Source organism: Streptomyces albireticuli, assembly GCF_021228125.1.
Classification (GTDB): Bacteria; Actinomycetota; Actinomycetes; order Streptomycetales; family Streptomycetaceae; genus Streptomyces; species Streptomyces albireticuli.
Genome location: NZ_JAJQQS010000013.1, coordinates 113,098 through 168,193, shown reverse-complemented (window position 1 = coordinate 168,193; position 55,096 = coordinate 113,098). Strand labels below are relative to the sequence as shown.

At 72.9% G+C, this 55,096-nt stretch carries 58 protein-coding genes (2 of these 58 running past the window's edge); 26 read left to right on the top strand and 32 right to left on the bottom strand.

The features are described 5' to 3' along the window. A protein-coding gene (locus LUZ64_RS23515; RefSeq protein ID WP_095584609.1) for a serine/threonine-protein kinase crosses the window boundary here: on the top strand, positions 1 to 982 show its 3' portion. The gene continues 551 nt to the left of window position 1, outside the view; the window shows 982 of its 1,533 coding nt (coding positions 552–1,533); its start codon lies beyond the left edge, outside the window; its stop codon occupies positions 980 to 982. Between the two features lie 179 nt (positions 983 to 1,161). After that, positions 1,162 to 1,809 (top strand): DUF4360 domain-containing protein, encoded by a 648-nt coding sequence (locus LUZ64_RS23510; protein ID WP_170116943.1) that lies wholly within the window; start codon positions 1,162 to 1,164, stop codon positions 1,807 to 1,809. Positions 1,810 to 1,838: 29 nt separating this feature from the next. On the opposite strand, the gene LUZ64_RS23505 is transcribed toward LUZ64_RS23510, so the two are convergent. Next, a complete protein-coding gene (locus LUZ64_RS23505; protein ID WP_095584611.1) occupies positions 1,839 to 2,573 on the bottom strand; it encodes a DUF4097 family beta strand repeat-containing protein in 735 nt (244 codons plus the stop codon). Between the two features lie 393 nt (positions 2,574 to 2,966). On the opposite strand from LUZ64_RS23505, the gene LUZ64_RS23495 reads away from it, so the two are divergent. The 3 genes from LUZ64_RS23495 to LUZ64_RS23485 all read left to right on the top strand — a co-directional run bounded on the left by LUZ64_RS23495 (position 2,967) and on the right by LUZ64_RS23485 (position 6,372). After that, a complete protein-coding gene (locus LUZ64_RS23495) occupies positions 2,967 to 3,734 on the top strand; it encodes an SDR family NAD(P)-dependent oxidoreductase (RefSeq protein ID WP_095584612.1) in 768 nt (255 codons plus the stop codon). A 26-nt stretch (positions 3,735 to 3,760) separates the two neighbouring features. Then, positions 3,761 to 4,132 carry a MerR family transcriptional regulator gene (locus tag LUZ64_RS23490; protein ID WP_211305167.1) on the top strand — a complete coding sequence of 124 codons (372 nt, stop codon included), beginning with the start codon at positions 3,761 to 3,763 and terminating at the stop codon, positions 4,130 to 4,132. 122 nt (positions 4,133 to 4,254) lie between these two features. Further along, on the top strand, positions 4,255 to 6,372 hold the full coding sequence (locus LUZ64_RS23485; protein WP_095584614.1) for a nuclease-related domain-containing DEAD/DEAH box helicase: 2,118 nt from the start codon (positions 4,255 to 4,257) through the stop codon (positions 6,370 to 6,372). On the opposite strand, the gene LUZ64_RS23480 is transcribed toward LUZ64_RS23485, so the two are convergent. Beyond that, positions 6,362 to 7,291, bottom strand: a complete 930-nt coding sequence (locus LUZ64_RS23480) for a hypothetical protein (RefSeq protein WP_095584615.1) — start codon at positions 7,289 to 7,291, stop codon at positions 6,362 to 6,364. The genes LUZ64_RS23485 and LUZ64_RS23480 overlap by 11 nt on opposite strands. A 252-nt stretch (positions 7,292 to 7,543) precedes the next feature. Between LUZ64_RS23480 and LUZ64_RS23475 the strand changes: the two genes are divergently transcribed. From LUZ64_RS23475 to LUZ64_RS23460, 4 genes are all read left to right on the top strand, one after another. Continuing rightward, complete coding sequence (locus LUZ64_RS23475; RefSeq protein ID WP_107426706.1) at positions 7,544 to 7,843, top strand: DUF6247 family protein; 300 nt, start codon at positions 7,544 to 7,546, stop codon at positions 7,841 to 7,843. After that, entirely contained in the window at positions 7,840 to 8,103 is a 264-nt protein-coding gene (locus tag LUZ64_RS23470; protein ID WP_232390344.1) for a hypothetical protein, read from the top strand. Before LUZ64_RS23475 ends, LUZ64_RS23470 begins: the two co-directional genes overlap by 4 nt. Before the next feature lie 82 nt (positions 8,104 to 8,185). Next, a complete protein-coding gene (locus tag LUZ64_RS23465; protein WP_095584616.1) occupies positions 8,186 to 8,758 on the top strand; it encodes a YceI family protein in 573 nt (190 codons plus the stop codon). Between the two features lie 169 nt (positions 8,759 to 8,927). After that, positions 8,928 to 9,530, top strand: a complete 603-nt coding sequence (locus tag LUZ64_RS23460) for an RICIN domain-containing protein (RefSeq protein WP_232390343.1) — start codon at positions 8,928 to 8,930, stop codon at positions 9,528 to 9,530. An 86-nt stretch (positions 9,531 to 9,616) separates the two neighbouring features. Here LUZ64_RS23460 and LUZ64_RS23455 read toward each other — a convergent pair whose 3' ends face one another. Further along, positions 9,617 to 10,015: a MerR family transcriptional regulator gene (locus LUZ64_RS23455; RefSeq protein WP_095584618.1), complete on the bottom strand. Its 399-nt coding sequence runs from the start codon at positions 10,013 to 10,015 to the stop codon at positions 9,617 to 9,619. A gap of 65 nt (positions 10,016 to 10,080) precedes the next feature. On the opposite strand from LUZ64_RS23455, the gene LUZ64_RS23450 reads away from it, so the two are divergent. Beyond that, the gene (locus LUZ64_RS23450; protein ID WP_095584619.1) at positions 10,081 to 11,208 is read left to right on the top strand and encodes an alkene reductase; all 1,128 of its coding nucleotides are present in this window, start codon (positions 10,081 to 10,083) and stop codon (positions 11,206 to 11,208) included. A 391-nt stretch (positions 11,209 to 11,599) separates the two neighbouring features. Continuing rightward, positions 11,600 to 13,927: an MMPL family transporter gene (locus tag LUZ64_RS23445; RefSeq protein ID WP_095584620.1), complete on the top strand. Its 2,328-nt coding sequence runs from the start codon at positions 11,600 to 11,602 to the stop codon at positions 13,925 to 13,927. A gap of 9 nt (positions 13,928 to 13,936) precedes the next feature. Here LUZ64_RS23445 and LUZ64_RS23440 read toward each other — a convergent pair whose 3' ends face one another. From LUZ64_RS23440 to LUZ64_RS23410, 7 genes are all read right to left on the bottom strand, one after another. Then, a complete protein-coding gene (locus LUZ64_RS23440) occupies positions 13,937 to 14,212 on the bottom strand; it encodes a hypothetical protein (RefSeq protein ID WP_095584624.1) in 276 nt (91 codons plus the stop codon). Beyond that, on the bottom strand, positions 14,209 to 14,955 hold the full coding sequence (locus LUZ64_RS23435) for an HNH endonuclease family protein (protein WP_232390342.1): 747 nt from the start codon (positions 14,953 to 14,955) through the stop codon (positions 14,209 to 14,211). The genes LUZ64_RS23440 and LUZ64_RS23435 overlap by 4 nt, the downstream gene beginning before the upstream one ends. Positions 14,956 to 15,117: 162 nt before the next feature. After that, positions 15,118 to 16,593: an L-lactate permease gene (locus tag LUZ64_RS23430; RefSeq protein ID WP_095584621.1), complete on the bottom strand. Its 1,476-nt coding sequence runs from the start codon at positions 16,591 to 16,593 to the stop codon at positions 15,118 to 15,120. Between the two features lie 156 nt (positions 16,594 to 16,749). Then, positions 16,750 to 17,577: an AraC family transcriptional regulator gene (locus LUZ64_RS23425; protein ID WP_095584622.1), complete on the bottom strand. Its 828-nt coding sequence runs from the start codon at positions 17,575 to 17,577 to the stop codon at positions 16,750 to 16,752. Positions 17,578 to 17,678: 101 nt separating this feature from the next. Next, complete coding sequence (locus tag LUZ64_RS23420; RefSeq protein ID WP_232390341.1) at positions 17,679 to 18,008, bottom strand: hypothetical protein; 330 nt, start codon at positions 18,006 to 18,008, stop codon at positions 17,679 to 17,681. Positions 18,009 to 18,166: 158 nt separating this feature from the next. Further along, entirely contained in the window at positions 18,167 to 18,787 is a 621-nt protein-coding gene (locus LUZ64_RS23415) for a pyridoxamine 5'-phosphate oxidase family protein (RefSeq protein ID WP_095579850.1), read from the bottom strand. Next, positions 18,787 to 19,155, bottom strand: a complete 369-nt coding sequence (locus LUZ64_RS23410; protein ID WP_095579848.1) for an ArsR/SmtB family transcription factor — start codon at positions 19,153 to 19,155, stop codon at positions 18,787 to 18,789. Before LUZ64_RS23410 ends, LUZ64_RS23415 begins: the two co-directional genes overlap by 1 nt. 107 nt (positions 19,156 to 19,262) lie before the next feature. Here LUZ64_RS23410 and LUZ64_RS23405 point away from each other — a divergent pair, with 107 nt between their 5' ends. The 3 genes from LUZ64_RS23405 to LUZ64_RS37570 all read left to right on the top strand — a co-directional run bounded on the left by LUZ64_RS23405 (position 19,263) and on the right by LUZ64_RS37570 (position 22,684). Beyond that, on the top strand, positions 19,263 to 20,510 hold the full coding sequence (locus LUZ64_RS23405; RefSeq protein ID WP_095579846.1) for an MFS transporter: 1,248 nt from the start codon (positions 19,263 to 19,265) through the stop codon (positions 20,508 to 20,510). A gap of 309 nt (positions 20,511 to 20,819) precedes the next feature. Then, complete coding sequence (locus tag LUZ64_RS23400) at positions 20,820 to 21,578, top strand: thioesterase II family protein (RefSeq protein ID WP_095579844.1); 759 nt, start codon at positions 20,820 to 20,822, stop codon at positions 21,576 to 21,578. A gap of 23 nt (positions 21,579 to 21,601) precedes the next feature. After that, the gene (locus LUZ64_RS37570) at positions 21,602 to 22,684 is read left to right on the top strand and encodes a LuxR C-terminal-related transcriptional regulator (RefSeq protein ID WP_095579843.1); all 1,083 of its coding nucleotides are present in this window, start codon (positions 21,602 to 21,604) and stop codon (positions 22,682 to 22,684) included. A gap of 18 nt (positions 22,685 to 22,702) precedes the next feature. Here the strand turns inward: LUZ64_RS37570 and LUZ64_RS23390 are convergent, their stop codons facing one another. The 18 genes from LUZ64_RS23390 to LUZ64_RS23305 all read right to left on the bottom strand — a co-directional run bounded on the left by LUZ64_RS23390 (position 22,703) and on the right by LUZ64_RS23305 (position 38,229). Next, a complete protein-coding gene (locus tag LUZ64_RS23390; RefSeq protein WP_095579842.1) occupies positions 22,703 to 23,119 on the bottom strand; it encodes a holo-ACP synthase in 417 nt (138 codons plus the stop codon). A 78-nt stretch (positions 23,120 to 23,197) separates the two neighbouring features. Further along, positions 23,198 to 24,358 (bottom strand): acyl-CoA dehydrogenase family protein, encoded by a 1,161-nt coding sequence (locus LUZ64_RS23385; RefSeq protein WP_095579840.1) that lies wholly within the window; start codon positions 24,356 to 24,358, stop codon positions 23,198 to 23,200. Continuing rightward, positions 24,351 to 24,959, bottom strand: coding sequence for a hypothetical protein (locus tag LUZ64_RS23380; RefSeq protein WP_095579839.1), 609 nt, complete (start codon positions 24,957 to 24,959; stop codon positions 24,351 to 24,353). The genes LUZ64_RS23385 and LUZ64_RS23380 overlap by 8 nt, the downstream gene beginning before the upstream one ends. Beyond that, the gene (locus tag LUZ64_RS23375) at positions 24,956 to 25,792 is read right to left on the bottom strand and encodes a hypothetical protein (protein ID WP_095579837.1); all 837 of its coding nucleotides are present in this window, start codon (positions 25,790 to 25,792) and stop codon (positions 24,956 to 24,958) included. The genes LUZ64_RS23380 and LUZ64_RS23375 overlap by 4 nt, the downstream gene beginning before the upstream one ends. An 11-nt stretch (positions 25,793 to 25,803) precedes the next feature. Then, positions 25,804 to 26,064, bottom strand: a complete 261-nt coding sequence (locus tag LUZ64_RS23370; protein ID WP_095579835.1) for an acyl carrier protein — start codon at positions 26,062 to 26,064, stop codon at positions 25,804 to 25,806. Positions 26,065 to 26,112: 48 nt separating this feature from the next. Then, complete coding sequence (locus tag LUZ64_RS23365; protein ID WP_095579833.1) at positions 26,113 to 27,390, bottom strand: type III PLP-dependent enzyme; 1,278 nt, start codon at positions 27,388 to 27,390, stop codon at positions 26,113 to 26,115. Next, positions 27,387 to 28,796 (bottom strand): preATP grasp domain-containing protein, encoded by a 1,410-nt coding sequence (locus LUZ64_RS23360; RefSeq protein WP_095579831.1) that lies wholly within the window; start codon positions 28,794 to 28,796, stop codon positions 27,387 to 27,389. Before LUZ64_RS23360 ends, LUZ64_RS23365 begins: the two co-directional genes overlap by 4 nt. 5 nt (positions 28,797 to 28,801) lie before the next feature. Continuing rightward, positions 28,802 to 29,752, bottom strand: coding sequence for a 3-oxoacyl-[acyl-carrier-protein] synthase III C-terminal domain-containing protein (locus tag LUZ64_RS23355; protein ID WP_095579829.1), 951 nt, complete (start codon positions 29,750 to 29,752; stop codon positions 28,802 to 28,804). A gap of 7 nt (positions 29,753 to 29,759) precedes the next feature. Next, on the bottom strand, positions 29,760 to 30,584 hold the full coding sequence (locus LUZ64_RS23350) for a class I SAM-dependent methyltransferase (RefSeq protein WP_095579827.1): 825 nt from the start codon (positions 30,582 to 30,584) through the stop codon (positions 29,760 to 29,762). A gap of 21 nt (positions 30,585 to 30,605) precedes the next feature. Next, positions 30,606 to 30,845, bottom strand: a complete 240-nt coding sequence (locus tag LUZ64_RS23345) for a phosphopantetheine-binding protein (protein WP_095579825.1) — start codon at positions 30,843 to 30,845, stop codon at positions 30,606 to 30,608. Next, positions 30,803 to 31,327 carry a holo-ACP synthase gene (locus LUZ64_RS23340; protein ID WP_095579823.1) on the bottom strand — a complete coding sequence of 175 codons (525 nt, stop codon included), beginning with the start codon at positions 31,325 to 31,327 and terminating at the stop codon, positions 30,803 to 30,805. The genes LUZ64_RS23345 and LUZ64_RS23340 overlap by 43 nt, the downstream gene beginning before the upstream one ends. 1 nt (position 31,328) lies before the next feature. Further along, complete coding sequence (locus LUZ64_RS23335; protein WP_095579821.1) at positions 31,329 to 32,198, bottom strand: aminoacyl--tRNA ligase-related protein; 870 nt, start codon at positions 32,196 to 32,198, stop codon at positions 31,329 to 31,331. Further along, a complete protein-coding gene (locus LUZ64_RS23330; RefSeq protein WP_095579819.1) occupies positions 32,195 to 33,061 on the bottom strand; it encodes a diiron oxygenase in 867 nt (288 codons plus the stop codon). The genes LUZ64_RS23335 and LUZ64_RS23330 overlap by 4 nt, the downstream gene beginning before the upstream one ends. Before the next feature lie 181 nt (positions 33,062 to 33,242). Next, complete coding sequence (locus tag LUZ64_RS23325) at positions 33,243 to 34,379, bottom strand: ABC transporter substrate-binding protein (protein ID WP_095579817.1); 1,137 nt, start codon at positions 34,377 to 34,379, stop codon at positions 33,243 to 33,245. Between the two features lie 131 nt (positions 34,380 to 34,510). Continuing rightward, positions 34,511 to 34,783, bottom strand: a complete 273-nt coding sequence (locus LUZ64_RS23320) for a DUF1876 domain-containing protein (protein ID WP_095579815.1) — start codon at positions 34,781 to 34,783, stop codon at positions 34,511 to 34,513. Between the two features lie 108 nt (positions 34,784 to 34,891). Next, positions 34,892 to 36,139 (bottom strand): alpha/beta hydrolase, encoded by a 1,248-nt coding sequence (locus LUZ64_RS23315; RefSeq protein ID WP_095579813.1) that lies wholly within the window; start codon positions 36,137 to 36,139, stop codon positions 34,892 to 34,894. A 156-nt stretch (positions 36,140 to 36,295) separates the two neighbouring features. Next, positions 36,296 to 36,970: a response regulator gene (locus LUZ64_RS23310; protein ID WP_095579811.1), complete on the bottom strand. Its 675-nt coding sequence runs from the start codon at positions 36,968 to 36,970 to the stop codon at positions 36,296 to 36,298. Further along, positions 36,967 to 38,229 carry a sensor histidine kinase gene (locus LUZ64_RS23305; protein ID WP_232390340.1) on the bottom strand — a complete coding sequence of 421 codons (1,263 nt, stop codon included), beginning with the start codon at positions 38,227 to 38,229 and terminating at the stop codon, positions 36,967 to 36,969. The genes LUZ64_RS23310 and LUZ64_RS23305 overlap by 4 nt, the downstream gene beginning before the upstream one ends. 213 nt (positions 38,230 to 38,442) lie before the next feature. Between LUZ64_RS23305 and LUZ64_RS23300 the strand changes: the two genes are divergently transcribed. Next, a complete protein-coding gene (locus tag LUZ64_RS23300) occupies positions 38,443 to 39,330 on the top strand; it encodes a TIGR03619 family F420-dependent LLM class oxidoreductase (protein ID WP_095579809.1) in 888 nt (295 codons plus the stop codon). 183 nt (positions 39,331 to 39,513) lie between these two features. Here the strand turns inward: LUZ64_RS23300 and LUZ64_RS23295 are convergent, their stop codons facing one another. From LUZ64_RS23295 to LUZ64_RS23285, 3 genes are all read right to left on the bottom strand, one after another. Continuing rightward, positions 39,514 to 40,752 carry a lanthionine synthetase C family protein gene (locus tag LUZ64_RS23295; RefSeq protein ID WP_170116694.1) on the bottom strand — a complete coding sequence of 413 codons (1,239 nt, stop codon included), beginning with the start codon at positions 40,750 to 40,752 and terminating at the stop codon, positions 39,514 to 39,516. 260 nt (positions 40,753 to 41,012) lie between these two features. Continuing rightward, complete coding sequence (locus LUZ64_RS23290) at positions 41,013 to 41,804, bottom strand: hypothetical protein (protein WP_211304962.1); 792 nt, start codon at positions 41,802 to 41,804, stop codon at positions 41,013 to 41,015. Positions 41,805 to 42,029: 225 nt separating this feature from the next. After that, a complete protein-coding gene (locus tag LUZ64_RS23285; RefSeq protein WP_095579805.1) occupies positions 42,030 to 42,614 on the bottom strand; it encodes a dihydrofolate reductase family protein in 585 nt (194 codons plus the stop codon). Between the two features lie 174 nt (positions 42,615 to 42,788). Here LUZ64_RS23285 and LUZ64_RS23280 point away from each other — a divergent pair, with 174 nt between their 5' ends. The 5 genes from LUZ64_RS23280 to LUZ64_RS23260 all read left to right on the top strand — a co-directional run bounded on the left by LUZ64_RS23280 (position 42,789) and on the right by LUZ64_RS23260 (position 48,620). After that, positions 42,789 to 43,364 carry a TetR/AcrR family transcriptional regulator gene (locus LUZ64_RS23280; protein ID WP_095579803.1) on the top strand — a complete coding sequence of 192 codons (576 nt, stop codon included), beginning with the start codon at positions 42,789 to 42,791 and terminating at the stop codon, positions 43,362 to 43,364. Between the two features lie 122 nt (positions 43,365 to 43,486). Next, positions 43,487 to 44,047, top strand: coding sequence for a GNAT family N-acetyltransferase (locus tag LUZ64_RS23275; protein WP_095579801.1), 561 nt, complete (start codon positions 43,487 to 43,489; stop codon positions 44,045 to 44,047). A gap of 157 nt (positions 44,048 to 44,204) precedes the next feature. Beyond that, the gene (gene kilB, locus LUZ64_RS23270; protein WP_504953804.1) at positions 44,205 to 44,633 is read left to right on the top strand and encodes a plasmid transfer protein KilB; all 429 of its coding nucleotides are present in this window, start codon (positions 44,205 to 44,207) and stop codon (positions 44,631 to 44,633) included. Between the two features lie 88 nt (positions 44,634 to 44,721). After that, positions 44,722 to 48,096 carry a hypothetical protein gene (locus LUZ64_RS23265; RefSeq protein WP_095579797.1) on the top strand — a complete coding sequence of 1,125 codons (3,375 nt, stop codon included), beginning with the start codon at positions 44,722 to 44,724 and terminating at the stop codon, positions 48,094 to 48,096. 182 nt (positions 48,097 to 48,278) lie between these two features. Then, entirely contained in the window at positions 48,279 to 48,620 is a 342-nt protein-coding gene (locus LUZ64_RS23260; protein ID WP_095579795.1) for a hypothetical protein, read from the top strand. A 178-nt stretch (positions 48,621 to 48,798) separates the two neighbouring features. Here LUZ64_RS23260 and LUZ64_RS23255 read toward each other — a convergent pair whose 3' ends face one another. Next, positions 48,799 to 49,182 (bottom strand): hypothetical protein, encoded by a 384-nt coding sequence (locus LUZ64_RS23255; protein WP_211304961.1) that lies wholly within the window; start codon positions 49,180 to 49,182, stop codon positions 48,799 to 48,801. 383 nt (positions 49,183 to 49,565) lie between these two features. Here LUZ64_RS23255 and LUZ64_RS23250 point away from each other — a divergent pair, with 383 nt between their 5' ends. The 6 genes from LUZ64_RS23250 to LUZ64_RS23225 form a co-directional block, all read left to right on the top strand. Continuing rightward, a complete protein-coding gene (locus tag LUZ64_RS23250; RefSeq protein WP_095579791.1) occupies positions 49,566 to 50,183 on the top strand; it encodes an RNA polymerase sigma factor in 618 nt (205 codons plus the stop codon). After that, positions 50,180 to 51,187: a CU044_5270 family protein gene (locus tag LUZ64_RS23245; RefSeq protein ID WP_095579789.1), complete on the top strand. Its 1,008-nt coding sequence runs from the start codon at positions 50,180 to 50,182 to the stop codon at positions 51,185 to 51,187. The genes LUZ64_RS23250 and LUZ64_RS23245 overlap by 4 nt, the downstream gene beginning before the upstream one ends. 188 nt (positions 51,188 to 51,375) lie before the next feature. Next, on the top strand, positions 51,376 to 52,380 hold the full coding sequence (locus tag LUZ64_RS23240) for a YdcF family protein (RefSeq protein WP_095579787.1): 1,005 nt from the start codon (positions 51,376 to 51,378) through the stop codon (positions 52,378 to 52,380). Positions 52,381 to 52,673: 293 nt separating this feature from the next. After that, positions 52,674 to 53,771, top strand: coding sequence for a mechanosensitive ion channel family protein (locus LUZ64_RS23235; protein WP_095579785.1), 1,098 nt, complete (start codon positions 52,674 to 52,676; stop codon positions 53,769 to 53,771). A 107-nt stretch (positions 53,772 to 53,878) separates the two neighbouring features. Beyond that, positions 53,879 to 54,745: an AraC family transcriptional regulator gene (locus LUZ64_RS23230; RefSeq protein ID WP_095579783.1), complete on the top strand. Its 867-nt coding sequence runs from the start codon at positions 53,879 to 53,881 to the stop codon at positions 54,743 to 54,745. A gap of 237 nt (positions 54,746 to 54,982) precedes the next feature. Beyond that, positions 54,983 to 55,096, top strand: the start of a protein-coding gene (locus LUZ64_RS23225) for a hypothetical protein (protein WP_095579781.1). It continues 417 nt past the right edge of the window; the window shows 114 of its 531 coding nt (coding positions 1–114); it begins with the start codon at positions 54,983 to 54,985; the stop codon falls past the right edge of the window.

Here is a 55,096-nt window from a genome sequence, read left to right as displayed (position 1 = left end):
CCAGGACGACGACCCGGCCTCCGACCTCTGGTCCCTCGGCCTCGTGCTGTACGTGTGCGGGGAAGGCGTCAGCCCGCTGCGCCGGTCCACGACCCTGGCCACCCTGGCGGCCGTGCTCGACGACCCCGTTCCACCGCCCGTGCGCTCCGGGCCGCTCGCCCCCGTCCTCCAGGCACTGCTCGTACGGGACCCGGCCGCCCGCCCCGACGCCGCACGGCTCGACGCCATGCTGGCACAGGCCGAGTCGGGCACGGCACCTCGGTGGGCGCAGCCGACGATCACCGCACCGGCGTCCCCGGCACCCCCGGGGCCCGTATCGCCCGCGCCCACCCGGCTCGACGGCCCACGGCCCGTTCCGGCACCCGGGCACCCCCGGCGGCACGGCCGGACGGCGGTCGTCCTCGCCCTGGCCGCGGTCCTGGTCATCGCCGCGACGACCGCCCTCGTCCTCACCCTGCGCGACCGCGGGGACGATCGGGCGGCCGCCGGCACGGGCCCCTCCGCCGCGCCACCGGCACCCTCCGCCACGAGGACACCGGCCGCCACGACACCACCGTCCCCCGCCGGGCAGCGGAACCCCGCACCCCGGCGGACCCCCGGCGAGGAGCCCGCCACGTCCACCGCGCCGCGGACCTCCGTACCGGCCCCGCCGGGGGGCCGCTGGATCGCCCAGCTCTTCTCCGAACCCCTCGGCACCGGCACCGCCGTACGCGACCGGCGGCTCGCCACCGTACGGCGGACCGTGCCCGAGGCGACCTACCTCCGCAGCGACGACTACGCCTCGCTGCGCCCGGGCTACTGGGTGATCTACGCTCCCGGCCCGTTCAGCGACGGCCGCGCGGCCCTTTCCTTCTGCGACGCGCGGGGCCTGACCTCGGCGAACGCGTGCATCGGCCGCTATCTGAGCCTGAGCGCGGACGACTTCGGGCTCCAGTGCCGCCCCCCGGCGTCCAGCCCGGGAGGCCGCTGCGTCCGCGCCTGACCGCACGTCCGCCGGGTTCCCCACCGGGGGTGCCGTGCGGCCGGTCCCAGCCGTGTCCGGTACGGCACTTGACCCGGAATCCGGCCTGTACACGCCCCGCGCGCGGTGGTGGCATGGATGCCGCGCGGCAGCCCTTCGGCACAGCGGAAGAACGGAACAGCGTCGGAAAGGGGTCTCCCTTGTTCACTCCCGTGCTGATCGCCGGTACCGCCGCGGCCCTCGTGGCCGCCACCCTGTCACCCGCCCCGGCCACCCCGGGCGAGACCCCTCCGCCGGACGGGGTCTCCCTCGAACTGGCCACGGTCTCCGGAGCCTGCGGCTCGCACTGGACATCGGTGGCGCTCTCGGGTGACCGCACTGAGTTCAGCCTCTTCTCCGGTGAGTTCACCTCTCGGGTGGGCGTCGGATCGAAGCCTGACGAGTCCCACCGCAACTGCCAGATCGCCCTGAGCGTCCGCGTCCCGACGGGTTACACGTACGCGATCGCGGGGACGGACTACGAAGGCCACGGCTCGCTGGAGAAGGGAGCCAGGGGCCAGGTGAGAGTGGAGAACTACTTCCAGGGCACGCCGGGGAAGTCCTCCGTGACCCACCCCTTCGCCGGCCCGTTCCAAGGCGGCTGGAAGGAGGCCGACGTCATCTTCGACTCGGCCCTCCTCTACGCACCGTGCGGCGAGAACCGCGCCCTCAACCTCAACATCGCGCTACGGGTCGAAGCCGGCACCTCCGACACCTCGACGACCCGCAGCTTCCTCACCTACGGCTCGACGCCCTCGGGCGCCGAGACCGTCTACCACCTCGCTTGGAAACGCTGCCCCGCGGCCTGAGCCGGGACCGCCCCCCGCGGCCGGGCGCCTCAGGAGCTCTTGACCTTGATGGCCCCACTGTCCGTCCGGAGCCTGAGGCGGTGCGTGCCCGACGGGTCGTCGGACACGGCGATGTCCTTGCCGCCGCTGTCGGTCTCGGCGGTCACCCGGTAACGGCCGCTGCTGGGCGTGGTCAGGGTGACCGCACCGCTGTCGGCCTCCGCCCGTACGTCCTGGGGCGAGGCGAGCGTCAGGGTGACGGCTCCGCTGTCGGCCCGGGCCTCGACGGGCCCGCCCTTGAGCCCGCGCCCCGTGATCGCGCCGCTGTCCGCCTGTACGTCGACCGCGCCCTTGACGTCGAACAGATCGATCGCCCCGGAGTCGGTCGTCACCTTCACCGCGCCCGTGCCGGCCAGTTTGACCGCGCCGCTGGAGGTCCCGCCCGTCACCGGCAGCCCCGCCGGGAGTTCGACGGTGTAGGCCACCGAGCAGTCCTTGCCGCAGTCGTCGAGGACCAGCACACCGTTCTCGACGCGGTGCGTCGCGCCTTCCGGGCGGTCACCGCCGTACTCCACGTAACGGTGCACCTTCACCTCGGTGGCGCCCTCCTTGCCCCGCAGGACCACCCCGCCGGAGCCCGTGGCCAGCCGCACCGAGGTGACCTTCTGCGACAGCGTGGTGTCGTCCTCGAAGTTCTCCCTGGTCAGGCCGCAGGCGCTGAGGCCGCCGACGGCGATTCCGGCCGTCACGACGGCAGTGAGGAGACGCATAGGACGCGCGCGCATGAACTTATCCACCATTCCTGAAAGACGAGGAGCCACCGGACACTTCCCCGACGGCGGCCTCGACGAGGTTATGCGCCCGCCCGCGAGCGTCACCATGGGGTAAACCCCCGTATGCGGCAGGCGCGCTCACCGCGAAGACGCGGGTCCGGCGGCCGTCACGGCGGCGCGTTCAGGCGGAAGGCGTACCCGGCCGGTGCGCGGCCGGCCACCCCTCCGCGTACGCGACGGCGTCGGCCGGCGGGAACGCCGGGCCTCGGCGGCAGCGCCATGACGACGGCGGGAGCGTTGCCGGACACCCACCCGAGCGCGCTGAGGGAAGTGTGTGCCAGGAGCGTCTCACCGGGTGGTTCGTCCGGAGCCGTTTGACCTTGCCGCTGGCGGCAGGGTTGCACGATGACCGGCATGAACAGCACCGCACAGCACCACAGCAGGGTCGTCGCCGTCACCGGAGCCGGCACCGGTATCGGCCGGGCCACCGCCCGCGCCTTCGCCGCCCAGGGCGCCCATGTGGTGGCGATCGGGCGGCGGCCCGAACCGCTCCGGGAGACCGCCGAGGGGTACGACCGCATCACCCCGCTGCCCGCCGACATCACCGCCGAGGGCGGGCCCGACCGGATCGTCCGGGCCGTGCGGGAGGCACACGGCCGGCTGGACGTGCTCGTCAACAACGCCGGCATCGTGCGCGGCGGCGCCCTCGGCACGCTGACGCCCGAGGTGATCACGGCTCAGCTCGGCACCAACCTGATCGCACCCGTCCTGCTGGCCCAGGCCGCGCTCCCGCTCCTGGAGACCTCCGGCGGCGTGATCGTCAACGTGAGCACCTCGGTGGGCCAGCGGGCCTGGCCCGGCAGCTCGCTCTACGCCGCGACCAAGACCGCGCTGGAACTGCTGACCCGCAGTTGGGCGGTCGAGCTGGCGCCTCGCGGCATCCGCGTGGTCGCGGTGGCCCCCGGGGCGATCGACACCCCGATCGGCGCACACCAGGGCCTGACCCCGGAGCGCATGGCCGAGGTGCGGGAGTGGCAGTTGGCGCACACCCCGCTCGGTCGCGTCGGCCGGCCCGAGGAGGTCGCCTGGGCGATCGCCCAGCTCGCCTCGCCCGGCGCGTCGTTCGTCACCGGGGCGGTGCTCCCGGTCGACGGCGGGGCGGTCGTGGCGTGATAGGAGTGGCCCGTGAGGTGCGACAGGTGAGAATAGGCGAGCTGGCCACGGCGGTGGGGACGACCGCCCGGGCGTTGCGGCACTACGAACAGGCGGGGCTGATCTCCTCCGATCGCGCCTCCAACGGCTACCGCGTCTACGACGAGCGGACAGTGGTGCGGGTCCGCAACATCCGCTACCTGCTGGCCGCCGGACTCACCCTCGACGACGTGCGTGCCTTCCTGCCCTGCCTGGACGGCGACATGGCCGCCGCACCCCCGTCGGACAAGGGCCTGCGGGTCGCGCGGGAACGCCTGGCGGTGCTCAACGAACGGATCGCCGCCCAGACCGAGGCCCGCGACCGCCTGGAAGCGGCGCTGCGACGGACGACCGGCGGCGGGATCCGCCCGGCGGCCTGACCGGCCGCCGACGACGCGGGGCTTCGGGCGAACGAGTTCCATGAGCGAGTCCGCACCCTCCAGTCCACTCCGATGCGTTATGCGATCATTACTTTACGTACGGGGGCGGCGAGGGGGCGGACATGAGCACGGGGACCGGTGCGGGGGGATCGGCGTGGAAGAGGGCACAGGAGGCCCGGCGGCACGAACGTGAGCTGCGCGAGCAGCTCAGGGCCGCCCAATGGGAGGTCCGCAACTGGGAAGCGGCCAGCGAGGGCGAACGCAAGGTCGCCGCGAAGCTGCACATCCTCACCCGGCGCGGGTGGCGGCTGCTCCTCGACCGGCGCTGGCCCGGCACCCGGGCGGCCAACGTCGACATGCTGCTAGTCGGCCCCGGCGGCGTGTTCGTCATCGACGTCAAGAACTGGCGACACGCCCCCGAGACCGCCGACGGACACCTGACGGCCGGCGGCCGCGTGTGCGACCGCGAGATCGGCAAGCTGCTCAAGGTGACCAGGCTCGCCGAGAACGCCGTCTCCGCGCGGAACCTCTCACCCGTGGCCGTCCAGCCCCTCATGGTCTTCGCGGGCCGGTCCCTGGACACCGCGCTCGGCGCCGTACGGCTCCTCGGGGAACGCGAGGTGACCCCGGCACTCATGGCCGAACGCACCAGGCTGCGCCCCTTCGAGGTGAAGGCCGTCGCCGACCACCTGGAGAGCGCGTTCCCCGCCTACGAGGACACCTCGGCCCGCACCGGCACGACGGCCCCGCCGGCCACCGCCGCGTCCGTGCCCGACGACGCGCTCTTCGACGTGGAGGGGATACGGAACGCGGCCGTGGAAGCCGCCCGCAGCGCCCCGATCGAACAGTGGATGACCTTCCTCCACCCCGACCAACTGGCCCTCGTACGCCGCGACTGGTCCGGCCCGGCGCGCGTCAGCGGCCCCGCGGGGACCGGCAAGACGGTCGTCGCCCTCCACCGCGCCGCGTACCTCGCCCGCCGCACCTCCGGCCGGATCCTCTACGTGACGTTCGCCAACAACCTGCCCCGCGTACAGGGCACGTTCCTCAAGGCGATGGCGCCGGCCGTCGCCGACCGGGTCGACTTCCACAGCCTGCACGCGTGGGCGGGCCGGTTCCTCCGCGACAGGGGTGTCACGACGCGGCTGGACCACGCCAAGGCCGTCGACGCGTTCAGCCGCGCCTGGCAGAGCCACGGCCGCCGCACGGTCCTCGAAACCCTCGACCCCGCACCCGGGTACTGGCAGGAGGAGATCGACTACGTCATCAAGGGCCGCGGCATCACGTCCTTCGAGCAGTACGCGCCGCCCCTGCGGCGCGAACGCCGCCGCACCACCCTGCGCCGGACCCACCGCGAGGCCGTGTGGGCGCTGTACCAGGAGTACGAGCGCAACCGCGTCGCCAAAGGAGTGCACGACTTCAACGACATCCTCTCCCTCGCACTCGACGAGGCCCTCGCGCACCCCGGCGCCACCCCGTACGCCTCGGTCGTCGTCGACGAGGTGCAGGACCTCACCTTCGTCGGCGTGCGCCTGCTCCACGCGCTCGTCGGCGACGCGGCCAACGGCCTGCTGCTCGTCGGGGACGGTCAGCAGGCCGTCTACCCGGGCGGATTCCGCCTCTCCGACGCGGGCATCGACGTCCGCGGCCGCGGCCAGGTGCTGCGCCGGAACTACCGCAACGCGAAGGAGATCCTCGACGCCGCGCTCGCCGTCGTCGCCGACGACTCCTTCGACGACATCGACGGCACCCCGACGGCCGGACGCCGCGACGTCGACCTCACCTACGGCGACGGCGGCCGGGTCACCAGGGTCACCGCGCCGACCCGGGCCGAGCACGACGAGGCCCTCCTCGCCGCCCTGCGCGCCCTGGGCCCCGGGGCGTGGCCCGACTCGGCGGTGCTCTGCCGCACCGGGGCCGAGCGGGAGCGCTACCGGCGCCTGCTCACCCGGGCCGGCATACCCGCGATCACCTTGGAGCAGTACGACGGCCACCCGGTGCCCGGCGTCAAACTGGGCAGCTACCACCGGGCCAAGGGCCTGGAGTTCAAGCACGTGCACCTGCCCGACCACGACGCCCCGGCCACCGCCCCCGGTGACGGCACCGATGACGGCGTCGCCCGCGAACGCCGTGAACTCCACCGCAGCCAGCTCTTCGTCGCCATGACCCGGGCCAGGGACACCCTGTGGCTGGGCTCGTTCGGCCGTCCCCATGGGCGGGGGGAACGACTCACCGGATGACGACGGAACGGCCCATGTGGAAGAAGCCGCAGAAATCGCTGTAGGGGCCGCGATTCGCGGTCTGCGGGTCGCTGATGCGCACACCGCTGTTGTCGTAATTGCGGGCGGTGTCGCGTCCCGGCTTGTGTCCCCAGAACAGCTCCTGGTGCTTCCGGAAGAAATGGAAGTCCGTGCCCGGCCAGATGACCATGGCCAGCAGCCACCGCGGGTTCTCGCTGTCCGGCAGACACTGGGTGCTGCGCACCAGGCCGTCGACGAACATGGCGTTGGTGACGTCGGGACAGGTGTGGGCGCGGAACTCGGAGCCGTGGGCGCGGCCCGGCTGGGCGAAGGTGTCGGTGCGCCTGTCGCCCGCGTAGTTGTAGCAGTTGTTGTTGGGCTGCACTTCGGGGCGGTTCCAGAACGCGGGGTTGTAATTGCCCAGTTCGACGAGGCAGACGGCGGCGGATTCGGCGTCTTCGGACGGAGCCGTCCCGACCGACGGGTGGGAGGGGAGGCGCGGGGCCCGGAAGAAGGGCGGAGGAGCGTCGGCGAAGCGGTCGATCTCCCGCAGGACGAGGTCGCGCATGTGCTCGTCGACGGGTGTGAGCCCGTGTTCGCGCAGCGACGTGCCCGCGTGCCGGGTCATCCCGGAGACCACCCGGCGGGCCAGCTCCGTGGAACGGGCGACGTCGCGGGCGCCGGTGGTGCCCAGGGCGAACTCGCGGGGCACGGAGCCGGGCCAGACCTGGTCGTCGCTGACGGCGGACAGCACCACTTCGCGGTACCCGAGGCCGTCGAACCCCTCGCCGGGCAGTCCCACGACGTCCTCGGCGGCATCGGCCACCTCGGACAGGAGCGTACGGACCGCGTCTTCGTCGGTGATGATCCAGGCGGGGTTCGGGCGCCCGGAGAAGATATCGACTTCGACTCGCAGCATCACACCGCTCCTTCGGTTCCGTCGAGCGGCGTCGGGCGGCTCGGACCGATGTGGACTCCACATACTGGCAATACCATCAAATGAGGTGCAATGGGCTGAACGGGTGAGGCGGGGATGGGGGAGTGGCGCGTCGGACCGGGCCCCCGGTCTCCCGCACACCGGTTCGCCGGATTCGCGCACGGGTTCGTACGGGTCCGTGCGCGCGGGACCCCGGCGGTACCGTGGCCGGGGATACCCGTCTGGAGGCCACGCATGAGCGCTCAGCCCGGCCAGGTGCCGGCTCCACCGCCCGCCCCGGCCGCCGCCGCGCGGCTCCTCGCCCGCATCCGCGCCCACGGCCGCGCGGCCCAGTGGGAGCCGGCGTTCGAGCGGGACTGGGGGAAGGCGCTGGACGACTCGCGGGTGACGTACACCCTGACACCGCTGCACGAGGTCGTCCGGGCCTGGCAGGCCCGCCTCGACACCGCCCCGGCCGTCGGCGCGTTCATCGACGCGGGGCTGGACGACGCGGACGGCGTGGACCTGGACCAGGTCCTGGGGACCCGCCCGTGACGGACGGCGGGGCATGGCCGGTGCGCCTCTCGCCGCCGGTCGTGAAGGCTCTCGCCGCCCTGCCCGCCCACGCCCAGGAGATGGTCCGCGACATGGCGGGCATCGCGGCCAGGGCGCCGTGGGGATTCGCCCAGTGGGACATCGCCGACGCCGAGGGCGAGGACATCCGCGCGGCCTCCGTCGGCCCGCTGACCCTCGTCTACTTCATCAACCGCGCCGGCCGGCGCCTGTACGTCATCGACCTCGTCTGGCTCGGCTGACGGGCGGGCGACCCGCCCCGGCACGGCCTATCCTGGCGGAAGGGGCGCAGACCCAAAGCCGAGGCCCTGCCCGGGAGGCCCCATGGGCACCACCAGATGGTTCTTCGAACCCGGCCACACCGGCGCCGAATTCCGCGCCCGGCACATGATGGTCACCTACGTGCGCGGGCAGCTGAAGAACGTGCGCGGCTCGCTGGAGGTCGATCCCGACGAGCCGGAGAACGCCCGCGTGGAGGCCGTGGCCGACGCGAGCGAGGTGTACACGGGTCAGGAGCAGCGCGACGCGCACCTCCGGAGCGCGGACTTCTTCGACTGCGAGCACCACCCGGCCTGGACCTTCACCGGGACGCGCGTCCATCAGGCGAGCGCGACGGAGTTCGAGGTCACCGGGGACCTCACCATCCGGGGGGTGACCCGTCCCGTGACGTTCGACGTCACCTACCTGGGGCAGTGGGACACCCCGTGGTGGGAGGACGGCCGCGACGCCGGCCCCCGGCGCAGGGCCGGCTTTACCGCGACGACCCGCATCGACCGCCGGGACTTCGGGGTGAGCTGGAACGACGTGGTCGACCGGGGCGGTGTCGTCGTCAGCGACATGATCGACGTCACCGTCGACGTCGAGGCCGTCCTGGAGAGCGACACCGCCCCCGCGTGACGCGGGCGGCCGGGAGCCTCCGCCGCCCCCGCCAGGCGGGGGTACATGCCCTTGCCGCCGGGTGTACGCGCGGCGTGGCCGGTTCCGCGTATGGACGAGTGCCGCCCGTCCGACTAGTCATGACCGCGACATGACGTGCGCCTGTTACGGACCCAGGAAGGGACCGTCCATGCCTCACAGACATCTCGTGATCGGTATCGCGCTGACCTCGGCGCTGCTCACCGGCACAGGGCTCGCCACGGCCACGCCCCTGACCCCTGCGGCGCCGCACGGGCGTACCACCACCGCGGCCCCGCTCCCCACGGCGCCCGAAGGCGCCCGCACCCTCGGACAGGGGATCCGGGCCGGGGTCGTCAGGATCGCCAGCCTCTACGGGCCGACCCCGGGGCAGTGCCTCGACGCGGACGCCAACGCGGGCGGCAACGGCACCAAGGTCCAGGTGTGGAAGTGCAACCTCAGCGCCCAGCAGGCGTGGATCTCCTGGGAGAGCGGCGCGCTGGAGAGCACCCGCTTCCGCGGCATGTGCCTCGACGCCGACACCAACGGCGCCGGCCGCAACGGCACCAAGGCGCAGCTGTGGGAGTGCAACGGCTCCTCCCAGCAGCAGTGGTACACGTTCGCCGGTGACCTGGCCGTCTACAACGGCCGGTTCTTCAACAACGGCAACACCGTCCTGGACAGGGACAACAACGTGCCCGGCGACGGCGCGTGGGCGCAGCTGTGGGAGAAGAACTTCCAGTCCCAGCAGTGGTGGCGCGTCGACGCCGTCTGAGGACGGTGGGGCGCCCGGCCGCCGGGCGCCCCGCGTTCCGGCCGCGAACGGTCACCGGCGCCCGCGGGAGCGGCCCGCGGCCGGACTCAGCGGAGCGCGGGGACGGCGGAGGCGGCGGAGGTCTCCATGCCCGCCGACGCCGTGGTGATGGCCTCGTCCAGGACCTCGCGGGAGCGGACCAGATCGGTGATCATCCGGTTGATGCGGTCCCGTTCCGTGGTGAGCTCGGTGACCAGCAGCGGCGTGGCCTTCTCGGAAGGACCGCCGTCCGCGTCCCGCATACAGGGGAGCAACCGCGCGATCTTCTTGCTGTTGAGCCCGGCGGCGTAGAGCGCCTGAACGCGGACGACCCTGTCGACCGCCCACTCGCCGTACTGCCGCTGGCCGCCCGGGGTGCGCTCCGCCCGCAGCAGCCCCTGCGTCTCGTAATAGCGCAACGAACGCTCGCTCACCCCGCTGCGCCGAGCCAGCTCGCCGATCCGCATTCCCCACCTCGCATGCCATGACGGGACTTGAACCTGACACCAGTGTCAACTCCTACGGTACCGGCATGACGAACACAGCAGCACTCTCCCGCCTCTTCGAACCCACCAGCCTCGGCGCTCTGCCCCTGGCCAACCGCCTGGTGATGGCACCGCTGACCCGCAACCGGGCCGGCGCGGACGGTGTCCCCCAGCCGATCATGGCGACGTACTACGCACAGCGCGCGTCCGCCGGCCTGATCATCGCCGAGGCCGCCACCCCGAACGCCGTCGGGCAGACCTACCCCAACATCCCCGCGATCCACAACGAGGCACATGTGGCCGGCTGGCGCCGGGTCACCGACGCGGTGCGGGCCGCGGGCGGCCGGATGTTCCTGCAACTCCAGCACGGCGGCCGCGTCGGCCACCCCGACAACAGCGGGCTGACACCGGTCGCGCCGTCGCCGGTACCGCTCCCGGAGACGATCCACACGCCCAGCGGCCGTCAGGACTCCGTCGTGCCCCGGGAGATGACCCTCGACGACATCCGCGCCACCGTGGCGGACTTCGCCTCCGCCGCCCGCAACGCCGTCGACGCCGGCTTCGCCGGAGTCGAGGTGCACGCCGCCAACGGCCATCTCCTGCACCAGTTCATGGCCCGGAACACCAACCACCGCACCGACGCCTACGGCGGCTCGGTCGCCGGCCGCATCCGGTTCGCCGTCGAGGTGGTACGGGCGGTCGCCGAGGCCGTCGGCCCCGAGCGGGTGGGCCTGCGCATCTCCCCGGGAAACACCGTCAACGGCATCGAGGAGGGCGACACCGGGAGCATCTACCCCGCGCTCGTCGAGGCACTGGCGGACACCGGCCTGGCCTACCTCCACCTCGTGACCGCCGACCCGGACCAGCCCCTCTTCCAGCGGATCCGGAAGTCCTGGCCGGGCACCCTGATGGCCAACCCGGCGCTGCCCTGGGCGGAGCCCCTGCCCGCCGACGGCGGCAAGCGCGAGGGCGAGCGGCTGCTCGCCGCGGGCGCCGACCTGATCTCCCTGGGCCGCGCGTTCCTGGCCAACCCCGACCTGGTCGAACGCCTGCGCGTCGACGCACCGCTCAACCAGGTGCGTGACCGGCACATGATGTACGTGGGCGGGGAGACCGGATACACCGACTACCCCACGCTGGCCGGGACGCCCGAGCTCGCCGGAGCGCGACCGTGACCGGCGGCGGACCGGTCAAGGCCCGGCGGCCAGTGCCTCCAGGGCCGTGAGACGTGAGGAACCGGCGCGTCCAGGCGGCCGAGCGCGAGTCCCAGGCGACGGGGGCGGCTGCGGCGGGCGGCACCGTCTCGGGCACCTCGCCGGTCGTCGACGCCGGCCGTGCGCGGGCCGGACCCGCCCGGAGCCCGGCGCCCTCAAAGCGCGGTCGCCTTCGCCGCCGTATGTCCGGTGACGCCGACCGCGATCCGGCCGGTGTCACCGGACGACGGCGTCCGCACCGGCCACCGGCGGCCCGGCCGCGTGGTGACGGCCCGGGATCCCGCGCCGGCGACGTTCACCCGTTCCTCCCCGGCGGCGTGCCGAGCGGAGCCGTCCGGTTTCCAATGGCGGTGTGACCTCGCGACCTCCTCCGCCGTCGGACGCCGCCCCGCGCGGCTCGTCCGGGCCCCCGGCGGGATGGCTGGGGCGGACGGGACACTGGTGTGCCCGGCACTTCCTCGTGGTCATCGCCCTGTGGCTCGTCTGCCTGGGCGGCACACATGCCCTTGAACGGACCTTCGGCGGGGAGTACTCCGACGACTTCACGCTGCCCGCCACCCAGTCGCAGGACGGCGCCGACGTCCTCAAGGCCCACGACCCGGCGGCCGGCGGCTTCAGCGGGCAGGTGGTTCTCCACGACGGCTCCGCACCGCTGACCCGCTTCGGGGACCAGGTCTCCCGGGCCGTCGCCGACCTGCGGAAGCTGCCGCACGTGCTGTCCGTCCAGAACCCCCTGCCGCCGCCCGGCGCGACCACCGGACAGAAGCCCTCCGGCGGTCCGAACACCGGCCCGCTGTCCGGTGACGGGAAGACCGCCTACATCACCGTGCGCCTCGACACCCCGCCCTCGACCCTGGGGGCCTCGTACCTCGACGGCGTCGACCGCGCCGTACGGCCCTTGCGCGAGGCCGGGGTCCAGGTGGAGTACGGCGGGCCGCTGGGCGAGCTCGCCCGGCCCCAGCCGAACGACAGGACCAGCGAGATCATCGGCTTCGCGGTGGCGATCGTGGTCCTGCTGATCGGTTTCGGCAGTGTCCTGGCCGCCGGTCTGCCGCTGGTGACCGCCCTCGCCGGCGTCGTCATCGGCCTGAGCGCCCTGGCACTGCTGGCGGCGGCCTTCACCTTCGCCACCGTCTCGCCGACGCTGGCCACGATGATCGGGCTGGGCGTGGGCATCGACTACGCCCTGTTCCTGCTCACCCGCCACCGCCAGCACGTCATGGACGGCATGGACCCGGCGCGGAGCGCGGGTCTGGCCATGGCCACCAGCGGCCGCGCCGTACTGGTCTCGGGGTGCACCGTCATCGTCGCCCTGATGGGGCTGTGGGTCTCCGGCGTCTCCTTCATCGGCAAGCTCGGCGTGGCGGCCGCCGTCACGGTGGTCTCCGCGGTCCTGGGCGCCCTCACGCTCGTACCCGCCCTGCTCGGACTCGTCGGCACGCGCGTCGACCGGCTGCGCGTACGCACCCCCGTCGCGGAAGGAAGCCCGGACGGACGCCGGGCAGGAAGCCCGGAAGGGAAGACGGAAGCCGGCGGCCCTGTCACCGCCCGGCCCGGCCCGGCCGCGCCCGGACCCTGGCACCGGTACGCGCGACGGGTCGAGCGCGGACCCTGGTGGTTCCTGGCCGCCGGCGTCCTGGTCATCGCCGTGCTCTCCGTCCCGCTGCTGTTCATCCGGCTCGGCCACATCGGGGACGGCGCCGACCCCGAGAGCTTCACCGACCGCCGCGCCTACGACCTGACCTCGCGGGCCTTCGGCCCCGGCGCCAACGGTCCGCTGACGCTCGTCATCGACCAGAGCCGGGTACCCGCCGCCGACCGCCCCGCGCTGGCCGGCACGGCCGCCGAGGCCCTGGCGGACCCGCCCGGGGCGGCCTCCGTCACCCCGCTCCGGCCGACGCCCGACGGCGACGTCCTCGTCGCCACCGCGTTCTCCGCGACCGCGCCCCAGGACGCCGCGACGACCGGCCTCGTGAACCGCCTCAAGAACGACACGCTGCCCAAGGCGGTCTCCGGCACCGCCGCCCGCGGCTATGTGACCGGGACGACCGCAACCCAGGCCGACTTCGTCGGCATGCTCGCCGCGCGCCTCCCCTTGATCATCGCCGCCGTCGTCGCCCTGGCGTTCCTGCTCATCCTCGTGGTCTTCCATGGAATCCTGGTGGCCCTCAAGGCGGCGGCCCTCAACCTCCTGTCCATCGCCGCCTCCTACGGCGTGGTCGTCGCCGTCTTCCAGTGGGGCTGGGGCGGCCCGGCCCTGGGAGTCTCCGGCACCGTCCCGATCGAGAGCTACGTACCGATGATGATGTTCGCCATCGTCTTCGGACTGAGCATGGACTACGAGATCTTCCTGCTCTCCCGCATCCACGAGGCGTGGCTGCGCACGGGGGACGCGAAGGACAGCGTCGCGCACGCCCTGGAGATCACGGCCCGGGTCATCACCTGCGCGGCCCTCATCATGGTCAGCGTCTTCGCCGCCTTCATCGTCAGCGAGAACATCGTGGTGAAGATGCTCGCCGTGGGCCTGGCCGTGAGCGTGCTCATCGACGCCACGGTCGTACGCCTGCTGCTCGTGCCCGCGGTGATGACCCTGCTCGGCAGGTCCGCCTGGTGGGCCCCGCCCTGGCTGGAACGGGTGCTGCCGCGCGTCGACGCGGAGGGGACGGACGCGGAACCGTAGGGAGCCGGGCTAGCGCGGGACCTCGGCGCCGCCGCCGGCCCGCGCGGCCGCGAGGACGGCGTCGTGGAGGGCGCGGAGGCCGGTGGGCGGCACGGGGACCGGGCTGCCGGTCATGGTGTACCACTCCTCGGCGCCGGTGTACTGCACGGTGACGTCCGCGTGGCGTCCGTCGGGGCACGTGGTGACGATCGTGAGGTCGCCGGTGATGACGCCGACGTCGTCGGTCATCACCCCGCCCGGTCCCGCCGTCACCTTGTCCAGATACCGCTCGGGTCGCTGTGTCATGAGGTACACGTACCCAGCATCGTGCCGAGCATCTTCTTCTCGTCGTCCGTGACGGTCAGGCCGTAGGTGTCCTTCACCGAGGTCCAGGCGCGGCCGTAGACGCACCAGGCGCCCTTGGCCGGGGGCTGCCACTGGTCCGGGCCCTGGTCGCCCTTGCTGCGGTTCGAGGCGGCGGAGGCGGCCAGCAGCTGCGGGTGCGTCAGGTCGTTCGCGAACTGCTTGCGCTTCTCGGTGGTCCAGGTGTCCGCGCCCGAACGCCACGCGTTGGCCAGCGGGACCATATGGTCGATGTCGGCCTGCGAGGCCGAGGTGAGGGTCTTGTCGTCGTACAGGCTGTGCCAGGTGCCGGAGACCGCGCGGCACTGGTCGTCCCGCTTCACGCCCTGGCCGTCGCGCTCCAGGACGGTCTCGCGGGTGTCGCAGCGGTCTCCCTGCTGGGCCCAGTGCGGGAAGGCGCTGCGGCTGTAGCCGGTCATCGGCCGCCACTTGGCCACCGTGAGCTTCTCCAGCTTCTTCCGTGCCTCGTTTGTCGAAGGCAGTCCCGGCAGGACGTCCTTCCCGCCCTTGCCCCCCTGGTCCTGGTCCTTGCCCTTGCCTTTGCCGTCGGCCGCCGGGGACGACGGCGACGCCGCCCGGTCGTCGGAAGGCTGCTTGTCCGCCTGCTTCCCGCAGCCGGTGAGCGCGATGCCGGCCGCGCACGTCACCGCCATCAGTCCGGTCAGCCGCCGCTGAGGCCACGTCACCAAGGGTCTGTCCCCCCACTCATCGCTGTTTCGACCCGTAAAGAGGCCGCATGTCCTGATGGAAGAGGATATCCCGGATAAGGCAGAGCAATCCGGGTGGTCGCGGGGGCCGGGCGATTCGGGGAGCGTCGCGCACCCGGTGACCCCCGGCCGCGCTCGGACTCACGCGAACGAGACCAGTGCGACGGCCGTCACCGCCAACGCCGCGTACACCGCGGCCGCCACCCGCAGCCCGAAGCGCAGCAAGGTGTGTTCGGAGACGCCCGCCGTCTTCGCGCGGTCGCCGGCCACCGCCAGGATCAGCATGATCATCGGCAGCGAGGTGAAGACGGTGTGGCCCGCCGCGCTGTTCTGGAGTGCCGCGAACCACGCGTCGAGGCCGTCGCCGCTCGGCGCGAGGCGTTCCTGAAGCGGCATCATCAGCGCGTTGCCGCCGACGTTGGAGCCGGTGATGAAGCCGCTGAGCATGCCGAGCGCGGGCGCGACCAGCGCGATGACCGGCGCGGGCGATCCGGCGACGGCCGAGCCCAGTTCACCGATCATGCCGCTGTCCGCCATCAGCCGGCCGAGGACGACGAACCCGGCCAGGGCGAGCAGCGGCCGGCCCACCCGGACCAGCGCGGCGCGGGCGTCCGGGCCGTTCGGGCGCCCCCGGTCCAGCAGCAGGGCGGCGGCCAGCAGCGGCAGGCACGGCGAGGACAGCAGCGCGAAGCTCGCGTTGCCCGCGTGCAGTTCCAGGGGCGGGACGCCCACGGCCTTAGCCACGCGGGTGACGGCGATCCCGCCGAGCACGAGGCCGTACGCGCGCAGGACCGAACCCGGCGGCAGCAGCCGGCCGGCGGGCACGTCCCCCGGCCCGGACCCGCCGCCCGTACGGGACCGGCGGACGGCGCACAGCGTCAGCCCGACGGCCGTCGTGAACAGGCCGGCCAGGACGCCCGCCGGCTGGACCGCGCCCGCCCGGTTGAACGCCAGCAGCGCGAGGGAGAGCGCGGCGCCCGCGGCCGCGGCCGTGACGGCCGTACGCAGCCGGTGCTCCGGCCGGGTCAGCAGCGCCGCCCACACGGTCACCAGCGGGAAGACCAGGCAACTGGTGACGGCGGTGGCGGTGCCCATGGCGGCCGTCTCCCGCCCGGTGAGCGCGGCGCCGATGACGGTGGCGAGACCGAGGGTGCCCCACGGCATGATGTTCATGCCGAGCATGGCCTGCCGCAGCGCGGTCGGGGCCGGCGCCAGGGCGAGCAGCACGGGCACGGTGACCAGCAGGGACACCCCGAAGCCGGTGAGCGCCTCCACGGTGGGGGCGATGCCCGCCACCACCAGCGCGATCGTCGCGGGTCCCGGCAGCGGCAGTCCGCGCACCCACTCCTGCAACGACCGGTGCACCTCCCGGCGGGTGAGCACCTGGCTCAGATAGACGCCGGGGAGCATCACCGCGGCCGCGTTGAGCACCAGCAGCCCGGCTCCTCCGGCGCCCTCGGCCAGCACGTCGCCCGGCAGCGTGAAGTCCGGCAGCCACCAGATCAGCACCGCCGCGAGGGCGGCGCCCGCGACCGCCGCCCAGTGCGCCGGTCTGCGCAACCCCGTGATCATTCCCAGCACCATGACGAGCGGGGAAACCGCTATCGCCCACACCATTGTTCGAGCCCTTCGTCTCTCGCTGTACGGCCGGGGCACAGCTTCGCGGCGACGGTCGCTGGTGATCTTGAACGAAAGTCGCGGGGCCGGAGCGTGGGCGGTGGCGGGGTGCCGGGGCGTCAGGAAGGCGGGGGAAGGCTCAGGCCCGGCGCCCGCTCAGGGGCGGCGGGCGCGGATGGCACCCGGCGTGACCCCGAAGTACCGCTTGCAGACGCGCGTCAGATGAGCCTGGTCGGAGAACCCCGTGGCGGCCGCCACCTCGGCCGGCCGCTCCCCGGCCAGGAGCAGGCGCCGGGCCCGGTTGGCGCGCAGCCTCAGCAGATAGGCGTGCGGCGGCAGTCCGTACGCCTGGCGGAAGGCGGTGATGAGGGACGCGCGCGGCATGCCCGCGGCGGCACTGAGCTCGGCGACGGTGACGGGCTCCGTCCACCGGTCGTGCAGCACCTGCCGGGCCAGGTCCGGGCCGCGGCGCGCGGCCCGCGGGGCCCCGGCGGCGGACACCCGGCCGGTACGGGCGTGCTGGCGCAGCACCTCGCCCAGGCCGCCGAGCAGCAGGGACTCGGCGGTGAGAGGATCGCCGGCGCCCTCCTGCCCCTGGTGGACGCGGCGCATCCGGGCGAACAGCCCGGCGTCCTGTACGGCCGTCTCCGGGAACCAGACGCTCCCGGCGCCCAGGTGCTCACGGGCCAGCTCGTCGACCATCGCGGTGTCGAAGTAGAACATCCGGTACCGCCAGCCGGACTCCTCGGCGGCGAAGCCGGTGTGCACCTGACCGGGGTTGATGATCACGAGCTGCCCGGCCGGTACCACCACCGTTCCGCCGGCCATGTGCAGCCCCTCGGCGCCCTGTTCGATGACGCCGAGCGAGAGCTGCTCATGGCTGTGCCGGTCGAAGGCGAAGCGCTCGAAACGGGCGGACAGGAGCTCCACCTGTGGACTGCCGGCGGCGGTCCACAGTCGTGCGTGCTCGCCTTCCGCTCCCATCGGCGCATGCTCGCAGACGGCGCGCCCTCCGGCCTATGGCCGGGCTCACAGCGCGGGGCGCCTTCCGCCACGGACTCGCCGGGAAGGCGCCCCGGGAAGCCTCAGTGGCGGCGAGGGGCGACGCTGATGTCCGGGACGGGAGCGGCGGTAGTGGCGGTGGGGCGGGGGGTGTAGGGGGCGCTGGGATTCGGGGTGGGACGGGTGGAAGGAGGGGTGCTGGGGTTGAAGGTAGGACGGGCGCTGGGGTTCAGGGCGGGAGTCCTGCCCTTCTTCGCGGCCGCCTGGTGGACGGCCTCCGTCCGGGGCGCCGCGCTCGTGCCGCCGCCACCCGGGGCGGCCGTGGCGCCGCCGACGGCGGTCAGGGCCAGGGTCAGGGCGGCGGTCGCGGTCGCGGCGGCCGCCGCGGCGGTACGGGTACGAGAAGTGCGCATGACGGTGCTCCTGCGGGGTGAAAGCGTGGGACTCGCGGTGTGTTCGTTCCCGCGAGGTGATCAGCTTGGCCGGGCTCGCTGATGTCCCGCTCACGTGCGGCTGACGCCCCGCTGGTGTCCGGCGCCGACGCCCGGCGGCGCCCCGGCCCGTGGCCGCGCTACCCCTGCCCGAGCCGCGCGCGCAGCTCCTCGTTCTGCCGTTCCAGTTCGGCCATGCGCGCGCGGACCGGCTCCAGCGCCGCGTCGAGTTCTGCCTCGGAGAAGCGGGGCGTGATGTGCTGGGAGCAGTTCCAGCTGATGCCCTCGACGTCGACGGTCATCAGGCGCTCCGGCTTGCCGTCGGTGCGTCTGCCGACCAGTCTGCGCGTCAGTTCGGCGTCCTCGTCAAGGGGGAGCGTCCGGGCGCGGCCGAAGAGCTTGAGGCGCGCCTTGTGCGGATAGTCCATGAAGAAGAGGGCCACCCGGCCGTCGGCCCGCACATTGCCGGTGGTGATGTACTGGCGGTTGCCCCGCACGTCGGCGTAGGCCAGTGTCCGCTCGTCCAGGACGTGGACGAAGCCGGGCGGACCGCCGCGGAACTGCACGTAGGGCCAGCCCGTTTCGCTGACGCTGGCCAGGTAGAAGCCGTCCCGGGAGCCGATGAACGACGCTTCGGCGGGGCCCAGCGGGTCGGGTTCGTCGGCGCGGGCGAGCCCGCGCAGGCCGACTAACGCGCTGCCGTTCTCCTCCTGCACCTCGCGGACGCTGTCCGTGTACGCGAGGTGTGCGTAGCGCCCCATCACCGCTCCCCGTCCGCTCCGCCCGGCTCCTCCTCGGAAGGGGCCGGCACCGCGGGCGTGGCGTCCAGGATCGAGGCGAGCAGCCCGGGGAAACGCCGGTCCAGCTCCTCCCGGCGCACCTTGCTGACCCGGGTGTTGCCCTTCAGATGCGTCTCCAGCAGGCCCGTCTCGCGCAGGGTCCGCAGGTGGTGGGAGACGGTCGACCGCTTGACCGGGAGGTCCAGTTCACCGCACGCGGCGGCGCCCTGACTGCTGAGCAGACGCACGATCTGCAGCCTGACCGGGTCCGCCAGGGCCTGGAGCACCGTGCCGATCTCGACCTCGGCCAGGTCCGGCTGGGGCAGTCGGGCCTGATCCAACGTTCGCATCTCGCCTCCACGCTTGTTCGATGCAGCTCGGCATCTACGATACACATCGAACATGCATTACGATGCGCATCGAAATAGATGACGTCCATTGAAATGCGGGTGTACTCATGACACGAACCGTGCGGGCCACCGACGCGTCGCCGGGGTCCTGGCGGGGGCATGCCTCCGTGCTGGCGCTGGGCACCTTCGCCGTCGGCACGGACGCCTTCGTCATCGCGGGGCTGCTGCCCGAGATCAGCGACTCCCTCGACGTCTCCGTGGGCGCGGCCGGCCAGCTCGTGAGCGTCTTCTCCCTGGCGTACGCGCTGCTGTCGCCCGTCCTCGCGACCCTGACGTCGCGGTGGTCACGGCGCAGTGTGCTGATCCTCGCGCTCCTGGTGTTCGCCGTCGGCAACGTCGTCACCGCGCTCGCGCCCAACTACACCCTGGTGCTGATCTCCCGTGTCGTCGCGGCGGCCGGCGCCGCGATGTTCACCCCGAACGCGGGCGCCACCGCCGCCACACTCGCCGGTGCCGAGCAGCGGGGGAGGGCCATCGCGATCGTGACCGTCGGCCTGACCGCCTCGCTCGCCCTGGGCGCACCGCTGGGCACCGCGATCGGTGACGCGCTGGGCTGGCAGGCGACCATGTGGTTCGTCACCGCGCTCGCCCTCGCCGTCGCCCCCGTGATCGCCCTGCGGCTGCCCGACGTCGCCGTCGGCGCCCGCGCCGGGCTGCGCCAGCGGCTCGCCCCGCTCACGGACCGCAGGGTGGTCGGCGTGCTGACGTGCACGCTCATCGCGTTCGTCGGCGTCTACCTCCCCTACACCTACATCAGCGCCGTCTTCGAGCCCGCCACCGGTGGCGACTCCGGCCGGGTGGCGATCCTGCTGCTGGTGTTCGGCCTGGCCGGCACGGCCGGCAACCTCACCGCGGGCCGGCTGGCCGACCGCAAGGGCCCCCGCAAGGTGGTCATCGGGGCGACCCTGCTGCTGACCGTCGTCTTCGGGCTCATGGCCGTCGCCCACTCGTCGTACGCGCTGGCCCTGGTCCTGTCGGCCGTGAGCGGCATCGGGTCCTGGTCGGTGACCGCCCCGCAGCAGCAGCGCATCATCGCCTTCGCCGCCCCGGGCACCGAGCCGCTGGTCGTCTCCCTCAACGCGGCCGTGATGTACCTGGCGATCTCGCTGTCGAGCGTGCTCGGCGCCGGCATCCTCGGCCCCGGCGGCCCCGCCCAGCTGGCCTGGACCGGGGCGGCCTTCACGGTCGTCGCGGCCCTCGTGACCGTCCTGACCGGTCGCTTCGAGCGCGGTGCCGGAACCGCCGCCGCGGCGGCCGCGCCCCCGGTCGCCGTCCAGGAGTCGCCCGCCAAGTAGCCCCTCCGGCCCGCGCCTTTCCGGCGCCCGGACGCCACTCCGCCGTCCGCCCGTGCCACGGGCGGACGGCGAAGTGCGTCGCCATCCCGCGGAATCGGATTCTTCCGATCGCCTTTACCCTGATGACCCTCCACCGGAATGGCCGCAACCGGCCACCCCTCTGGACGTCAAATGTTCTTCACGTGAAAATAGTTGACGCCTGATAATACCGTTGGTTACGTTGCGACAGCGATGCTGGGTCAGCTCTTCCTGCAGGCACATCTGTCATCGGCCGGCACCTCCTGTGCGGACGATTTGCGGAAGGTGTGAATGAACACCCAAGAGACGGCGAAAAAGAGCACCTGGATTCAGAACCTCACCCCCCGTACGGATCCCGCGGTCCGGCTGGTCTGCCTGCCCTACGCGGGCGCCTCGGCCACCGCCTACAGCGCGCTGGCGGCCGCCCTGCCGCAATCCGTGGAAGCGCTCTCCGTGCAGTATCCCGGGCGCCCCGGGAACCGCGAGGAACCACTGATCGCGGACGTCGGCGAGCTCGCCGACAGGATCGCCGGGGAACTCGCCCCGTGGCTCGGCCCGCCGGTGGCCGTCTTCGGCCACAGCTTCGGCTCCGTGGTGGCGTTCGAGGTCACCCGGCGGCTGGAAGCGGCGGGGACCGGGCCGCTGCGCCTGGTCGTCTCCGGCAGGCGGTCCCCCTCCGACGGCCTCGGGGCGTACACGCCGGGCAGCGACGAGGAGATCGTCGCCGAGCTCAAGGAGCTCGGCGGAGTTCCCGCCAAGCTGTTCACCAGGCCCAAATTCCTGAAGCCCGTCCTGGACGTGGTGAAGAACGACTACCGCGCGAACTCCGGCTATCTCGCCGACCCGGAGGCGCGGGTCGCCTGTCCCGTGTCCTTCCTGCTCGCCGACGCCGACCCCTATGTCGCGGGCGGTGGTGAGCGCGGCTGGCGGCGGCACACGACGGCGGGTTTCCGCGTCGTGAAATTCCCGGGCGGCCACTTCTTCCTGAACGAGCAGGCCGCGGCCGTCGCCGAGAAGATCGGCGAAACCCTCGGGGAAGACGTCAACTGATCGCCGGAACAGGAGCGGAAGCAGTGGTGGAAGAACCCGGGCAGACGGGGGTGCTCGGCCGGCCGGCCGAGAATACGGGGGACTTTCCCGCCCTCCCGTTGCCGTACGGTCAGGAAAACGACGAAGACCTCGCCCTCCGTGTCTACGAATACGTCCTCGCGCACCACTCCGTGACCGTCCCGGAAATCGCCGCGGACATCGGAACGCCCGGCACGGCGATCGCGTGGATCATGCGAACCCTGCGGGAACTCAGGCTCGTCCGGTATTGCGCGGAGCAGGAGACGTTCACGGCCGTGGACCCGGACTCCGCCCGTGTCGAGCTCGTCCTGCCGCTGGAAGCGGCGATCTACGAGAAGCGGCGCGAGCTCGCCCTGGTCCACCGGCAGCTGGGCCGCTTCGCGAACGCGTACAAGCGGCACCTGCGCGCCCAGCAGCGGGGCGAGCTCGTCGTCACCCTGGAGAACCCGCGCGAACTCTGGCTCAGGCTCGCCGACTCCATCCGCCGGGGCTACGGCGAGATCCTGACGATGTGGCCGGTGAACGGCTGCCGGAACGGCCTGCTGGACGACACCCGGTCCCTCACGCTCGAAGCGGTGCAACGCGGGGTGCGGGTCCGTGCCCTCTACCCCCACACCGCCCGCTCCCACCCCAGCTTCCGTGCCAACCTCCAGAAGAACCGGGACACGGGCGCCGAAGTGCGCACCTCGGACGAGGTGTCCCGCTTCGTCGTCATCGTCGACCGCGAAGCGGCGTTCCTGCCGGCGGCCTCCGGCGAAGGCGCGACCTCCACGGTCACCGCCATGTACGAACCGGTGATCGTGGACCTGCTGCGCGGCATGTACGAGAACATCTGGCAGTCCGCGTGCCCCTTCGACGGCGCCACCACCTCCGAATCGGCCCTCGACAACGTCAAGGGCTCGATCCTCAAGATGCTCGCCTCCGGCCTCAAGGACGAAGTGATCGCCCGCCGGGTGGGCACCTCCTCCCGGACGCTCCGCCGCTACATCGCCGCCATCATGGAAGAGCTGGACGCCGAGAGCCGCTTCCAGGCCGGGGTGGCCGCCGCGAACGCGGGCCTGGTCAGCCGTACGGCCGGGCTCGGCTGACGCGCGCCGCCGGCGCGGTCACCCGCCCCCGGGCGACGCCGCGGGGGCCGGCGGCCGGCACCCCCGCGGTACACCGATCGCCGCCGCCATGACCAGGCCCTTCTTGTGCGTGATGGACACCTCGACGGCACCGATGCCGCACTCGCGCGCGCGGCGCGCGGCGGCCCCCGACAGCCTCACCTCGGGGGCGCCGCCCGCCGTGCGCGCCACCACCACCTGACGAAAGGTCACCCCCGACCCGACGCCCGTACCGAGCACCTTGAGCGTGGCCTCCTTCGCGGCGAAGCGCCCGGTGAGGAACTCCCGGGCACGCCCCTCACCCAGCCCGTCGGCGAGGGCCAGCTCGGCGGCGTCGTAGACGAAGGCGCGGAACCAGGGCCGGCCCAGCAGCCCGCTCAGCTCGTCCTCGGTGAGTACGTCGATACCGATCCACACGGCCGGCTCCCGTTCTGTGTCCGTTCCGCGGTGTGTCCGTCGTCGCGGACCGGGGGCTCCGGCACGCGGAGCCCCCGGTCACCGGAGAAAGGTTCCCTTGGCGACGCCCTGGAAGACCGCGAGGCGCTGGATGTGCCCGGTCCCCTCCATGAACTCGAAGGCACGCGCGTCGCGGTACACCTTGTGCAGCCACGGGTCCCGCAGGAGGGCGGCGGGCCCGAGCAGTCCGGCCGCGGCGAGCGTGGCGCGTTCGGCCAGTTCGGCGGCGCGGGTCTTGACCGCGGCGATGCGGTCGGCCCGCACCTCCCCGGCGTCGATCGCCGACGCGACGGCGTGGTTGTGCCACCGGGTGGCGTCGAGCCGGTCCTGGAGGTCCTCCAGGAGGCGCCGGGCGGACCCGGCGAGGGCGGGGCGTTCGGCGCGTACGTGGTCCAGGACCGCGCGGGTCAGGCCCAGTGCCGTGCCGGCGAGCACCGGCCGGAAGCGCTGGAGGGTGCGGATGGCGCCGACGAGCCCGCGGCGGCTGGGCTTGAGCGTGTCGTACCCCAGGATCTGTTCCCGCTCCACCCGCACGTGGTCGAGGGTGATCGCGGAGATGCGCGCGCCGCGCATGCCGACGGTGGGGATCGGCTCGGCCCGGAAGCCGGGCTCCGCCGTGTCGACGAGGACCGCCTCGATGCCCAGCGGGCCCGGTGCCCGGCGGCAGAAGACCACGCCCAACTGCGCGTACGCGGCGTTGCCCACGTACCGCTTGGCCCCGTCGAGCCGGAAGCCGTCCCCGTCGGGGGTGAGCGTGGTCTCCAGTTCGGCGGCCGCCGAGCCCTTGCCGGGCTCGGTCAGGCCGAAGAACGTCCAGACGGGATCGGGGCCCGCCAGCCGCTGGTAGTAGGCGTGCCGCTGCTTGTCGTCCCCGAGCGCGCCGACCGCCACACCGGACATCAGCGGACCCGGGCAGGCCAGCATGAATCCGGCGTCCCCGTAGCTGAGCTCCTCGATGGTGAGCGTGTGCTCCAGGCACGAGCTCATGTCGTACGTGTACGGGCCGATCCGCAGCGGCGAGGACACGTACTCCACCGGAACGGTGCAGCCGCGCATGAGGGCGACGGCGGGCAGGTGCAGCCGGCGGTCGATGGCCGTGGGGTCCCGGTCGATCTCCATCCCGATGTCGCGCAGCCCGGTGGCCGCGTCCCGGACGTGGTCGCGCAGCAGGACCGCGCGCTCGGGCAGTAGCTCACTCATGGCCGGCCTCCGCCTCCGGATCCTCCGGGCACAGATAGGTGTCGCCGAGCAGTTCGGTCAGGTGGAGCAGACCGCCCGGCCCCTCGGCGGTGAAGCCGAAGGCGCCGTACAGCTTGAGGGCGGTCCGCCCGGCGTCCACCAGCTCCCGGTGGACGCGGTGGTGGCGGCTGGCGGTGGGCCGGGGCAGCCGCAGGACGTCCCGCGCCTGCGACAGGGCCAGCGCCACATCGGCGACGGAGCCCCGGACGAGCTGCCTGCCGAGCAGCGGGGATCCCTCGGACTCCCGCTGGTCCAGGCGGGCGACGGCGGCGTCGAGCACGTCACGGAGCGTCCGCCGGTGCAGTTCCAGCAGCGCCCCGCGGAACGCGCCGAGCGCCTCGGAGCCGCTCGCCCGGAGACCGTGGCGGGCGGCGAGCACGCCGGAACCGTCCGGGACCGGGACGCCGGTGCCGAGCCGTCGCGCGGAGGCGACGGCCCAGCCGGCGCGGGAGACCACCACGCCCCCCGGCACGGCTCGTTCGTGGCAGTCGTCCAGAGCGTCGGCGAACGCGGCGAGCCGCTCCGCCGCGGTCGCCGGCGCGGAGCTGTCCACGGCTGTCATCGCTCCTCCTCCCCGGCCGCCGGCCCGCCGTCCGAACGCAGTACGGCCAGATGGGTGTCCCCGGACCGTGGATCGGTGTCGCACAGCACCACGGTGGAGTGGTCCGCGCGCCAGGCGCGCCAGTGCCGTGCCAGGGCCAGCCACACACCGGTGCAGTAGGTACCCGGGTCGCAGTGGTAGGTCGCCGAGGCCGGCTCGCCCAGGGCGGCGCGGTCCACCCAGGGCCCGGTGACGAGCAGGGTGCCGGCCGGGTCCGCGGCGGTCAGTTCGCGCAGCCGCCCGGCGGGTCCCCGCGCGGCCGCGACGGTCTCCACCCCGGCGACGCGCGGCCCCCCGTCCGTACCGAGGGCGAGGAGGACGCCGGAGTCGACGAGCCCGTGGTCGTGCACCAGGGGGAAGCGGGTGGGCAGGGTGGTCTGTTCGAGTACGGCGAGCACCGCCCGCTCGCTGCGGCGGCCCCGCTGGAACGCCGAGACGGCCCGCAGGGCGGTGAACGGCGCGGCCAGTCCTTGCTGGTGGACACCGAAGTTGACGGACCCGCCGCCGAGGAGGTGGTCCAGATAGGGGGCGATCGCGGTGAAGGGGGTGAGGTCGGGCAGGGCGTGCGCCACGACGACCAGGTCGGGCGCGAAGTCGCGGATGCCGTCGGCGCCGGCGAGGAGGTCCAGGAGGTCCTGGTGCCGGACGTGGGGAGCGGACCGCAGCAGCTCCTCGTCCACGTCGAGGCCGAAGGGCCCGACCAGGTCGCGGTAGTAGGACAGGGTCCCGGGGGAGTCGTCGAAGGGCCTTCGGGGCGGCGAGACCACCGCGGAAGCGGCGAGAAGAGTGGGCATGGGGGAGTGCCTCACACCCCGCTCGGGGCCTGTTGCGTGAGCACGTAGTCGGTGAGGGTGCCGACCGACTTGAAGTCGTCCATGTCGAGGCTCTCCGGGTCGACGGAGATGTCGATGGCGTCCTCCAGGGCCATCAGCATCTCCAGGACCGAGGTGGAGTCCAGGTGCAGGTCCTCGAAGAGGCGCACGTCCTCGGTGAGCCCGGTGACGGGGCGCTCCAGCACCTCGCCGAGTGCCGCCTCGACTGCGGCGACCACATGGTGACGGTCCATGTCCTTCTCTCCTTGGTGTCGGTGGGGCGGTGCGGTGCGGGCCGGGGGTCAGGGCCGGGGGAAGTCCACGGCGCGCTGCTTGGCGAGCAGGTCCTCCGCGCGGTCCCGTTCGCGGACCAGGTGGGGGGTGCCGTCGTGGACGAGCACCTCGGCCGGGAAGCCGTGGCTGAGGAACAGGCCGGGGGACGCGGTGGGACCGTAGGCGCCGGAGCGCTCCACGCCGATCAGGTCGCCGGGCTCCACCCGGGGCAGCCGCACCTTCTTGCCGATGACGTCGTTGGGGGTGCACAGCGGCCCGGTGACGGTGTACGTGTGCGCGGCCTCCTCGCCGTAGCGGCTCAGCGACCGGATGGGGAAGTTGCGCTTGACGAAGCTGCCGATGCCGACCGCGGCCATGTGGTGATTGGTGCCGCCGTCGGCGACCACGAAGCGCTCGCCCATGGACTCCTTGACGTACAGCGTCCGCACCACGTAGGTGCCGCAGGCGGCGGCGAGGTAGCGGCCGAGCTCGTTGATGAGACGGCAGCCCGGGTGGGCCTCCAGGAAAGGGACGACGGCGTCGTTGATCCCCGCGACCGCGGTGCCGACGTCGAGGTCCTTCTCGTTGTCGAAGTAGGCGACCCCGAAGCCGCCGCCGAAGTCCACGGTGTCCAGCTCGATGCCGAGGGCTTCCGCCAGCTCGGACGACAGGGCGAGGATCTCCCGGGTGTTGTGGACGATGTCGTCGGCGTTCAGGAACCGCGTGCCCATGTAGGCGTGGAAGCCGCGCACCCGCACCCGGCGCAGCCCGGCGATCACGTCGCCCGAGCGGCGCAGGAGGTCCGCGTCGATGCCGAACTGCCGCGGCTTGCCGCTCATGGCCAGCCCGGAGCCCTTGGTGTGGAAGTCGGGGTTGACGCGCAGCAGGACGGGCAGGTCGTCGATCCCCCGCTCGGCGGCGATCCGCTCCAGCTGCCCGGCCTCGTCGAGGGACTCGCACACGATCGCGTACAGACCGGCCGTGACGCATTCCTCGAGTTCGGCGCGGGTCTTGCCGGGTCCGAGGAAGATGATGTCCCGCGGCGCCACTCCGGCCCGCCGGACCGTCATGAGCTCCACCATCGAGGAGATCTCGGCACCCGCGCCGAGCGAGGCGAGGTACCCGCAGACGCCGATGTTGGGGTTGGCCTTGAGGGAGTAGAAGACGTCGACGGCCGGGTGCAGCCGCCGTCTCAGGTCGGAGTAGACGTCGCGAAGGACGTCGGCGTCGTAGACGAACAGCGGGGTGCCGAACCGCTCGGCGAGCTCGGTGGCCGGTATCCCCTGGACGTGGAACGCGCTGCTCATGGCGTCCTTTCCGTCGTGTCGAAGCGGCTGAGCGCGGTGGTGACGCGCCGGTCCAGCGCGGCCAGGCCGGCCCGGTCCGCGGCGAACAGCACGGCGTAGAGGCGCCCGTCGAACGGCGCGGGGGCGTCGTCGGCCGCGGTCGCCTGGGCGTTGACCGTGCCGAAGCAGGTCACGACCAGCCCGTCGCGGTCCCGGGGCGGCTCGGCCAGCGGGCCGAGCGCCTCGGCCAGTGCCGGGAAGCCGACGGGCGCGGACAGCCGTAGCGGGTAGTGCTTGGCCAGGGCGGCGCCGTCGCTTCTGCCGAAGAGCTCGGTGACCCGGCCCTGGTAGCTGGACATGTTGAGCCGGGCGTTGATCTCCAGCACCGGATAGACGAGGTCGTCCGCACCGAGCAGCGCGTCCACGCCGACGATCCCGAAGAACCCGTCCGCGAAGAGCCGCTTGCCGAGCCGCTCGGCGGCCTCGGCGAGCTCGTCCCGCTGTGCGGCGGTCAGATCGGCGGGCATGACATGGCCGAGGTGCACACCGCCGGCGGTGAGCGCCTCCTTGACGAAGTCGAGCCGCACCCCGCCGTGGCGGTCGACGGTGAACTGGTAGTTGAGGTCGAAGCGCTTGGGCAGGAAGGCCTCGACGACGACGTGCAGCGCGTCGTCCCCGGTCTTCCGGGCCCTGCGGTCGACCATGCGCAGCAGCTGGTCGGCCTTCTTCCGGCTGTCGAGGACGACCAGGCCCCGGCCGGAGACCCCGTAGGCGTCCTTGACGATCACCGGATCGCCCTCGCGCAGCCCTTCCTCGAGCGCGTGCCGCAGCTGGCCCGCGGTCTCGCAGCAGAAGCCGGGGATGGTGCGCAGCCCCAGCTCCGCGGCGGTCCGCCGGCTGTAGATCTTGCTGTTGACGCGCTCGTAGACGGCGGCGTCGGGGACCGCGGAGCGCAGCCCGGTGAGTTCGGTGATGCGCCGCTCGCGGTCCGAGGCTCCCATGGGCATCAGGAAGGCGCCGTCCCGCGCGAGCGCGCGCAGCCGGTCCAGGAGCTCCGGCGAGTCCAGCACCGCGGCGGCGGTGCCGCCCTCGGCGGCGGGCGCGCGGGTGACCAGCTCGGTGGGCGCCCCCAGGCCGGTCCGCTCGGCGTAGCGCCGGTAGTGCGCGTCCAGGGGGCGGTCCAGCAGCAGATGGTCGCCGGGCTCGGCCAGCAGGGCCCCCAGCTCCTCCATGCGCTGCACGGTGGCCGCCGTGGCGGAGCCGCGCACGGCCGGGATGCCGGTGTACGCGCGAGCCCACCGGTGTTCGACCTCGAAGTTGCACAGCCAGACGAACCGGGCGGCACGGTCGCCCGTGAGCGCTTCCTTGAGGTCCTTGGTCGAGGAGAGGCCCTCGGCGGACCGCGGGGCGCGGGAGATGCCGGACATCCTTCTCACCCCTCCCTGTGAGTGATCACCATGGCGCCGAAGGTGGCGCCGAGGCCCACGGACACCAGGACGTAGTGCCTTCCGGGGACCAGGCGGCCCCGGTCGCGCAGCGTCGTGTAGTTCACGAAGACGTCCGCGGCGTAGGTATGGCTGTAGAGGGGCACGTTGTCGAGGAAGAACCTGCCGGGGTCGGCGCCCATCTCCTTGATCGTCTGCCGCCACGAAACCAGGTTCACGTTGTGCGGGATCACCAGGTCGATGTCGTCGAACGACAGCTCCGCGCGGGCCACCGCCTCGTGGATGACCTCACCGAGCACGGTGCCGTAGACCTGCCCGAAGCCCTGGGTCTGCTCCTTGGTCATGTCCAGCCCCGCGGCGAACTCGCCGAGGGTGCGCGTCGTGAAGGAGCGCACCTCGTCCCCGGGGCCGCCGACGGTGACGAGACAGGCCGCCGCGGCGTCGGCCATGATCGCGCTGTGGGGGATCAGCTGGACCTTCGGGGAGTACGCCCGCTCGCCCGTGACCATCAGCGCGTACGCCCCCTCGGGGGCCTCCGCCCGCAGCAGTTCGCCGGTCAGGTCGACGGCGCCGAGACTGCTGACACAGGCCTGGTGGGTCAGGGCGAACGCCTCCGCGTCGTGCAGGCCGAGCTCCTCGCGGATCACCTGGGCGGCGTCGATGTGCGGGGGAGTGACGGCCTGCATGGTGTGCGCGTAGACGACGTACCGGACGTGGCGCCCTTCGGGCAGTGCCTTCAGGGCCCGGCGGGCGGAGTGGAGCACCAGGTCGAACAGGCCGGTGTCCGGGTCGAAGCGCAGCCGGTCCAGACCGTAGATCTTGCGGAAGACACCGACCTCGGCGCGCCGCAGGCCCAGGCTGTCGGCGACGTCGTCGATCCGCACGCTGCGCTCGGGGAGGAAGGACTCGATCCGCTCCAGCGTCGTGGTGGCGGTCATCCGCGCCTCACCCGCCGACGAACTCGGCGCGTACGAGCCAGCTCCGGGCGACGCCGCGCCGGTCGCGCGACTGCACCTCGTACGGCCAGCGGCCCTCGCCCGCGCCGGGCTCGCCGGGCTCCTTGAGGTCCTGGACCTTCCAGCCCGTGGTCGCGAGGAACTCCTCCGGCTCGTCCGTGCCGAACAGCCAGGGCGTCCCGTCCTCCTTGAGCCCCTTGAGGAACGTCTGCGAGAAGGGACTGCGCAGCAGCGCCTTGCTCGCGAAGTCGACCGCCAGCCGGCTGCCGGGCGCGGAGGCCGTGCCGAGCGTGCGCAGCAGGTGGGCGGACTGGTCCCGGGTGAGGAAGAACATCAGTCCCTCGGCGGCCCAGAGCGTGGGGCGGGAGGGGTCGAACCTGGCCCGGGTCAGGGCGGGCAGCCAGTCCCCGGCGAGGTCGGCCTTCACCTCTCTGCGGTCCGTCGTCGCGGTGGCGCCCAGCCGGGCGAGGCGGGCGCGCTTCTCGTCGACGAGCGCGTCGTGGTCCATCTCGTACACCGTGGTGCCGGCGGGCCAGGTGAGGCGGAACGCGCGGGTGTCCATGCCGGCCGCGACGAGGACGACCTGGTCGATGGTGTTCTCGCGCAGCACGGTGTCGATGCTGTCGTCGAAGTACTTGGTGCGGATCGCGATGAACGGGAGCAGACCGCCGCCGCCGTACTTGTCGAGCAGCTCGAAGCCGCGCGGGGCCGCGAGATCCCGGGCGAACCGGTCCTCGAACATCGCGTCGTCGCGTTCGGACTCCACGGCGCGGGCGGCCGCCGTCCACTGGGCCGTATAGGAAACAGCTTCCATGCTCGCTACCTCCGGGAGAATTCAGACGGTGGCGAAGAACGCCTTTTCGATGGCGGAGAGGGTCTGGAAGTCCTGGATGTCGATGGTGTCGAAGTCGATCTCGACACCGCTGGCGCCCTCGATCGCGTAGACGAGTTCGACGAAGGAGAGCGAGTCGACGAGCCTGCTCTCGATGAGGTTCTCGTCCGGTGAAAGGGAGTCGCGTTCCGGGTGCCGGCTCAGGATCCAGGTACGGACGTCTTCGATTCCGGTCGAAGCCATTTCCACTCCTCGGTCGTCCGGTCGGCCGCCGGGTCCACCGGCGTCCGAAGGGTTTCGGGTGCGTCGTCGGATGTTCCGGGCCATCGCAGGGGGGATTCCGGCGCGGGCCCGGAATAGGCGATGGCGATGGCGCACGGGTCGTCGTGCGAGATGCTCACGTCGACGTATTCGACGAGGGCCGCCCGTGCCAGCCGGGCGGCCCGGCCGCCCAGTCTCACCACGGGCCAGCCGCCGTCCTCTTTCAGGATTTCGATGTCCTGCCACGGCAGGGTCTGCCCCGCCGCCCGGAAGAGCTTGAAGACCGCTTCCTTCGCGGCCAGCCGTCCGGCGATTCCCGGTACGTCCGGACCGGTGTCCGTCCGGGAGAGCGCGAGCTCCGCGCCGGAGAGCATCCGGGACAGCACCGGCCGTCCTTCGGCGGTCAGCAGGCTCCGGACCCTTCCGTAAGGGACCAGATCGATGCCGACGCGTCCCCGGTTCACCTCAGGAGACCCGGGCGGATGCCCGGCGAACGGCTTCCAGGGCGCGCGGCGCGTCGTCGCCGTGCTGCTCCAGCAGCACCGCGAGCCAGCGTTCGAGACCGAACGCGACGCAGCTGGTGTGGACGAACTCCCCGTCCCGCTCGTGCCGGATGTCGCAGCGTTCGCCGAAGAAGTTGCGGTGGTTGTTCACGGAGGAGATCGCCAGGTCGCCGGCCTGGAACTCGTATTTCACCGGGCTGACCTTCGCCAACAGCGCGCGTGCTCCGCCCTTCTCGAAGAAGGGGTCGGTCGCCGGCACCTTCTCCAGCTTCAGCGACAGCGCGTCGGCGAACGCCAGGATGCGTTCGGTGAACCGGGAGAGGACGCCCTGCGCGTGCTCGGGGGTGCCCAGCGCCACGATCTCCCGCATCTGGAAGCTCAGCAGCCGGCGCAGGCCGCTGAAGTGGTCCTCGTGCCGGAAGCAGCGGTTGACCAGCGTGACCGAGGTGTCCTCGGCGAGGCGGGCGTTCTCGTAGTAGAGGAAGGCGCCGTAGCAGGTGGCGTGCGACAGCCCGATCCGCGCGTCCTGCAGGTCGCCTCGCGCGAACCGGCCCTCGGAGGGCGCGCGGGACCCCTCCAGGTCCAGCGCGGCGCCGGCGAACACCAGGTGCGGGAAGTTCGTGTAGACGTCGAACTTCTCCAGGTCGCGCACGGGGTAGACGGGCGGCGGCTGGATCTCGCGCGCGCCCGACGCCCGTCCCCAGCCGGTGAAGGTGCGGTCCAGCTCCAGGAGCAGGTCGGTCTCGTCGGGCGAGAGGATGACCACGGCGTCCGTGGCGCCGCCGCCGGGGGTGCGGGTGATGCCGGTGTCGTGCCGAGGGGCGACTGTCATCGGATGATCCCCGTCTTCTCCAGGTACTTGGCGGTCTTGCGGAAGACGCTCCGCTCGAACTCGGCGCGGGCGGGCGATTCCAGCAGCTCCCGGCGCAGCTCCTGCGGCTTCTCGATCCCGGCGTCCCGGTACACCTGCGGGTTGTACAGCGTCTCGAAGCTGTAGGTCATATAGCGCTTGACGTACGCCGCTATGTCGTCGAGCTCCTGCTCGGTGGACGTCCGGCGCACCTCGGCGAACAGGACGGAGACCAGCTCCCGGCCGAAGGCGATGTGCCGGGACTCGTCCTGGTGGTGAATGCGGTTGATCGCCCGGATCGTGTCGTCCAGCCGTTCGTCGAGCGCCATCTTGGAGTTGAAGTGGTCGACCAGCTCCTCGAAGATCAGGATGCGGGTGAACACCAGGAGGCTCTCCACGTCGGGCCGCGGCGCCTCGGCGCTGATACCGCCCGGCTGGCGGTATATCTTCCCGTAGCGGAGGCAGAACTCCGCGAAGAACCACATGTGTTCGTTCTCCTCACCGATGAAGTGGTGGAAGAACTCGGAAGGGGTCTCGAAGCCCTTGGTGTGGATGCGTCTGGTCACATCGATGAGCAGTTCGCGGATGCCGTGCACATTGAGGCTGTAGAAATTGAGGCTCTCGTGGCGCGACAGCGCGTGGAGCTGTTTCTCGGTGAGCCGCTCGGCCGCGGCTGTGCCATGGGTCGTGGTGAGTTCGGGGCTCATCCACCACATGTCTTCGGGAAGACTGTCCGGCCACTCGAAGAGCTTGTACGGGTTGTAGTAATCCTCGACCGATTTCGAGCTGAGCCGGTCGAGGATACCCAGGAAGCGATCGTTCTGGTCGATCAGGGTACTGACCACGCCTACTCCCTCACATCGCCTGATGTCCTGCGCGTCAAAGACGATAAAGAGAACTACGTGCAGGGGGCAATGACCGGAAGTGGACTGTCCGGGACCGGTCAGCCGCGAGGCGGCGGGTCCGGACGGAAAAACCGGCCCCGGGGCCCGGAGGGGCCCACGGGACCGGCGGGAGCCGTCGCCGTCAGCCCTGGGTGCCGTTCTGGTCGACGGGGTACAGGCCGAGCTTGGTCTCGGGGTCGGCCGGGTTGGCGCCCTTGACGTCGCCGACGTAGAGGCTGACGCGGGCCTTGTAGCGGTCGAGGGCGGCGCGGTCGCCCATGAACCTGCCGAGGCCGAGCGGGTTCATGTTGTCGTAGTCGAAGATGCCCTTGCGGCCGGCCGGGGCGGGGACGTCGGTACGGGCGCTCCAGCCGTACGCGGTCTGCTGGTACTGCTTCGACAGGACCCAGCTCATGTACAGCTTGGCGGCGGCCTTGTGCGGGGCGTCCTTGAGGATGGCGCCGGTCTGCGGCCACGCGACCCAGGGCGACTTCTCGGGGATGCTCGTCTTCGACAGGCCGCTGGAGCTGCCCGAGCTGCCGAAGTTCGCCACGTAGCCGTCCTTGCCGACCTGGGCGGAGGCGTCGGCGGTGCCGCGGACGAACTTGGGGTTCTGGGCGCGCAGCTTCGCCAGGTAGTCGAAGCCGTACTTGTCGGTGAGCTGCTTGAAGTAGTACAGGACGGCGTCGTCGTCGTTGGGGTAGGTGAAGACGAGCTTGTCCTTGTACTCGGGCTTGAGGAAGTCCTCGGCCTCGACGGGGGCGTTGTCGCCGAGCGTGGTGGCGGTGACGTTGGCGAAGCCGATGAAGAACAGGCCGGTGTAGTAGCCGTCCTTGTCCTTGACCTTGTCGTAGACCTTGTTCCAGCCGACCGGCTTGTACTGCTCGAGCGCGCCTTCCTTCTTCCAGCGCGGGAAGTCGTCGAGCGTCTGGAGGTGGACGACGTCGGCCACGACCTTGTGGCCGGCTATCTGGTTGTCGAGACGCGCGTCGTGGTTCTTGCTGAAGTCGACGACGGTGTCGACCTTCATCTTGGGGAACTGCTTGACGAACGCGTTCTTGAGGTAGTCGGCCTGGCCGGGCTTGTCGCCACCGGCGTAGACGACCAGACGGCCGCCCTCGGCGACCGCGTCCTTGTACAGCTTCTGGAGCTGCTCCTCCTCGCTCGCGCCCGCCGACACGGAGCGGGCGGAGGGGGTGGCGGCGGCGACGGTGGCTCCGCTCGCGGCGATGACGCCGAGGGCGATGACGGTGGCCCATGCCTTGCGGGTGGACTTCACGACGACTCCTTTATGGGGGGAGGGACGTTCTTTAAGGTTCAAGAACTTTCCCGGGAGCTCACTCTAGGGTGAACTCATTGAATGTTCAAGGAGTGGTCGCTGTGGCCAGGTGTGGCAAGGGTTCCGGCCGGTCAGTCGCGGATGCCGTGCACCTGTTCGTGCGTGTGGGACTGGATGTCCTTGATCGCTGTATCCAGCAGTTGGTCGGACAGCCTGTTCAGGGCGCGGGCGGCCGCGAGCTCGTCGCCGATGTCCGGGACGTTCTCGTCGGCGGGGTGGCAGCGAGCCGTGCCCTCGCCGACCATCGGGCCCGGGGTCCTGCCCGTGAGCCGGGCCTCGGCGGTGACCGTGTGGTCGTGTTCCTTGATGCTGATCTCGACGAGCCAGGCCTTGTTGCCGCTCATGGGACGGACCTCCTTGTGCGCCACGGGTCCCGCACCACGCTGGCACGGGGAGGCCGGCGGCGCACGCCGGGTGCTCCGAAGGGTCGGGGGCCGCCCGGCCCGTGGAGTTCAGTGGCCGGCCTTTGTGAGGAAGTCCAGCAGGATCCGGCGGCTCGTCTGGGAGGTGAGGCTGCCGTAGGCGTCGTCGAAGGCGTGCTCGGCGAAGGGCAGTTCCCTGACCTCGGTGTCCACGCCCTCGGCGCGCAGTGCCTCCCCGAGTTCCCGGACGGTCTCCGGACGGGCGCTGCGGTCCCGGTCGCCGACGACGAGCAGCGTGCGCGGCAGGCCCGCGCGCACCTCGGCGGCCGGGGAGACCTCGCGGTAGCGCTCCGGGTACCGCGCGGGCGTACCGCCCGTGAACAGCTCCGCGCCCCGGCGGGTGCCTGCGACGTCGTCCTCCCACATCCGCCGTACGTCCGTCCCGGGGTAGAAGCCGACGACGGACGCCGGGGGAGCGGGGGTCCGGCCGTCCGCGGCCCGGATGGTGCCGTTCCGGAGCCGGAAGGCGGTGCTCATCGCCAGCGTGCCGCCCGCCGACATGCCGCCCAGCGAGACGCGGGAGGCGTCGACGCCGTACCGGCCGGCGTGCTCCCGCACCCAGCCGAGGGCGGACAGCAGGTCCTGCGGGGCCTTGTCCCAGGTGGGGCGGCCGGGCGCGGCCAGGCGGTAGTCGACGGCGAAGACGGCCACCCCGCGGTCGGCCAGCCAGCGGCCGGTGCCGCGCAGGTCGCTCTTGTCGAAGGTGTGGAAGCCCCCGGCGTGGGCGAGCACCACGGCCGGTGCCGCCCCGCCCCGGCCGCGCACGGGCAGGTACGCGTCCACCCGGAGCGGCTCGCCGTCGCGGACGGCGTACGTGGCGGTCGTGTCCGGCCTGGTGTCCGGGTACGCGAGCTCGCCGAGGACGTCACCGAAGGAGACCTCCGCCCCGGCTTCCCGCGCGGCGCTGAGCTGGACGCCGCCGATGACCAGCGCGGCCACCGTCGACAACGCCGTCACCACCGTGAGGACCCGGCCCCAGCGCCGCAGCCCCCAGCGCAGCGCCAGGGCCCCGAGGACGCCGCCGGCGACGGCGAGGAAGGCCATGTGGAAGGGGTACTGGCCGCCGAGGACCGGGCCGATCACACCGATCTTGGGGAGGGCCGGAAAATAGGCGCCCAGCATGATCGCGGTGGTCAGCAGGGCGAGGAGGGACCCGGTCAGGGCGGCGGCGACCCGGACGGTCTTCTTGAAGCCGCCCGGCGCGCGGGTGGCCGGTGTGCGGGCGGCGGGAGCGAGGGCCGGCGGCGGGGGCGCCGCCGGGCATCGGCGTCGTGGCATGACGGTGTTCCTTCGACGGGATCCGGCACGAGGGGCACTCGCGGCGGACGGCCTCCGCCGCGTGAGCACACCCCGAGCGTCGCCCGGCCGGCCCCTCTTCCGCGTCCCCCTGCGGAGCTGACCCGCGGCGTAGCTCTCAGGAGGGACGCGCGCCCCTCACGGGCCCGTGCCGCCGGGGGTGACCAGCCCGCTCTCGTAGGCGAAGACGGCCGCCTGCGTACGGTCGCGCAGCCCCAGCTTGCGCAGGACGCGGCCCACATGCGTTTTGACCGTCTCCTCGGCGACGACCAGCACCCGGGCGATCTCGGCGTTGGACAGCCCCTGGGCCACCCGCGTGAGGACCTCCGTCTCCCGGTCGGTGAGCGCCTCGACGCGCACCCCCGCCGACCGCCCGGCCACGGGGCTCGTACGGGCGAACTCCGCGATGAGCCGCTTGGTGAGCTCGGACGACAGCAGGGCCTCGCCCCGGGCCACCACCCGTACGGCCTCGGCGAGCTGGATGCCGGAGGCGTCCTTGAGGAGGAAACCGGAGGCGCCGGCCCGCAGCGCCTCGTACACGTACGCGTCGAGGTCGAAGGTGGTCAGGATGAGGATCTTCGTACGGGTCCCGGGGCGGGAGGCGATCCGGCGGGTGGCCTCGATGCCGTCGACGCCGGGCATCCGGATGTCCATGACGACGACGTCCGGCGCCAGCTCCTCCGCCCGGGCGACGGCTTCCGCGCCGTCCTCGGCGGTGGCGACGACGTCGATGTCGGGCTGGGCGCCGAGCAGGACCGAGAAGGCCTCCCGGAGCATGCCCTGGTCGTCGGCGATGAGCACACGGATCGTCATGCGGGGGTCTCCTCGTCGGCGGCGGGGGAGCGGTCGGGGGCCGGCAGTGTCACGGCGACCTCGTAGCCGCCGTCAGGGGTGGGCCCGGCGGCGAGGCGGCCGCCCAGCATCGCGGCCCGCTCCCGCATGCCGGTGAGGCCGTGACCGGTGCCGGGCGAGGGGTCGGCCGGTCGCGTGCCGGGGCCGTTGGCGACTCGTATGCTCAACCAGTCGGTGGAATAGGCGAGTTCGACGCGGACCGTGGCGCCGGGCGCGTGGCGCAGGGCGTTGCTGAGGGCCTCCTGGACGATGCGGTACGCCGACAGCTCCGCGCCCGGGGACAGGGTACGGGCGGTGCCTTCGACCCGGTAGGAGACCCGCAGCCCGGTGGCGCGGACGTTGCCGAGCAGCGCGTCGAGCCGGGCGAGGGAGGGCCGCGGGACGGTGACGTCGGAGGTGACCGCCGCGCCGTGACCGTCGGTCTCGGAACGCAGCAGGCCGAGCAGGCGCCGCAGTTCGGTCAACCCCTCCAGCGCGTTGGCCCGGATCGCCGCCAGTTCGGTGACCAGCTCCCGCGGCGGGTCCTGGACGCGGTAGGGCGCGGCGTCGGCCTTGACCGAGATCACCGACATGTGGTGGGCCACGACGTCGTGCAGCTCGCGGGCGATCCGGGCGCGCTCCTCCAGGACCGTACGCCGCGCCCGTTCACGGGCGGTGGCGGCGATCTGCGCGGTGAGGCGTTCCCGGTCCTCCCGACGGCCGCGTGCCACGGCGCCGACGAACACGGCCGCGACGTAGAGGACGAGGGCCCCGGCGACCACCGACCACGAGCCGATGGGTCGGCCGGCCACCTTCAGGAGGACGGGCGGCAGGGCGCTGAGCGCCGCCGCCACCGCCGCCGAGGACAGGCGTACGCGCAGCGCGAGGAGGAAGAGCACCCCGGCGTGCACGATCCACGCCCAGATCTGATTGTCGTGGGTAGGAGGATGCCCCACCGCGATGCCGACGACGAGGACCGTCGACAGCCACCACGCGGGCGCCGGCCACCACAGCGCCGCCACCAGGGTGGCCGCGTGCGCGATCGCCAGGGTCCGGGCCGCCGGGTCCGCCCCCGTGGCCGACAGGGACACGGCGCCGAGGCACACCAGGACATGGGGCAGCAGCGGCAGGTGACGGGGCCAGGTCAGCGGAGGCATGGGCCGCCGGCGCGGGCTGAACAGGTCCGCCCGCAGGGCGCGCGGGCCGGTCCGGTCCGCCACCGGGGCGCTCGTTTCGTACACGTGATCATTATTGGACACCTCGGGCACCCTCCCGGGTGGGCACGGGGTCGCACGAGGGGCGCGGCGGTGCCGCCCGGCGCGCGGTCGGCAGGCGTGCGAGCCGTGCGGACGGTGGTGCGACAGCGGGGTGACAGGCGTCACGTGAGTGGTTCTCAGGGGGCGGCACCACCCCAAGTGCAGGATGAGGCCATGGAAAAAGGCATGGAAACGGGCATGGGCCTGGGCATAGCCCTGCCGCAGTACGGCACTCACGCGCGGCCCGAGGCGATCGCCGGGTTCGCCCGGGACGCGGAAGCCGCCGGATTCGACTCGCTCTGGGTGGGGGACCGCTCCCTGACCCCCGTGGAACCGAGCGACATCTACCCGGGGCACACCCCCGAGAACCCGTACCCGCCCGAGTACAAGACCTTCCTCGACCCGCTCACCGTGCTGACGGTCGCCGCCACGGCGACGAGCCGGGCCCGGCTGGGCACCAGCACGCTCAACGCCCCCTGGTACCCGCCGTCGCTGCTCGCCCGGAGCCTCACCTCCCTGGACCTGGTGAGCGGTGGCAGGCTGGACGTCGGTCTCGGCATCGGCTGGATGCGCGACGAGTACACGGCGGTCAACGCCGACTTCACCGAGCGGGGCGCCCGCCTGGACGAGATCCTCGACATCCTCAAGGGCATGTGGACGCGCGAGGAGTTCGCGCACGAGGGGCCGCACTGGACGATCCCGCGCTCCCACATCGGCCTGCGCCCCGCCCAGCGCCCTTGCCCGCCCGTCTATCTGGGCGGGTTCAGCCCGGCCGCCATGCGCCGTGTCGGCCGCGTCGCCGACGGCTGGGTCGGCGTCGTCCTGCCGCCCGAGGCCCACGCCGGGCTGTGGGGCACGGCCCGGCGGGCGGCCGAGGAAGCGGGCCGCGACCCGGACGCGCTGCGCCGGATCCTGCGGCACAACCCGCGCCCGGGGGCCACGTGCGAGGACATCACCACGCTCCTGGCGGGCGTACGCGCCTCAGGTGCCGACAGCTGCTTCCTCGACCTCCAGCAGTGCGTGCGGGAGCCGGACGAGGCGCTGGAGCTCGGCGTCAAGGTGCTCGACCGCCTCCGGGCGGGCTGACCGGAGGCGGGGCGTGTGCTTCCCGCGGTCCGGATCCTCCAGGGGTACGAGCCGTGGGGCGCGCTCTTCCCCGCGCACGGGGCTGCCGTGCGGGGAAGGGCGTACGCGCCCGGCAGGCCTCCCGCCTTTCCCCGCGCGCGGGGCTGCCGTCCCCCGGCGGCCGGGCGCTCCGTCAGGTGCGCCTCAGGACAGGAGCAGCACCCGGTCCCACGCGGGGGCGGTGTCCGTGGCGGCGGCGAGCAGGGCGAGGACGACCCCGGCCGCGCCGTCGAGGAACCCCGGCCCCTCCTCGGCGAACGCCCTGTCCTTCTCGCACCACGTCAGGAGGCGGCGGGTGAGCTCCACGGCCGCCGCCGAGAACTCCGCGTCCCCGGTGTCGTGCGCGAACCGCAGCGTGATCTGGAGCAGGCCCGCCATGCCGTGGCACAGGCCGGGAGCGGTGCCGGCGCGGCGGCGCGCGGGCGGGCGGCGGTGCGCGGCCTTCAGCGCGCGTACCGCGAGAGCGCGTTGCCGGTCGTCGCCGACGGCGTCCCCGGCGAGCCAGAGCGCCCGGGCGATCCCCGGGGCGCCGTAGCACCACGAGCCGCGCCCCGCCATGGGCCGGGCCGGGGGCGCGGTCGACGAGGGCCCGGGAAGGGGGACGACGGCCGGCCAGTCGGGCCCCCACTCGTCCTCGCCGCTCCGAGCGCCCAGCCACGCTGCCGCCCGTACGAGGGCTTCCCGGTGCCCCGGAACGGTGATGCCGGACCTCAGGGCCAGGGCGAGCAGCGCGACGGTCCCGGCGATTCCGTGCGCCATACCGCAGTTGAGGGCCCCGTACGGGCATTCGGCGCGGCGCCCGGCGTCCCGTATCGCCCCGACGGGGGTGTGCCAGTGGGGGAGGCCCGCGCGCTCACCGCACAGTGCCACCAGGGAAGTCAGCACCGTACGCAGGGCGTCCTCCGACGCGGGGTCCTCCGCGGCCCGGCACAGCAGGTAGGCGCCGGTTCCGGTGAGGCCCGAGATGACGTCGAAGGCACGGGCCGCGACCCCATGGGCGCGGGCGAGCGCCCGGGCCCGTACGGGCACTTCGGCCCGGACGCGTTCGTCCAGCGCCGTGAGCGAAGCGGTGTCACGCGACAGCGACCAGGCCGCGAAGGCGGGCCCCGCCAGGCCGCCGAACAGGCCGGGCGGCGTGCCGGCGGACTCGGCTCCCCCGACCGTGGCGGCGAGGTACCCGTCGGCCATGGCGCGCGGGCCCGGATCCGGTGAGCACCGGTCCAACTGGGCGTACGCGAGGGCGAGTCCGGGACCGCCGTCCGCGAGATCGTGTCGCACACGGGTGGGGACGGCGCGCGGTGGGCCCGCCATGGTGGTGACGAGGCCGAGGACCGAGGCCGCCACGCCCGCGGGCAGCACGGTCGTCCACGGCCTGTCCGTCACGTGGCGTCCTCCTGTGCGCGAGCCGGTCGCGCGGGTCCCGGCGGGGCGGTACGCGCCGGGGGCGTACGCACCGAGGCGGCGCGACCGCGCGTCACCGTTTCGTACCCACCGGGTGGCCGGGGTGAACACACCGGCGGGCGGGTCTCCCCGCCCGCCGGATCCTCGCGGATCCGGCCGGGGGCTGCCGGATCTCCCTGACCTCCCATGGGCTTCTCGCCACATCGGTCGGCCGGTCGGCCGGCAGCCCCGTGCGGGCGCCGTCAGGCGGTGGCGGGCCCGGTGCCGCCGGCGGGCCCGTCCGCGTCGGCGGCACCGGCCGTACGAGTGGACTCCGCCGGTGCGGCGGGCGCGTCGTCCGGCGCGGCGTAGAAGACGGACGTGCCCTGCTTGGTGCGCTGCGCCTGCCCCTTGGCGACCAGTCCTTCCACTGTCGTGCGCACCACCGTGGGCTTGATGGTGCGATCGGGCCGCGCCTCGGCGACGGCGGCGGCGATCTCGGCCGCGGAGCGGGGCTCCGACTGCCGGCCGAGCACCTCGCGGACGAGGCTGACCAGCGTCGGCCCCGCGGTCTTCGGGCCGGCCTGGTCGGTCTTCTCCGTCTTCCCGGCGCTCTCCGCCTTCTCGGACTTCGGGGCCTTCGCGGCCTTCTCGACCTTGGTGTCGGCCTTCGCGTCCGGGGACTTGGCGCTGTTCTTCCGGGCCTTGGCGACGGTCGTCTTCCCGGCGGGCGCCTTGGTGGTGGCGGCCTTGGTGGTGGTCGCCTTCCGCCGTCTGGCCGGCTTGGCCTCGGCGGCGGCCGGACGGGGCTTGGGAACCGTCGCCGTCCCGGTCGCCTCCTGGGGCACCGGTGCCGCGGCGGCCTCCTTGCCCAGCGCCCGCTGCACACCGACCAGCAGGGTGTGGTCGCGGCGCAGCGCGCGCAACCGCTCCTCCAGCGCGGTCACTTCGGCGCCGATGCGTTCCTGTTCCTTGGTGTTGTGTTCCAGGTCCGCAGCCACCTTGAAGGCGTACTGCTCCTTGATTCCGTTGGTTTCCAGCTGAGCATCCGGCACGAACCGCTCCCTCTCTTCGGCGCACGGTGGGGTGCTGACGGATCGTAGAGGCATCGTCCAGCATGATCCTGCGCGTGCGTGACGTATTGCCGACTGTGGAGGAGATCATGCAAGGATCCCGTGGTCGCCGACAAGCGGTGCGCGGGATCGACCGGCCGGATCTCGGACGCGAGGGGGCGGCCGGAACCACCCCCTCGACGCGCCGGTCAGGGGCCGCCGTCGGTGTTACCGCTTACGGCTGTACTTCCTGACGAGTGCTCCGTTGTCGAACGCCCGCACGGAGTCGAGGGTGAAATCGGTGACCGCGAAGTCGGAGCCGAACATCGGCATGCCCGAGCCGTACACCTGCGGGTAGGTCTTGATGACGAGCTCGTCGACCTCGTCCAGCAGCTCGCCCGCGACGCGCGAGCCGCCGCAGAGCCAGATGCCCAGCTCGCTGTCCTCGGCCTTCAGTTCGCGGATCTTGCCGACCAGGTCCTCGGTGATGAGCGTGACGTTCGCGTCGGGCGACTCGCCGACCGTGCGCGACGCGACGTACTCGCGGAGGTGCCCGTACGGGCTGGTGACGCCGGCGTCCAGGGCGAGCTGGTAGCTGGCGCGGCCCTGGACGACCGTGTCGAACCGGCGGCTCTCCAGGCCCTCGAGGCCGAGGGCCGCCCGGCCTCCGGCCGAGATGGTCTCCGGGTAGTCCGTCTTGAGGAAGTCGAGGAACTCCTCGTCGACGTACTGGTACATGGAGGAAGCGTCACCACTCGGGTCGCCGATGAAGCCGTCGATCGAGCAGGCGACGAAGTAGGTGAGGTGGCGCAAGGTGATCCTCGGTTTCTGTGGGAGATGAGGTGAGGTGGTCGTGGCGGGATTCCTCACCCCACCGGAGAACCACTTCGCATATAGTGCTTCATCTGTAGTGGTTGCGCAAGACCTTTCTTCCGAAGTTTTTCGGAAGTCCCTCGGAAGCCGCACGGAAAGTCGGAGGAGACGCGGATGGCCAGGAATCCCGAACGCAGAACGGCGCTCGTCGACGCCGCCATCGAGGTATTGGCGCGCGAGGGGGCGCGCGGCCTTACCTTTCGCGCGGTCGACACCCAGGCGGGTGTCCCCGTCGGCACGGCGTCCAACTACTTCGCCAGCAGGGACGACCTGTTCACCCAGGCGGGCAGCCGCATCCATGTGCGTATGGCCCCCGACCCGGCCCAGGTCGACGAGGCCATGCGCCCCGCGCCCACCCGTGAACTGGTCGTCGAGCTGATGCGGTGGCTGGTGCGCCGCATGACCGCCGAACGCACCGGTTACCTGGCCATGCTGGAACTCCGCCTGGAGGCCACCCGCCGTCCGGCCCTCCAGGCCGAACTCAACCGCGCCGTCCGCGCCGCCCTGGACGAGAACGTCCGCTTCCACCTGGACGCCGGCCTGCCCGGCGACGAGGACACCGTGCTCGTCCTCTACCTCGCCATGACCGGCCTTCTGGTGGAGTACTTCACCCTGCCGGAGATGCTCTCCGACAGGGACCTCGACGCACTGGTGGAAACGGTGGTCACACGCGTCCTGCCGCCGGAGTGACGGGGGACGGTGTGACGGCCGGCCCTTCGCCCGGGCGCCCGTCCTGCCCGGCCCGCCGTGACACCTCCCATGAGAAGATCCGCTCGCGCCGAGCGCGCTGGTGCCGACCGTGGAAGGTGACGATGTACGCGATATCCCTGGGCGACGACGGGGCCGAGCTGTGCCCGCTCGAACCGTGGCGGGCCGAGGAGTTCCTGGCCCATGTGGACCGGGGGCGGGAGTTCATCGGACAGTACAACGGACTGCCCGACGTCGTCACCGACCTGGAGTCCAGCCGCGCGTTCCTCCAGGCCTACGCGGAGCGGACCGCGGCCGACGCCGGGCGCCTCTACGGCATCCGGACGGACGGCCGGCTGGTCGGCGCGGTGCTCTTCCGGAGGATGGACGTCGCACAGCGCACCGCCGAGGCGGGCTGCTGGCTCGAGCCGTCCGCGGTGGGCAAGGGGCTCGTGACCCGCGCCGTACGCGCGATCGTCGACTGGGCCGTCGAGGAGCGCGGCATCCACCGCGTGGAGTGGTGGGTCTCGGCGGAGAACGAACCCAGCATCGCCGTAGCCCGGCGGCTCGGGATGACGAAGGACGGCGTGCTGCGGGAGAGCTACCTGTACCGGGGCAAGCGGCACGACGAGGAGATCTGGTCGGTGCTCGCACCGGAATGGCGGGCGGCCAAGGGGCAGTCCTGACTCCGCGCGGGGAGAACGGGTTTCGGCGAGTGCGGTCACCGGCTTCCCGGCGCGTTCCGACGAGGCCCCGACGCACCGGCGCCCGCTGTGATCAGCTGGTGCCGTGGAAGCCATATGGACAAGTGTCGTAGCCGTCGGGGGCACTCTCCTGGGTGCCGTGGTCACCCAGGTCTTCCAACGCCTCGCCTCCAGGCGCGGGGAGTTGTTCGCCCGCTCCGAGGCGCTTCGGCAGGAGCGCATGGCCACGTTCAGCGCGTTCGCCGCGGCGGCGGAGGAATACCGCCACGGCCAGGCGGACCGCTGGTACCGCATGCGGCAGGACCCGGGCGGACAGGACTTCGTCACGGCCCGCGACGAGGCGCACCGCCTCCGGACCGCGACACGGCAGGTCCTCTACCGGATCAAACTGCTCACCGACGACCCGGAAGTGATCCGCGCGGCCGAGCGGGCCTACGCGTGCACGCGGGACGTGTCGACGGCGGGGGACCAGCCGGAGCGGGACGGGCTGGACGCCCGGGCGCGCGACGCCATAGAGGCGTTCGTGGCCCGTGCCGCGCCGCTGGTCCACCGGCCCTCGCCCCGCTGAACCGGGCACGGAGCCTCCCTGAACCGGGCACGGAGCCCCTCCGATAACGATTGGTCCGGAAGGGCCGGCGTCGGCGACAATCCCCGGCATGATCCAGAAGTCCCCGGCCGCGCTCGTCGACGAGCTGCTCGCCGTCATCGACCCGATGCCCCGCCCCCGGCGCCTGCGCCACACCGCACTCCGCGCCCGGGAACTGCGCGACAGCGGGGAGCTCGGCCCGGTGGTGGCCGAGCTGGCGCGGCGCGGGGCGTACGGACGGGGGCTCGCGGCGCTGGCCGCGCGAGCGGGCCATGACTCCGCCTGGCTCCAGGCCCGCCTGACCGACCCCGAATCGGCCGTACGGCACCACGCCGTCACCGCCGTCCGGCGGGGGGACGTACCGGACGCCGCAGTCACGGCGGCGATGGAGGACGCCCCGGCCGCCGTACGGCGCGAACTCACGCGCGCCGTCGTCGCCGGCCGGCGCACCGCGCTCGCGGACACCCTCGTACGGTCCGTCCGCGCCCGCTGGGGCGACGACGAGGCGGCCAGGCTGCTCCCCGCCTGCGGCCCCGGCACCGTCGCGGAACTGCTGCCCGGCCTCTTCCACCGCGTCACCGGATGGACCGGCCTCGCCCGCCACCACTCCGCCGCGATCCTGGACGAGGCCGGACGCCAGCTCGCCGCGATACCCGAGACCTCGCGGCGCGACTGGTGGGCGGCGAACGCGGCGAGCGTGGCGGCCACGGTCGAAACCGAGCCCCAGCGGGTGCTCGACCTGCTGGAACGGTACTGCCACGACGAACTGCCCGACCGCGTCCAGCACCGGATCAGCCGGCTGGCGGCCGCGGCCCCCGGCCGCACCGTCCGGCTGCTGCTCGCCCCCGAACGCGGCACGGCACACCCGCTCCGGCTCGGCACGCCCGTACTGCGCACTCTCGTCCGTCACGACCCGCCCGAACTCACCGACCTCGCCCGCGCGCTGGGCCACGACCAGCGCGCCCTGGCACACCTGCTGCGCAGGATGGCCCCCTCCCGGCGCGCAGCCTGCTACGACGCCGCCATGACCGGCCGCGCCACCGGCCACTCCGTCCTCTCGGACGAGCTCCTCGAAGCACTGCCGCGGGCGCGGCGCGAGGCCGAGGCGCGGCGGATGGCCGCCCAGGCCCGGGAACACGGCGCCACCTGGCAGCGGGTCCTCGGCTGCGTCGCCTTCCTGCCGGTGGCGGAGGCACGGCCCGAACTGCTCGCCGCGACCCGCCGCCCCCTGCCCGAGGACCGGGCGTACGCGTACCAGCTGCTGCTGCGCAACGCCGCGCGCACCCGCGAACCCGCCGCCGTCACCGCGCTCCTCGCGGACGACCTGGACCGGCTGCGCAACGAGCAGGACCCGGTGCGCTCCCCGGCGCTGACCGCGCTCGCCGGCATCCACCCCGCGCTGTTCACCCGCGAGGCCGTACCCCACCTCGAACGCGTCGCGACGGACGCCCTCGAAGCCCGCGACCTGTCCTGGAACGGGGTGTCCGCCCTCGGCGACCTGGCACACTCCCTGCTGCGCGAGCACGCGGGCACCGCCGGGAAGGAGCTGACGGACTGGGCGCTGCGCACCCTCACCCGGCTCCTCCCCCACAGCCGCCCCCGGCTGGAAGGACTGAGGCACGGCCAGGAGCGCGCGATCCTCGACGCGCTGCTCCCCTCCGTCGAGGCGGCCGCGGCCAGGGCCGACCACGCCCCGCTGCTCCACCTGGCCCGCGGCCTCGGCCGCCGCGCCCACGCCTTCCCCGAGATCCAGGACCTTCTCCGGCGGGCGGTCCGGGAGGGCACCGACGGCACGGCGATCCAGGCCGTGTGGCTGTGGCTGGACGACCCGAGGACCAGTGACGAGCGTCTGTGCGAACTCCTCGCGCTGGACGCGTCGTTCGCCACCCATCCACTCGTCGCCCGCGTACTGGCGAACCGCCGCACCGACCTCCTGGACATCGTCCTGGGCGACACCCCGCCGTACGGCCGGCTGCTGCCCGCGAACAGGCACTGGCTGCCGCTCGTGGGACCCTGCGCGGCGAGCTGGACGCCACGTCAGCAGGCCGCCGCGGCCCGCCTGCTGGCCCGCGCCGCACAGGACACCTCGCTCACGACCCACCAGCGCGCCGCCGCGATCCGCGGTGCCGCGTGGATCCCGGGACACGGCACCGAGATCCTGCGCCACCACGCCGACGGCGCGGAGGTGCCCCTGGCCGAGGCGGCGCTCGCCGCGCTGGCGCACACGGACCGCCCGGGCGAGCACCTGACGGCGCTGCTCGCCCACGCCGGCGGCGACCGCGCCAGGGTGGCGATCTACGCCGCGACCCGCGTGAGCCGGTTCGTCGCGCCGTCGCACCTGGCCGTCGCGCTGCGCGGACTCCTGCTCGCCGACGGCGGGGTGAAGGTGACCAGCCGCAAGGAGGCCGCCCGCCTCGCGGCCGCCGTGCTGCCCGTACGGGAGGCGGCCGCCCTGCTCGCCGAGGCGTGCGCGCACCCGGGCCAGCACCGCGACGTCCAGGCCGCCTGCGTGGCCGTCACCACGGACCTGCTGGACCTCCCGGAGGCGTGGGAGATGCTGGAGGCCGCCGTCACGGGGCGGCGCGAGCTGCGGTCGGCGGTGCTCGGCACCTCGCCCTACCAGCTGCGCGAGGAACACCGCACGCGCTACGCCGGGCTGGTCCACGCCATGTGCCGCACCGACGACCCCGAGGTCGCGGAGGCAGGGTACGCGGCGCTCGAGGAGTGGTCGCGCTGGGTGCCGGAGGCCGCCGGCACCCTCGTGGACGTCGTCACCGACCTGGACGACCGCACCGGCTGGCGGACCGCGGCCACCACGCTGTGCCGTGTCGTCACCACGGGCCCGTCCGGCACCCCGGATCCAGCGCCGCTCCTCCGCGCGCTCGGCATTCTGATCGCCGCCGACGCGGGTGGCGGGACCCCCGACGCGGAGCCCGACCGGGACCGCCCCGCCCCACGGAGGGTCCGGCACGTCGTCGCCCGTCTGATCGCGGGCGGCCGGTGGAACCGACGCCTCACGTCGCCCGTCACGCACGCGGTCGTCGAACTGCTCCGCACTTCGCCGGACTTCGTCGCCGACGCGGTGGAACTGACCGCGCAGAACCTCGACCTGGACGCGACGCCGGACGCGCTGGCGGCGGAGCTGACCCGCCTGGCCGGGCTCCACGACGGCAGGCCCGCGCTCGCCGCCCGTACCGCCGAAGGGCTCGACCAGCGGCTGCGGACCTCCCGGAACGGCGACGACCACGCCTTCGGACAGGCCGCCCGTACCCTGTCCCAGGACGGCGGCCACGCCGCCGGGCTGCTCGCCGTCACCCTCACCGCCACCGGCGGCCGCCGCACCGACTGGGCGGACCACTGGCGCGAGAGCCTGCGCGAGCTGCGCCGCCACCCGCACCCGGACGTCCGCGACGCGGCCCTCGCCCTGACCACCGCGGCGGAGTAGCCGTAGCCGGCCGGGCTCACGCCTCTCCGGGTGACGCCGGGCGTGACGTGTTCGGGGCCGCGCCACTCCTTAGGGGAGGAAGAATCCTTCCTCCCCTGCGCTGAACGAGTGAGCCGACGGATCGGCGCCGCTGTGACGGGCATGCCGGAGACCAAGGCACTCGCGAGGTTTGAGAGGTCGAGATGAAACCCTTCCGACTCCCCGCCCTGGTGGTCGCTCTGGTGTTCACCCTCGGCGCGACCGCCGCCTCCGCGTGGATCCACGGCACCTCGGCCCCGGCGACCGCCGGGTACGGCGCCGGGACCGCGCACTCCCATGTCTCCGTCGCCGGCGGGTCCTTCGGCCTTTCCGTGGAGTGCTCCACGGGCCGGGACCCGGCGAGGGGAGGCGCGCCCGGCACCGCCGCGAGCCCCTCCACCGCCGCGAGCCCCCCGTCCATGACCGCCGACCGGAGCGTGTCCACCACGGACGTCAGTACGTCCCGGCAGGACGTCAAGGCCGTAGCCGTCTGCTCCACTCCCTGAACGGGCGGTGACGCCGGGGGACCGACCGGGGGGTGCCGGGGGTGCCGATGCCCGGGCCGGGAGCCGCCCCGGTCCGGGCGTCGGCGGGTCCGGCGGGACGCGGACGTACGGGAGTCCGGCCCGTCACGCCGCGATACGGGCGCGCCCGGCCGCTTCGGCCGGCGACTTCGGACGGCGACTAGTGTCGCGGCCGCCGGCCCGCCGCCTCACGCCGTACGGTCGGGGCCCGGCGGGGCGGGCGGCACCGCCTGCCCGGCCGCTCCACGAAGGCCGAGCGGCGTGCGGAACGGAGCCGGCGGCGCGAGGGCCGGGCGAGCCGGAGGTGTTCCTCCGGCGGTGTCGCGGTACCGGTCCGCTCCGCCGCGCCCCGAAGCGGCAGCGGCCGCCCGGCGCCGACGGCCGCCGAGGCGAGCAGCGTCAGGGCGACGACGACCGCCCACACCGGGACGATCCCCACGAGCAACGGTGCGACCGCGGGGGCGAGTACGCCCAGCCACCGCACCGCACTCCGCGGCCGGGCCCCGCGGGCCGAAATCAACGTGTTCCGGTTGAGCCTCGTCATCCGCCGGCCTCCCGACCCCGCGTGCCGCATCCGCCTCCCCCCAGGAGAACAGGACGGGGGACAGGTACACAGGGCACACGAGGGGAGCTCACGGATCGCGGCACACGCCCGCGCTCCGTCGCTCACCTCCCGGCTCCGGACCGTACCGGTCAGGACGCGCGTCAGTAGCCTCACCGGCCCCGCCGGCCCGGGTGACGGGAGGAAACCATCACCGCTTACCGTGGAGGGCCCGGGAGCGCGGACGACAGCCGGGCGACCGGTCGGCGGATGTCCGATCGTCGCACCATCTGCCGTCGGGCCCGGAACGATCCTTGTGCGCGCCAGTGATCCACGTCACCGGAACACGGGGCGGCGAGCGGACATATCTCTACGTGAATCAATCGATGCAGGCCCGCATCCGGGCCGGCGACCCCGAGGCCTTCCGGCGGCTGTTCCGGGAGCACGCCCAGCTCGTCCACCGGTACGCCCTCCGGAGCACCGGTGACTGGGCGACGGCCGACGACGTCGTGTCCCTGACGTTCCTGGAGGCGTGGCGGCTGCGCGACAGGCTGCGGGTCGACGGTGACAGCGCCCGGCCATGGCTGATGGGCGTGGCCGTGAACGTCCTGCGCAACATCTCCCGCACCGCCCGTCGCCACGAGAAGGCCCTCGCCCGTATGCCCGCCAGGGACACCGTGCCGGACTTCGCCGGCGAGCTGGTCGACCGGATGGCCGACGCCGAGCAGCTCGCCGCGGCCAAGAGGGCCCTGGGGAAGCTGCGCCGCGCCGAGCGCGAGGTCGTCACCCTGTGCGTGTGGTCCGGCCTGAGTTACGCGGAGGCGGGCGAAGCGCTCGGCGTTCCCCTCGGAACCGTGCGGTCACGGCTCTTCAGGGCCCGCGAACGACTGCGCCGGCTCGCCGAGCGCGAGCTGCGCGAGAACGCCGCCGACGCCGCCGTAGGCCCTCCCGTACCCGGGCGCCGACCCGGGACGACCCTGCCGAAGGAGAAGTGGAACCGATGAAGCGCATGTCCCGGCGGACCGTCGAACCGCTCGGCCACGCCGAGTTCGACCTGCTGCTGCCCCGGCCCGTCGACGGCCTCATGCCGAACGCCCGGCAAGAGGCCATCGAGGACTATCTGATGGACGAGATCACCCGGACCGCCCCGGAACGGCCCCGGGTGCGCCGCGCGGCCTGGGTCGCGCTCCCGGTCGCCGCCGCCGTGATCGCGGGAGCCGTGATCGCCGCCCCGGCGGAGCCGGAACGGGACTCCCGCGCCGGAGCCCCGGAGGCCCGCGAACGGCCCGGCCCGGGCCTGACCGGCCTCGTGGACCGCATCTCCCTCGCGGCTGCGCGGCAGCCCGCCCTGGAACCCCGGCAGGACCAGTACCTCTACATCGAGAGCGTCACCTCCGGCTTCACGGTCGACCGGTCGGACGGCACCGAGAGGGGAGTGGTGACACCTCCGCACAAGCGTCAAGTGTGGATCTCCCCGGACGGGAGCAAGAGCTTCGTCCTCGAACCGGAGCACGCCTTCATGGACAAGCGCGGGGAGGACCTGGACACCCCCACCGGCGACGACCGGAACTCCTACAACGCCGTCAAGAAGCTCCCCGCCGACCCGGACGCGCTCCTCGAGCGGCTCTACGGCGGGGGCAAACCCGGAAACCTCCCGGACGACTGGTCGGCGTTCGCGGAGGTCGGCCGGATCCTCGACGAGCAGCTCACCACACCGCGGACGAGCGCCGCGCTCTACCGCGCGGCCGCCAGGATCCCGGGCGTCGAGGTGGTGGAGAAGGCCACCGACGCGCGCGGCCGCACCGGAATCGCCCTCGCCTTCACCGCCCTGTACGACCGCCAGGAATGGATCTTCGACAAGGACAGCTACGCCTACCTCGGCCGGCGCAGCGTGCTGGTCAAGGAACGCTGGGGCCTGAAGCCCGGCACCGTCCACTTCCAGTCCGCGGTCGTCGGGCGGGCCGTGGTCGACGCCAAGAGGCAACTCCCGGACGGCCGCATGCTGTGAGGCGGTGACGGCCCGATCGACGGCGGGCCGGGCTCCCGGGCCGTTCACGCTCCGGGTGGCGCACACGGCGTCACCCGGCGGCCCACGGCCGCGCCCCGGCGTCCGGCGCGCGGCCGGAGCCGCCCGCGCGCGGCACCCTCAGCACTGCGCACTACGGACTCCACCACCGCGATGCGTACGATTCGGACGTGATCGTCTACGCCCCGGCAGTACTGTTCCTCGTCCTCTTCGGCATCGGCGTGCTACGCGACCGCCGGCGCTTCAGCAACGCCGTGTACCTCGGACTCGCCGTCATATCCCTGTTCTTCGTCCTGATGCGGCTGGCCGCGGAGAACGGCCGGCCCTTCCTGGAGTGGCTCGTCGTGGCGCTGCTCCTGATCCCCTTCCTCGGCGCCCTGGTCCTGCCGGTCTTCCTCCTGGCCAACGGCGTCAAGATGATCCGCAAGGAGGGCCGCAGCCCGGCGAACCTCCTCTCCTTCCTCTGCGGTCTGGGCATCATCGGGCTCATCGGCCTGCTCTTCGCCGCGGCCGCCACCCGCTCCGTCTCCCTCGCGGCCGTCGCCGGCACCACCCTGCTCATCTTCGGCTATGTGTCGTTCCTCTTCTTCTGCTTCATCGGCTACGCCTTCCTCTACGGCCGCCTCCGGCCCCGCCGCGACGTCGACTTCGTGGTCGTGCTCGGCTCCGGCCTGATCGGCGGCGAGCGCGTCCCGCCGCTGCTGGCCAGCCGCCTGGAGCGCGGGCGCGAGGTGTACGAGGCGCAGGCCGCGCGCGGCAACCCGCCCGTGCTCCTCACCTCCGGCGGCCAGGGCCCCGACGAGCGGCTGCCCGAGTCCCACGCCATGGCCGACTACCTCACCGAGCGCGGCTTCCCCGCCGAGCACGTACGGCGCGAGGACCGCTCCCGCACCACGGAGGAGAACCTCGAATACAGCAAGGCCCTTATGGCGGCGGACCGCGGCGACTACTCCTGTGTGATCGTCACCAATAACTTCCACGCCTTCCGGGCCGCCCTGATGGCACGGAAGACCGGTGTCAACGGCCAGGTCGTGGGCTCGCCGACGGCCGCCTACTTCTGGCCGAGCGCGACCATCCGCGAATTCGTCGCGGTCTTCCTCCAGCACAAACTCGTCAACTTCACCGTCTGCGGGCTGCTCGCCCTCATGGGCCTGTCCGTCCTGCTGCTCACCTGACCCGGCGCCGATCGCTTGTCCGGCCGGGGTGAGCCGTCAGGACCGGCCGTCCACGAAGATCATCTTTCCATGGCGCGAGGGGACCGACGGTTCCCGGCCATGGGACCACCCGGGTGTGCGGGAGTGAAACGGGCGTGCGGCAGGATGACTTCCCGCGCCCCGGCTCACCCCCGTGGCCAGGTGCGATCACGATCCGTGGGGACAGGCAGGTACAAGGTGACGAATCATTACTTCGGGCCGCCGGCGGCGTACGACGCCGCCGCGGCGCTCTCCGTGACGGCAGGGGGACACCGATGACCCGGGCTCTGACACTGCACGACATCATCGTGGCCGGCATCGCGCTGGCCGCGGGTCTGGCCGTGGCCCTCGTGCTGCGGGTGATCCTGCGCTGGCTCGGTGTGCGGGCCGCGCGAACCCGCTGGGGCGGCGACGACATCATCGTCGACGTGCTGCGCACGCTCGCCCCCTGGTCCGCGGTGGCGGGCGGGGTCGGGGCGGCCGCCGCCGCCCTCCCGCTGACCCGTCAGGTCGGGAACATCGTCAGCGAGGTGCTGACGACCGTGGTCATCCTGATCGCGACGGTCACCGCCGCCCGGGTGGTCGGCGGTCTCGCGCGGTCCCTGGCGCAGTCCAGATCCAGCATCGCCGGATCGGCCACGATATTCGTCAACATCACGCGCGTCGTGGTGCTGGCGATGGGCTTCCTCGTCGTCCTCCAGACCCTCGGCATATCCATCGCCCCCTTGCTCACCGCCCTCGGCGTGGGTGGTCTGGCCATCGCCCTGGCCCTCAAGGACACCTTGGCCAACCTCTTCGCCGGGGTGCACATCCTCGTCTCGAAGACGGTGCAGCCCGGTGACTACATACGCCTCAGCAGCGGCGAGGAGGGCTATGTCCGGGACATCAACTGGCGCAACACGGTGGTGGAGGAGCTCTCCAACAACCTTGTGATCGTCCCGAACGCCAAGCTCGCCGGCACGAACATGACCAACTTCACCCGGCCCGAACAGAAGCTGTCCGTCACGGTGCAGGTGGGCGTCTCCTACGACAGCGACCTGGAGCACGTGGAACGGGTCACCAACGAGGTCGTGGCGGATGTGATGAAGGACGTCTCCGGCGCGGACCCGGACCACGAGCCGGCCGTCCGCTTCCACACGTTCGGGGACTCCCGCATCGGCTTCTCGGTGGTCCTCGGGGTCGGCGAGTACAGCGACAAGTACCGCATCAAGCACGAGTTCATCAAGCGACTGCACCAGCGGTACCGCGCCGAGGGCATCCGCATCCCGTCCCCGGCCCGCACGGTCTCCCTCCAGCAGACCCCCGACCCCACGATCCCGCACCCCCGCCCGTCCCTGGACGTGGCACCGGAGCGCGTCGGCACCACGGGCTGACGCCGGACAGTGCCGACCGCCCGTACCCGACCGGAGCGGGCACAGGATGTCGGGTCCGGCGGGGGCGGCCACTCCTAACGTGAGTGAGCGAAGGGAAGGAGACCGGAGTGCTGGAGCGGCTCAACCAGGCCATGGAACACATCGAGGGCCACCTCGACGAGAAGATCGAGGCGGCCGACCTGGCGCGGATCGCGGTGACGTCGGAGTACCACTTCCGGCGGCTGTTCTCCGCGCTGGCGGGGATCCCGCTGTCGGAGTACATCCGGCGCAGGCGGCTCACGGTCGCCGGCGCCGAGGTGCTGGCCGGCGAGCGGACGCTGCTCGAGGTCGCGGTGCGGTACGGCTACACGTCGGGGGAGGCGTTCGCGCGTGCGTTCCGTGTCATGCACGGCGTCGGTCCCGGCGAGGCCAGGCGGTCCGGTGCGAGTCTGCGCTGCCAGTCCCGGTTGTCCTTCCGCCTCACCGTCGAAGGGAGCAGCAGTATGCGATACCGGATCGTGGAGAAGGAGGAGTTCCGTGTGGTCGGCAGGAAGACACGTGTCGCCCTCGTGCACGAGGGGGTGAACCCGGCCCTCGCCGAGTTCATCCGGGGCATCGGCCAGGAGACGCTGGAGCGCGTCCGGAGCCTGTCCGACCAGGAGCCGGAGGGGATCGTCGGGGTGAGTGACGACCTCGACCCGAGCCGGGCCGAGGGCACCGAACTCGACTACTACCACGGGGTGGTGACCCGGGCCGCCGTGCCCGAGGACATGGACGCGCTCACCGTCCCGGCCGGCACCTGGGCCGTCTTCGAGAACTCCGGTCCGTTCCCGCAGGCGCTCCAGCACCTGTGGCGGGACGTTTTCACCCAGTGGTTCCCGTCCAACCCCTACCGGAGCCGGCCCGGGCCCGAGATCCTGCGGACCCGGCTGTCGCAGGACGCGGCGCGGGCGGACGCGGAACTGTGGATACCCGTGGAGCGGTCCGCCCTCTGAGCGGCGGCGCGCGGCGGCCCCGGGCCGCCGCGCGGCGGCCGGCGCTGCTCCGCCTTCGGCTCGCGTTCGGCCGCGCCGATGTCGACGACACGCCGCACCCTCACCTGGACGAGTGATTCCGGTACGAGGGGTAACAGGAGCACACTCCTGAGTGGATGGTGCGCACCTCCGTCTCACCCGAGCGTCCCGGCCGCTGTCGCGTGCCCGGGGCGCGCCCGGACGAAGGAGGGCCCGCCCATGTTCCCAGCCACAGCCCGCCGGCTGATCGCCGGCGCGGTCACCGTCACGGGGCTTCTCTCGCTCACGTTGACCGCGAACGGCGCGGATCCGGCCGTGGCCGACGGCCGGGCG

Bases quoted from the DNA above. Each gene is read 5' to 3' on its own strand.
- LUZ64_RS23505 (WP_095584611.1), bottom strand. From the start codon at position 2,573: ATGCGCGCGCGTCCTATGCGTCTCCTCACTGCCGTCGTGACGGCCGGA.
- LUZ64_RS23495 (WP_095584612.1), top strand. From the start codon at position 2,967: ATGACCGGCATGAACAGCACCGCACAGCACCACAGCAGGGTCGTCGCC.
- LUZ64_RS23485 (WP_095584614.1), top strand. From the start codon at position 4,255: ATGAGCACGGGGACCGGTGCGGGGGGATCGGCGTGGAAGAGGGCACAG.
- LUZ64_RS23480 (WP_095584615.1), bottom strand. From the start codon at position 7,291: ATGCTGCGAGTCGAAGTCGATATCTTCTCCGGGCGCCCGAACCCCGCC.
- LUZ64_RS23475 (WP_107426706.1), top strand. From the start codon at position 7,544: ATGAGCGCTCAGCCCGGCCAGGTGCCGGCTCCACCGCCCGCCCCGGCC.
- LUZ64_RS23465 (WP_095584616.1), top strand. From the start codon at position 8,186: ATGGGCACCACCAGATGGTTCTTCGAACCCGGCCACACCGGCGCCGAA.
- LUZ64_RS23460 (WP_232390343.1), top strand. From the start codon at position 8,928: ATGCCTCACAGACATCTCGTGATCGGTATCGCGCTGACCTCGGCGCTG.
- LUZ64_RS23455 (WP_095584618.1), bottom strand. From the start codon at position 10,015: ATGCGGATCGGCGAGCTGGCTCGGCGCAGCGGGGTGAGCGAGCGTTCG.
- LUZ64_RS23450 (WP_095584619.1), top strand. From the start codon at position 10,081: ATGACGAACACAGCAGCACTCTCCCGCCTCTTCGAACCCACCAGCCTC.
- LUZ64_RS23440 (WP_095584624.1), bottom strand. From the start codon at position 14,212: ATGACACAGCGACCCGAGCGGTATCTGGACAAGGTGACGGCGGGACCG.
- LUZ64_RS23430 (WP_095584621.1), bottom strand. From the start codon at position 16,593: ATGGTGTGGGCGATAGCGGTTTCCCCGCTCGTCATGGTGCTGGGAATG.
- LUZ64_RS23425 (WP_095584622.1), bottom strand. From the start codon at position 17,577: ATGGGAGCGGAAGGCGAGCACGCACGACTGTGGACCGCCGCCGGCAGT.
- LUZ64_RS23420 (WP_232390341.1), bottom strand. From the start codon at position 18,008: ATGCGCACTTCTCGTACCCGTACCGCCGCGGCGGCCGCCGCGACCGCG.
- LUZ64_RS23415 (WP_095579850.1), bottom strand. From the start codon at position 18,787: ATGGGGCGCTACGCACACCTCGCGTACACGGACAGCGTCCGCGAGGTG.
- LUZ64_RS23410 (WP_095579848.1), bottom strand. From the start codon at position 19,155: ATGCGAACGTTGGATCAGGCCCGACTGCCCCAGCCGGACCTGGCCGAG.
- LUZ64_RS23405 (WP_095579846.1), top strand. From the start codon at position 19,263: ATGACACGAACCGTGCGGGCCACCGACGCGTCGCCGGGGTCCTGGCGG.
- LUZ64_RS23400 (WP_095579844.1), top strand. From the start codon at position 20,820: ATGAACACCCAAGAGACGGCGAAAAAGAGCACCTGGATTCAGAACCTC.
- LUZ64_RS23385 (WP_095579840.1), bottom strand. From the start codon at position 24,358: ATGAGTGAGCTACTGCCCGAGCGCGCGGTCCTGCTGCGCGACCACGTC.
- LUZ64_RS23380 (WP_095579839.1), bottom strand. From the start codon at position 24,959: ATGACAGCCGTGGACAGCTCCGCGCCGGCGACCGCGGCGGAGCGGCTC.
- LUZ64_RS23375 (WP_095579837.1), bottom strand. From the start codon at position 25,792: ATGCCCACTCTTCTCGCCGCTTCCGCGGTGGTCTCGCCGCCCCGAAGG.
- LUZ64_RS23370 (WP_095579835.1), bottom strand. From the start codon at position 26,064: ATGGACCGTCACCATGTGGTCGCCGCAGTCGAGGCGGCACTCGGCGAG.
- LUZ64_RS23365 (WP_095579833.1), bottom strand. From the start codon at position 27,390: ATGAGCAGCGCGTTCCACGTCCAGGGGATACCGGCCACCGAGCTCGCC.
- LUZ64_RS23360 (WP_095579831.1), bottom strand. From the start codon at position 28,796: ATGTCCGGCATCTCCCGCGCCCCGCGGTCCGCCGAGGGCCTCTCCTCG.
- LUZ64_RS23355 (WP_095579829.1), bottom strand. From the start codon at position 29,752: ATGACCGCCACCACGACGCTGGAGCGGATCGAGTCCTTCCTCCCCGAG.
- LUZ64_RS23350 (WP_095579827.1), bottom strand. From the start codon at position 30,584: ATGGAAGCTGTTTCCTATACGGCCCAGTGGACGGCGGCCGCCCGCGCC.
- LUZ64_RS23345 (WP_095579825.1), bottom strand. From the start codon at position 30,845: ATGGCTTCGACCGGAATCGAAGACGTCCGTACCTGGATCCTGAGCCGG.
- LUZ64_RS23335 (WP_095579821.1), bottom strand. From the start codon at position 32,198: ATGACAGTCGCCCCTCGGCACGACACCGGCATCACCCGCACCCCCGGC.
- LUZ64_RS23320 (WP_095579815.1), bottom strand. From the start codon at position 34,783: ATGAGCGGCAACAAGGCCTGGCTCGTCGAGATCAGCATCAAGGAACAC.
- LUZ64_RS23315 (WP_095579813.1), bottom strand. From the start codon at position 36,139: ATGCCACGACGCCGATGCCCGGCGGCGCCCCCGCCGCCGGCCCTCGCT.
- LUZ64_RS23310 (WP_095579811.1), bottom strand. From the start codon at position 36,970: ATGACGATCCGTGTGCTCATCGCCGACGACCAGGGCATGCTCCGGGAG.
- LUZ64_RS23300 (WP_095579809.1), top strand. From the start codon at position 38,443: ATGGGCCTGGGCATAGCCCTGCCGCAGTACGGCACTCACGCGCGGCCC.
- LUZ64_RS23280 (WP_095579803.1), top strand. From the start codon at position 42,789: ATGGCCAGGAATCCCGAACGCAGAACGGCGCTCGTCGACGCCGCCATC.
- LUZ64_RS23275 (WP_095579801.1), top strand. From the start codon at position 43,487: ATGTACGCGATATCCCTGGGCGACGACGGGGCCGAGCTGTGCCCGCTC.
- LUZ64_RS23265 (WP_095579797.1), top strand. From the start codon at position 44,722: ATGATCCAGAAGTCCCCGGCCGCGCTCGTCGACGAGCTGCTCGCCGTC.
- LUZ64_RS23260 (WP_095579795.1), top strand. From the start codon at position 48,279: ATGAAACCCTTCCGACTCCCCGCCCTGGTGGTCGCTCTGGTGTTCACC.
- LUZ64_RS23255 (WP_211304961.1), bottom strand. From the start codon at position 49,182: ATGACGAGGCTCAACCGGAACACGTTGATTTCGGCCCGCGGGGCCCGG.
- LUZ64_RS23250 (WP_095579791.1), top strand. From the start codon at position 49,566: ATGCAGGCCCGCATCCGGGCCGGCGACCCCGAGGCCTTCCGGCGGCTG.
- LUZ64_RS23245 (WP_095579789.1), top strand. From the start codon at position 50,180: ATGAAGCGCATGTCCCGGCGGACCGTCGAACCGCTCGGCCACGCCGAG.
- LUZ64_RS23235 (WP_095579785.1), top strand. From the start codon at position 52,674: ATGACCCGGGCTCTGACACTGCACGACATCATCGTGGCCGGCATCGCG.